Raw genomic sequence first — 57,363 nt, 5'->3', positions numbered from 1 at the left:
AGGTCATGATCGCCTTTTCGATCTTGGTCACCATGGACTTCTCCCAGGGCGACACGGCCAGGGTGCGGGCATCTTCAACATTGATGCTGGCCACCTGGTTGAGCGGCATCTGCGCCCCATAATAGTCCACGGTCACGGCATCCAGGATACTGGGATGGGCACGCCCGGTACGAATCTTGTGAAAATTGGCCTGCAGTGATTCCAGGCTTTTCTGCATGCGCTTTTCAGCGTCTTTCTTGATGTCATTGATCACGGTTTCAACCTCTGTCTATCAGCGTGCCTTCCTTGCCACCCACCACCAGGTTAAGCAATGCACCGGGCTTGGTCATGTCAAACACACGCACTGGCATGTCATGGTCCCGTACCAGGCAGATGGCGGTCAAATCCATGACCCCCAGCTTCTGATCAAGCACCTCGTCGTACCCCAGACGCTCATATTTGACCGCATCTGGATACATGACCGGATCGCGGTCGTAGACACCATCGACCTTGGTCGCCTTGAGCACCACGTCGGCATCGATCTCGATGCCCCGCAGGCACGCGGCGGAATCGGTGGTGAAGAAGGGGTTACCGGTGCCCGCGGAAAAGATGACCACATCACCTGACGTAAGATAGCGGATACCGGTACGTCGATCATAATGCTCGACCACGCCGCTCATGGGAATGGCCGACATGACCCGCGAACGAATATTAGAGCGCTCCAGGGCGTCACGCATCGCCAGGGCGTTCATCACCGTTGCCAGCATTCCCATATGATCGCCGGTCACCCGTTCCATACCTGCCGCGTGCAAGGCTGCGCCACGAAACAGATTGCCGCCACCGACCACAATGCCAATCTGAACGCCGATGCCCACCAACTGACCAATTTCCAGTGCCATGCGATCCAGCACCTTGGGATCGATACCGAACTCGGCATCACCGGTCAACGCCTCGCCGGACAGCTTGAGCAGGATACGCTTGTACTTTGACTTGGCATGACGCTCGGTGGCAGACATACAGGATCTCCTGTGAACAGGGCAATTAAGGACGGCGGCTGATACTCACCGGTCAGATACGCAATGGCGTGCGCTCACGCGCACGCCATTGCGAGGACTGAAAACAAGGCCTTAGCTACGGCGAGCCTGTTCCATGACCTCCTTGGCGAAATCGACTTCTTCCTTCTCGATGCCTTCGCCCACCTCGAAGCGGATGAAATCGACCACCTCACCACCATTGGCCTTGACGTACTCGGCCACGGAGGTGTTCGGGTCCTTGACGAAGGGCTGCTCGGTCAAGCTGTTCTCGGCCAAGTACTTCTTGAGGCGACCCTGCACCATCTTTTCGGCGATCTGCTCGGGCTTGCCCGCCATGTCCGGCTGCGCCAGGATGATGCTCTTTTCCTTGTCGAGCTGCTCCTGAGGCATCTGCTCGGGGCGCGCCACCGCTGGATTGATCGCGGCGACATGCATGGCGATGTCCTTGGCCACGTCTGCATTGCCGCCCTTGAGCAGCGTCAGCACGCCGATACGGCCGCCATGAACATACTCGCCTACCACGCCACCCGCCGGGGCATCGACAACCGCGGCACGACGCACGGAAATGTTCTCACCGATTTTCTGCACCAGTTGCTGACGAGTCTCTTCCATCCCGCCATCCATGATGGCGGAAACGTCGTCGGACTTGGCTTCGAAGACTTTTGCCAACACTTTCTCGGCGAAACCCTTGAAGTTGTCGTCCCGAGCGACGAAGTCGGTCTCGGAATTGATCTCGACCATCACGCCAAAACTACCGTCCTCGGCCACGCGGGTCACGACGGCCCCCTCGGCGGCGGTACGACCGGCTTTCTTGGCGGCCTTGAGACCGGAGTTCTTGCGCAGATTCTCGATGGCTCGTTCGATGTCACCATCGGCTTCGGTGAGCGCCTTCTTGCACTCCATCATGCCGAGCCCGGTGCGCTCGCGCAGTTCCTTGACCAGAGATGCGCTGATAGCTGCCATGATAATTAACCTCTGAGTAATTCGATATCGGGTAGTCAAATAGCGCCGGCCAACACAGGCGATACGGGAGCTTTCCAGCGCTTTCGATCGAACGGCCCGATACATAGAGTCATCGGGCCGGCATGACACCGTTACTCGGCAACGGCGTCGTCGTTTTCGGTCACCTCGACGAATTCGTCGGGACGTCCTTCCTTCGCCTTGGCGCAGGCGTCGGCAATGGCCTGAACATAAATCTGGATCGCACGAATGGAGTCATCGTTGCCAGGAATGATGTAATCGACGCCATCTGGATCGGAGTTGGTATCGACCACACCGATGACCGGGATGCCTAGCTTGTTGGCCTCGTTGATGGCGATGCGCTCATGATCGACATCGACCACGAACAGCGCGTCCGGCAGACCACCCATGTTCTTGATACCGCCGATGGAGCGCTCGAGCTTGTCCTGCTCCCGGGTCGCCATCAGGACTTCTTTCTTGGTCAGCTTCTCGAAAGTACCGTCTTCGCGCATGGTTTCGAGATCGCGCAGACGCTTGATGGACTGACGGATGGTCTTGTAGTTGGTCAGCATGCCGCCCAACCAGCGATGATTGACGAAGGGCTGACCGACCCGGTTGGCCTCTTCCTTGATGACCTTGCTGGCGGAACGCTTGGTACCGACGAACATGATCTTGTTGTTGGAAGCGGCCATCTTCTCGACCACGCCGATGGCATCGTTCAACGCCGGCAGGGTGTGCTCGAGATTGATGATATGGATCTTGTTGCGGGCACCGAAGATGTATTTGCTCATCTTCGGATTCCAGTACTTGGTCTGGTGACCGAAGTGGGCGCCTGCCTTGAGCAGGTCGCGCATATTGACTTGTGCCATGGATGACTCCTGATGTATCGGGTTAGGCCTCCACGCACCCCATGGATCCGACCGCGTATCGTGTCTTGCAAGACGATTACGCAGCACCCGGGACCATGTGACGGTGCATGTGTGTTTTCAAGGCATTTAAGCTCGTTGACGCTTCGCTGCATCCGACAAGGTCAGATGCGAACGCAAATGCTGTGGATTGCAGGAAAGCGCGCGGCTTTATACCATACAATGGTGTCAAGATGAAGCCGTTACCGCCTTTCAGCCACTTATCACTGCCTGGCGGATGGCTTGCCATTTCCCGAATCGAGACCCCATGAACATTCCCATCAAAACACCCTCTGAGATCGAAAAGATGCGTGAGGCCGGTCGCCAGGCGGCTTCCGTCCTGGAGATGATCACCCCTTACGTTCAGCTCGGCGTCAGTACCGGTGAATTGGACCGTCTGTGCCATGAGTACATCGTCGATGAACTGGGCTCGACCCCTGCCCCGCTCAACTATCACGGCTTTCCCAAGTCGATCTGCACCTCGATCAATCATGTGGTCTGCCATGGCATCCCGGACGAGGCCAAGAAGCTGAAGAATGGCGATATCATGAACATCGATATCACCGTGAAAACCGCGGACGGCTACCACGGCGATACCAGCAAGATGTTCATCATCGGCGAGAATACCCAGGGCGAGCGGCTGTGTCGTATCACTCAGGAATGCCTTTATAAAAGTATCGCCGCGGTACGTCCCGGCGCTCGTCTTTCCGAGCTTGCCAAGCCAATCCAGCGACACGCCGAGGCCAATGGCTACTCGGTGGTGCGCGACTTCTGCGGTCACGGCCTCGGCGCCGTATTCCACGAAGACCCTCAGGTGCTGCACTACGACGGCTACTCTCCCGAAGCGGATATCGAATTGGCCGAAGGCATGTGCTTTACCATCGAACCGATGATCAATGCCGGCGGCTATCGCACCAAGGTGCTGCGCGATGGCTGGACCGCCGTGACCCGGGACAAGAGTCTTTCCGCCCAGTGGGAGCATACCTTGTTGGTCACCGCCAGCGGTGTCGACATTCTGACACCCCGAGGCGAGGAAGATCTGAGCTTCCTCACGAACTGACATGCTCCTACACCACTACCGCTTCGAGCCCGACGAGACGCTATTCGATACCGATGACTTGCGCAGCGAACTTGCCGCCAGCAGTTCACCGGTAGTGCTGTTCAAGCAGGCACTGGATACCATTCAGAGCCGTCTCGACGAACGCTTTCATGGCGGCGCGGACATTCGTGATCTGGTGCATGGACGCGCCTGGTGCCTCGATCGTCTGCTCGAGCTCGCCTGGGCACGTCACAACTGGCCCGATGACGGCATCGCTCTGCTTGCGGTGGGGGGCTATGGGCGGGGCGAACTGCACCCGCATTCGGACATCGACCTCATGGTGTTGCTGGAGCGGGATGACGATACCCCTTATCGCGAGCCTTTGAGCGATTTCATCACCCTCCTGTGGGATATCGGTCTCGAGATCGGCCACAGCGTGCGCTCCCTGGCGGATTGCCGGCGCGAGGCGGAAGCAGACGTCACGGTCATCACCAACCTGATCGAGACCCGCACCCTGGCCGGCCCCGACCGGCTACGCGAGACCATGCGCGAACAATTGTCCTCGCGCAATATGTGGCCTTCTCATCGCTTTTTCGAGGCCAAGTGGCAGGAGCAGATAGCGCGGCATCGACGTCATAACAACTCCGAATACCAGCTCGAGCCCAATATCAAGAGTTCCCCCGGCGGTCTACGCGACATTCAGATGATCGGCTGGGTCGCCAAGCGTCATTTCAGCCTGCTGCGCTACGAAGACGTGGTCGCCCAGGGTTTCATGAACGACGCTGAGCTGCGCATCCTCAGCCAGGGGCAGGCATTTTTATGGCAGGTGCGCTATGCCCTGCACATGCTCACCGGCCGCGCCGAGGATAGACTGCTGTTCGATCATCAGCGCGCCATCGCCGAACTGTTCGGCTTCCGCGATACCCCGGAGCGTCTGGCCGTGGAGCAGTTCATGAAGCGCTACTATCGCCATGTCACGGCGCTGGCAGGACTCAACGACATGCTGCTGCAGCATTTCGACGAGGTCATCCTGCGCGCCGACGAGATGCTCGAGACCGAACCGCTCAATGCGCGTTTCGAGATCAAGGGGGGCTATATCCAGGCCCGTGACGACCGGGTATTTCGCCGTCGTCCCGCCGCACTGCTCGAGCTCTTCCTGCTGATGGCCCAGCATCCTCGGATCGAAGGCGTACGCGCCCAGACCATTCGCCTGATTCGCGATCAACGTCATCAGATCGACGACGCCTTCCGAAACGACGTTCGCCATCAGAGCCTCTTCATGGAACTGCTGCGCAGTGGTGGCAACGTTCCCCGTCAGCTGCGGCGCATGAATCGCTACGGCGTGCTCGGCAAGTACCTTCCAGAATTCGGCCAGGCCGTGGGCTTGATGCAGCATGATCTGTTTCACATCTATACGGTAGACGCCCATACTCTGCGCTTGCTGAAGTTCGTGCAGCATTTCCGTGAGCCCGAGAGCCGCGAGGCATTCCCTGTCGCTGCCACTCTAGTCCATCAGTTGCCCAAGCTGGAACTCCTGTGGATCGCCGGGCTGTATCACGACATCGGTAAGGGGCGTGGTGGCAATCACTCCTTGCTTGGCGCCCGAGACGCCGTGGAGTTCTGCGAGCGTCATGGCCTATCGGCACGGGACACGCGTCTGGTCAGCTGGTTGATCGAGCAGCATCTGCTGATGTCGATGACCGCTCAGAAGCGTGACATCAGCGATCCGGACGTGATCCGCGAATTCGCCGAACAGGTAAGTGACGAGATACGTCTCGACTATCTCTATGTCCTTACCGTGGCGGACATCAACGCGACCAATCCGACATTATGGAATGGTTGGCGCGCCACGCTGCTGCGCCAGTTGCACGGCGAGACCAAGCGTGCGCTACGCCGAGGACTTGAAAACCCCATCGATCGCGATGACTGGATCGCCGAAACTCGTGCCGAGGCGCTGGCGCTATTGCGCACCCTGGGTACCGATGTGGCGCGGGTCGAGCGCCTCTGGGACACGTTGGGCGACGACTACTTCGTGCAATACCAACCCAGCGAAATCGCCTGGCAGACCCAGGGCATTCTCGAGCATGGTGACTCCACGTTGCCCTTGATCATGATCAGTGCGCCGGCGGAAGACTCAAGCGAAGGCGGTACCAAGGTCTTCATCCATACCCGCTCGGTAAACGACCTGTTCGCCGCCAGTGCCGCCGCCATCGACCAGTTGGACCTGTCGATTCACGATGCGCGCATCGCCACCTCGAGCAGCGACTGGACGCTCAATACCTTCATTGTGCTCGACAATCACGACGAGCCGATCCGCGACGCCTCCAGGCTCGAGGACATTCGTCGCCACCTGGTGGAAGAGCTCGATGACCCCGATGACTACCCTCAGATCGTCAATCGCCATACGCCGCGACAACTCAAGCATTTTCGGGTGCCGACCCGAGTGTTGATCGAGCAGGACCCGGCCAACGAACGCACCGTGCTCGAACTGATCGCCCCGGACCGACCCGGCTTGCTGGCCCGGGTCGGGCGTATCTTCATGGAACAGGAGATTGCCCTCTCGGCGGCCAAGATCGTTACCCTTGGCGAACGCGTGGAAGACGTCTTCTTCATTACCGATCGCAACGGCGCCCCCCTCATGGATCGCTCGCGCCAGACTCGTCTTCGTGAGCGTCTGTGCGAAGCGCTGGATGTGTGATTCAGCAATCTAAATCGGCTATTCGTTCCACGATTTGTGGCGCCCTCGCCGCTTCCCTATAATCGAGTGCTTCACCACTGCCACCGGCCAATGTCGGCGGGCACCACTGGATCGTTCATGAACCCGGAACTCGACGCCCTCAGGCCCTACCCTTTCGAGCGACTCAAAGCGCTCATGGCCAGCGCGAATGCGCCCACCGATCTCGCGCACATTCCGCTCTCGATCGGCGAACCCCAGCATGCTCCGCCGACCTGCGTACTCGACAGCCTCAACCGCCATGCGGGCGAGGCGGCTCGCTACCCGACCATTCTGGGATTGCCGGAACTTCGCGGTACGATCACCGACTGGGCGACCCGGCGTTTCGGTCTGGTACCGCAAAGCCTCGATCCGCAGCGCCAGGTGCTGCCGGTCAACGGCACCCGGGAGGCGATTTTCGCCTTCGTCCAGGCCGCACTGGACCGCAGCCGCCCGGCCCGGGTTGCCATGCCCAATCCGTTCTATCAGATCTACGAAGGCGCCACGCTGCTCGCCGGTGGTCAGCCGCTGTACCTGGATTGCCATGCGGAGAACGGCTTTCGGCCCGATTTGGAGGCCGTGCCTGCAGAAACCTGGAGCGAGGTGCAACTGGTCTTCGTGTGTTCACCGGGCAACCCTACCGGAGCGGTGACACCGCTTCAGGATTTCAAGCGGCTGATCCGTCTGGCAGATGAACACGACTTCATCATTGCCTCGGATGAATGCTACTCCGAGCTCTATCTCGACGAGTCCGCGCCCCCCCCAGGGTTGCTTGAGGCCTGTGTCGCCCTGGGCCGTCACGACTACCGACGCTGTATCGTCTTCCACTCGCTATCCAAACGCTCCAATCTGCCCGGATTGCGCTCCGGCTTCGTGGCCGGCGACGAAGCGTTAATCACCCCCTTCGCACGCTATCGCACTTATCACGGGTGCGCGATGCCGTTACAGGTACAGCAGGCGTCCATCGTCGCCTGGCGTGATGAGCCCCATGTGCTGGCCAACCGTCACGCCTACCGGCAGAAATTTGCCGCCGTGAGCGAGTGCCTTGCGCCGGTGCTGGACTTCGCACCGCCCCGGGCCAGTTTCTATCTGTGGCCGGCGGTGCCCGACGGCGACGATGAGGCTTTCGCTCGGGAACTTTACGCCGAGCAGCATGTGACAGTGCTGCCAGGACGCTATATGTCCCGAGACAGCCCTCAGGGGAATCCCGGCGCCGGGCACGTACGCATGGCATTGGTGGCCAACGTGGATGCCACTCTGGAAGCCGCCCGACGTATTCGCCGCTTCGTCGAACGGCGTTATTGAACATTCCCGGCATTCCTGGCCTGGCATTTGTGGAGAGACCCGCGAGATGATCACGCTTTATGGTATCAAGACCTGCGACACCTGCCGCAAGGCACGCAAGACACTCGATGCCCAAGGCACGTCCTATCGCTATCACGATCTGCGCGAACAGGGGCTTGACGAGGCGTTACTCGAGCGCTTCATCGATCACGCCGGTCTGGGGGCACTGTTGAATACCCGCAGCACCACCTGGCGAGCCCTCGCCCCCAGCGAACAGCAAGCGGCCAAGGACGATGCCGCCCGTGCCCGCACCCTGATGCTGACACACCCGACCCTGCTCAAACGGCCATTGCTCGACACCGGCGAACGATTGATCGTTGGTTTCAAGAGTGACGATTACAGGACGCTGACCCACTAATCCCCTTTATCACTTTTCAGGAGATCCCCATGCTGAGCTTCGCTTTCGGAATCGGCAGCCAGAACACCCAAGGCGATTGGCTGGATATTTACTACCCGGCCCCCTTGTTCGAGCCGGATGACGCCTTGGTCGTCGCGGCTCGCAAAGCCCTCGATGCTCCGTCCGGTAATACCGTGGTCAGCTTTCTGCCCGAACACTGTGCCGCACTTTCCACGGCATTGAAGGAGGCCGGAAGCCAGGAACAAGCGGAGCTGGCCGAAGCGCTTACCGCCAGTCAACGCCCTTTGGTCGCCGTTTTCATCGAGTCCGACCAGCCTCCGGAAAGCGTGCCGGAGGTATATCTCAAGCTGCATCTGCTCTCGCATCGACTGGTCGAGCCCCATGGCGTCGATCTCAGTGGCATGTTCGGCGTACTGCGCAACATCGCCTGGACCAATGAAGGCCCCATCGATATCGAGGAGTTGCCGGCACGCCGCCTCAGAGCGCGCCTGGAAGGTCGTCCACTATCCGTGGACTGTGTCGACAAGTTTCCCAAGATGACCGACTACGTGGTACCCGCGGGCGTGCGCATTGCCGATACCGCCCGGGTACGTCTCGGCGCCTATCTAGGCGAAGGCACCACGGTGATGCACGAAGGCTTCGTCAACTTCAATGCCGGTGCCAAAGGGCCGGGCATGGTCGAAGGCCGGATCTCCGCCGGCGTGGTGGTGGGCAAGGGCTCGGATCTGGGCGGAGGCTGCTCGACCATGGGCACCCTTTCCGGCGGCGGCAACATCGTCATCAAGGTCGGCGAGGGCTGTCTTATCGGCGCCAACGCGGGTATCGGTATCCCGCTGGGAAATCGTTGCACCGTCGAGGCAGGACTCTACATCACCTCCGGCGCCAAGGTGGCGTTGCTCGACGATCAGGGCCAAGAAGTGAAAACCGTCACCGCTCGCGAGCTGGCGGGTCAGGATGATATGTTATTGCGCCGCAACTCGGTCAGCGGCCGCATCGAATGTCTGACCAACAAGAGTGCCATCGCCTTGAATGAGGCGCTGCATGCGCACAATTGATCGCCGGCGCCCGCACAGCGGGCGCTGCTTCATCCCTTTTCAGGACTCTACATGCCCTCGTCGGATACTGCCCTGACCTCCACCGCTCTCTCACCCACCCTTGCGCTTGCCATCGACCTGATGCAGCGCCCTTCGGTCACCCCGGATGACGCCGGTTGTCAGGAGGTCATGATCGAGCGTCTGGCGCGCCTTGGCTTTCGCATCGAGCGCTTGCCCTTTGGTGATGTCGATAACGTCTGGGCGGTACATGGCCATCACGGGCCGGTACTGGCATTTGCTGGCCACACGGACGTAGTGCCCAGCGGCCCCGAAAACCAGTGGCAATATCCGCCCTTTGAACCGCATATCGATGACACCGGCATGCTATGCGGTCGCGGCGCTGCAGACATGAAAGGCAGCTTGGCGGCCATGATCACCGCAGTGGAGCGCTTCGTGACCGCACATCCCGATCATCCCGGCAGAATCGCCTTTCTGGTTACCTCCGATGAGGAAGGGCCAGCCCGGGACGGCACTCGAGCGGTGGTCGAGCATCTACGCGAGACGCATGAACGCATCGATTACTGCATCGTCGGCGAGCCATCGTCCAGTGAGCGGCTGGGCGATGTCATCAAGAACGGTCGCCGCGGCTCCCTCGGCGGGGTGCTGCACGTACACGGCATTCAAGGGCATGTCGCTTACCCCCAGTTGGCGCGCAACCCCATCCATGAAACCGCGCCCGCCCTCGACGCCCTATGCCGTGAGCACTGGGATGACGGCAACGACTTTTTTCCCGCGACCAGTTTCCAGATATCCAACGTTCGCTCCGGAACCGGCGCCACTAACGTCATCCCCGGCGAGTTGGAGGTGGTGTTCAACTTCCGCTATTCCACCGAGATCACCCAGGAAGCGCTTCGTGAGCGCACCGAGTCGATCCTGGACGCGCACGGTCTCGATTATCGTCTTGACTGGACGCTCAACGGTGAACCCTTCCTGACCCGCGAGGGAGCCCTGCTTGAGGCTGCGGTAGCGGGTGTCGAGGAGATCACCGCTCAACGACCCGAGCTATCCACCTCCGGCGGCACCTCGGATGGACGCTTCATCGCCACCCTGGGGTGTCAGGTAGTTGAACTGGGACCGCTCAACGCGACCATTCACAAGATTGACGAACGAGTGCCCGCCGCCGACCTGGACACGCTTAGCCGTGTCTACGAAGCGATCATAAAACGGCTGTTCAGCTGAGGTGCCCATGGAGCGCTATCCTGACATCGAAATCTACCTGTCTGAAGTCATCATCGAGCGGCTTGATACCTGGTTAGGAGAAAAGCTGAACGCCTCCCCTCTCACCCCGGCCGGTAAGCGCAAGTGGCGCAGTCACGGGCATTGTCATGGTGAGCGCATTCCCATCCTGCTTGTCGAGAAAGCGGCGGATGGCTATGCCAGCCTATGGTTCGACAGCCCCACTACTCCCTGGCAACGCGATGCGGACTGTGCCCGCCAGGCTGCCAGGGAGCTAGGCTGCGAGGTACGCTGCTCCCTAGGTGGCTGGCAACCCGGTGACGACCCGGATCGCTTCTGGCAGGTGCATCCCGATGCAAGCGAAGGCGTCATCGAATGGCCGGACTCGGGACGGTAGGCAGAAACGACAACGCCTCACCCTATCGATCAGGGCAAGGCGTTTTGGTGTCATTACAGAAGCGACCAATTCATCCAGGGGTTGAGAATCGAGCGCAACCTATCCCTAAGTAATGACGGTGACGTCATCGGCCTGCAACCCACGCTCGTTCTCCACCACGTGATAACGCACCTTCTGCCCCTCAGCGAGGGTGCGATGCCCTTTGCCGCGAATGGCGCGAAAATGCACGAACACATCGTCGCCGTCTTCCCGGGTGATGAAACCATAGCCCTTATTGACGTTGAACCACTTGACCTCGCCAATCTCGCGATCATCATTCTCGACGTCTGCCAGGTTGACCAGTTTCGGGGTCAACAGATGCAGGGTCAGTGTCGCAATCAACAATACGACCAGCACCGCCAGCGCAGTGGCAAAATAAGCCGACAATACGCCGTTCGATGCTAGGGCATCCAATAATAAATCGGCGACAGGGCCGCCAAATAACGCGATAAACAAGGCGATCAGCACAGGAGCGACAGCGGCAAGCAGAAGACTGACGATACTACAACGGATTACAACCTTACGATTCATGGCCCTCAGATTCTCTTGTTGTGATAAACAATGACCGCCCCGAGCCACACCAAAAAGGGTATCCGGGGCAAAGATGCAAAGGTATCGCGATGACCGGCGACCCATAGCGCAAGGATTCTAGCATGACGAAAGAGACTACGCTTGCCCGCCTGGAACGGCGATTTGAAGCACTGGAAAGCCGGCTGGCTCATCAGGAGCATTGGCTGGACACACTAGATCAAACAGTCGCGAGGCAGGAGCAACGGTTAATGCAACTGGAACGGCTCAGCGATCTGATGCGCAGGCACCTGCGAGAACAGCATCAGTGGCTGAAAGGCATGGACCCGGACGGGAACGACTACTCCCCAGAAGACGAAAAGCCGCCCCATTATTGAAGAAGACGGCTGAAGAAGACCTCAATCGATACCGTCGAGATATCGCTCCACGTCCAACGCTGCCATACAACCACTGCCGGCGGAGGTAATCGCCTGACGATAGACATGATCCATGACATCACCGGCGGCGAATACGCCAGGCACACTGGTAGCGGTGGCATTACCCTCGAGCCCCGACTTGACCTTGATGTAACCGTTCGCCATCTCCAGTTGCCCTTCGAAGATACCGGTGTTGGGGGTATGTCCGATGGCGATGAACACCCCAGGAACCGACAGCTCCTTGATGCTGCCATCCAAAGTGGATTTAAGGCGCACACCGGTGACTCCGGAACCATCTCCCACTATCTCGTCGAGGGTATGATTCCACTCGATATGGATATTGCCGTCATCGACCTTCTCGAACAGCTTGTCCTGCAGGATCTTTTCGCCCCGCAAACTGTCGCGACGATGTACCAGAGTAACCCTGGAAGCGATGTTGGACAGATACAGCGCCTCTTCCACGGCGGTATTGCCGCCACCCACTACCACTACTTCTTGATTGCGATAGAAGAACCCATCGCAGGTAGCACAGGCGGATACACCCTGACCCATGAACTGCTGTTCGGAGGGCAGACCCAGATAGCGCGCAGTCGCGCCGGTAGCGATGATCAAGGCATCGCAGGTATAGGTAGCGTTGTCGCCCTTGAGTGTGAAGGGACGTTGGCGTAGCTCGACCTCGTGAATGTGATCGAACAGCACCTCGGTATTGAAGCGCTCGGCATGTCGACGCATGCGTTCCATCAGTTCGGGCCCCTGCACTCCAGCATCGTCTCCGGGCCAGTTATCCACATCGGTGGTGGTGGTCAGTTGCCCGCCCGTCTGAATACCGGTGATCAACAGGGGTTTGAGGTTGGCACGCGCCGCGTAGACGGCAGCCGAGTAACCGGCAGGGCCGGAACCAAGGATGATCAAGCGTTCGTGACGAGCTTCGCTCATACAGGGATCTCACATATCTCGCCGAAGACCGCTACGCACGGCTTGCAGGCTATCGTATTAGACAATCTGGGGGCTGAACTCGTTGCGCCATGTAGAACCCAGTCCGCAGAAAGCCAGGAATCGTGCTGATCAGGCTCATACTAACAAAAAGGGCGACCCTGAGGGCCGCCCTGTGGCATCGAAAAACTTACAGTTCCGTGGAGTGAGTGCCCAGGTACTTGGCGACACCTTCCGCGTTGTCCTTCATGCCTTCCTGGCCTTCGTCCCAGCCTGCGGGGCAGACTTCACCGTGCTTCTGGTGGTGCTGCAGCGCCTTGACCATGCGCAGCATCTCATCGACGTTGCGGCCCAAGGGCAGGTTGTTGACGGTCTGGTGCTGAACGACACCCTCTTCGTCGATCAGGAAAGACGCACGAAGCGCAACACCGGCTTCCGGATGCTCGATGCCGTAGGCCTGTACGATCTCGTGCTTGACGTCGGCAACGATCGGGAAGCCGACTTCACCGATACCACCGTTGTCCGGTGATGTCTTGCGCCAGGCATAATGGGAAAACTGAGAATCGATGGACGCACCGATCACTTCGACACCCAACTCCTTGAACTGCGCCAGACGATTATCATGGGCGATGATTTCGGAGGGGCAGACGAAGGTGAAGTCCAGCGGCCAGAAGAACAGTACACGCAACTTGCCATTGCTGTCGGACAACTTGAAGTTCTCGACAATGTCACCGTTACCAAGAACGGCCGCAGCTTCAAAATCCGGTGCTTGACGTCCAACCAATACGCTCATTCATGTCTCCTTGTGATCGAGTTGATCGTTTCAAATGAATTCGGTGCATAGCCTAGGGGCTAAACCGGCATTTGCCAATTTGATTACCCCAATAGAACGCATAGCAGTAACCTATCGGAGTGCCGGTGATACAGGCGCTGGGAAAGCGCTGAATAAATCGCCGAGTGCGATGAAGTGCAAGGCGCACGGAGCACAGAAGACGAGACATAACATGGTGTTAGGCGAGTCTTCGAGCACCGCGCAACGCAGCAATTCGTTCACGCAGACATTTATGCAGTGATTCCTTAGATGACATCGTCGTCGCGGCCAAGCAGCAAGCGCTCCAGCTCACCTGTCACCTCCGACACCTCGACACCGATCTGGATCGGCGCACAACAGCGAGGACAGTCTTCCCAGGTGACATGGCTTCCCTGACTACCGTCAACGAGCAGTTCGAAACCCGTACCGCAGTAAGGGCAATCCACGGGATGCGCATTGAGCATTTCTTCGTACATGCCAAACTGCCTTGACGCCTTGTCCAACATTGGATGTGGTGTCTGTACAGCGCACTTTCAAGTGGCACTTACAAGCGACCCGGGCTTTTCAGGAAACGTAACGATGACGCCCATGCAGCCACTGCCACACCGCATCGCCACCATTCCAGCCTCGCGCTGCTGGCAGATGCTTGAATTTCCCCTCTATCATGCCCATGTAAGGAAGTAGTAAAGGACAGCAGACAGCCTCTTTGGCAGAGTATGCTGCTAAGCTGCTAAATAAGCACCGGACGTCCAAAATTCGGATAAGCAAGTGACCCGTATCCTCGTAGCCAAGTCAGTTGAAGCGGCATCATTTCGACGGACCAGTCAGCTACCGGGGACAATAAAGGAGGAGTTCCATGAGCACGGATAAAACACCGGATACCTTGAGCACCCTCGAGGCATCAGGTTCCACCTATCACTATTACAGCTTGCCCAAGGCCGCCGAGGCGTTCGGCGATATCAAGCGGCTACCCTTCACGCTCAAGGTGCTGCTCGAAAATCAACTGCGTTACGCCGACGACGAGAGCGTTTCCAGTGATGACATTCAGGCGCTGGTCGATTGGCAGAAAGAGGCCCGCTCCACCCGAGAGATCGGCTACCGTCCCGCTCGTGTATTGATGCAGGATTTCACCGGCGTTCCCGGCGTCGTCGACCTGGCGTCCATGCGCGATGCCTTTGAGCGTCTGGGAGAGGACCCCGCGCGCATCAATCCGCTCTCCCCGGTCGACCTGGTCATCGACCACTCGGTGATGGTCGATCACTTCGGTGATTCCTCAGCGTTCAAGGACAACGTCGCCATCGAGATGGAACGTAATCACGAGCGCTACGAATTCCTGCGCTGGGGCCAACAGGCCTTCGATAATTTCCGCGTGGTCCCGCCGGGCACCGGCATCTGCCACCAGGTCAACCTGGAGTATCTGGGCAGAACGGTATGGACCAAAGAGGAGGACGGCAAGACCTTCGCCTACCCCGACACCCTAGTGGGTACCGACTCTCACACCACCATGATCAACGGCCTGGGGATCCTCGGCTGGGGCGTGGGCGGCATCGAAGCCGAGGCCGCCATGCTCGGCCAGCCGGTCTCGATGCTGATTCCCGAGGTCATTGGCTTCAAGATCACCGGCAAACTCAAGGAAGGCATCACCGCAACGGATCTGGTGCTGACCGTGACTGAGATGCTGCGCAAGAAAGGCGTGGTCGGCAAGTTCGTCGAATTCTACGGTGACGGTCTCAAGGACATGCCGGTGGCGGATCGGGCCACCATTGCCAACATGTCACCGGAATACGGTGCCACCTGTGGCTTTTTCCCGGTGGACGACCAGACCCTAGACTACATGCGTCTAACCGGCCGTGAGGACGATCAGATCGCTCTGGTGGAGGCTTACGCCAAGGAGCAGGGCCTATGGCGTGAACCCGGCCATGAGCCGATCTATAGCGACACCCTGGAACTCGACATGGGGGATGTCGAAGCCAGCATGGCGGGCCCTAAGCGCCCTCAGGATCGGGTAAAACTTTCCGATATGAAAGCGACTTTCGAGAAGCTGTTGGATGACAATTCCCATAGTAAGCCCACCCCTGTGGGGGAAAAGGAAACGTCATCCGAAGAAAAGGGACGCTTGTTCTCCGAGGGCGGCCAGACAGCGGTGGGCGTCAAGGATAGCTATTTCGAACGCGACAATAGCCAAGACGTCAACCATGAGGGCCAGGAATTCAAGCTCCATCCCGGCGCGGTGGTCATCGCCGCCATCACCTCCTGTACCAATACCTCCAACCCTAGCGTGATGATGGCCGCCGGCCTGCTCGCCCGCAACGCGGTGAAGAAAGGACTCAAGAGAAAGCCTTGGGTCAAGACGTCCCTGGCGCCGGGCTCCAAGGTAGTCACCGAGTATCTGGCAGCGGCCGATCTGCAGGATGACCTCAACGAACTCGGCTTCAATCTGGTGGGTTACGGCTGCACTACCTGTATCGGTAACTCCGGCCCGCTACCGGATGCCATCGAGAAAGCTATCACCGACGGCGGACTGACCGTGGCCTCGGTGCTCTCCGGCAACCGTAACTTTGAAGGCCGCATTCACCCACTTTCCCCCACCAACTGGCTGGCCTCACCGCCCTTGGTCGTGGCTTATGCCTTGGCGGGTAACGTGCGCTTAGATCTTTCTAAAGAGCCACTTGGAGAAGACAAGGACGGTAAGCCGGTTTACCTGAAGGATATCTGGCCTTCCCAGTCGGAAATCGCAGAAGCGATAGAGAAGGTCAAGACCGACATGTTCCGCAAGGAGTATGCTTCGGTATTCGACGGCGACGAGCAGTGGAAGTCCATCAAGGTGCCGAAGAGCAAGGTCTACGAATGGTCGAAGGACTCCACCTACATTCAGCATCCGCCGTTCTTCGAAGGCATGGGCAAGGAGCCCGACGCCATCGAGGACGTCAAGGGCGCCAAGGTGCTGGCCATGCTTGGTGATTCGGTGACCACGGATCATATCTCGCCGGCGGGCTCGATCAAGCCCGACAGCCCCGCAGGGCGCTATCTGCAGGAGCACGGCGTCGAGCCCAAGGATTTCAACTCCTACGGTTCGCGGCGCGGCAACCACGAAGTCATGATGCGCGGCACCTTCGCCAACGTACGCATCCGCAACGAGATGCTCGACGATGTCGAGGGTGGCTACACTCGCCATGTGCCTTCCGGCGAGCAGATGGCGATCTATGATGCGGCCATGAAGTACGCCGAGAACGATACGCCGCTCGTGGTGGTGGCCGGCAAGGAGTACGGCACGGGCTCCTCGCGGGACTGGGCGGCCAAGGGCACGCGGCTGCTCGGTGTGCGTGCGGTCATCGCTGAATCCTACGAGCGTATCCACCGCTCCAACCTGATCGGCATGGGAGTGTTGCCGCTGCAATTCCCTGAAGGAGAGGATCGCAAGTCCCTAGGGCTGACCGGTGACGAGACCTTCTCCATCGAAGGGCTCAACGATCTCGAGCCAGGCGCCAGCGTCAAGGTAACCATCAAGAGCAACAAGGGTGAAAAGACTCTGGATGCCAAGTGCCGCATCGACACCGTCAACGAAATGGCCTATTACCGCCATGGCGGTATCCTGCACTATGTGCTGCGCAATATGCTGTAACCATGATGTGGGCATCCATGATGCCCGCTCGTATTGTCAGTAAATGAACGGCCCATCGACATTGTCGATGGGCCGTTTTCCATTATAAGAGAGGAGCACAAACTTCGTACTCGTGCTTAGAACGCGTTGCGTCGATAATCCCGATAGCGCGGATACCAGAAGTTACGCTCGATGAGCTCTCGCAGCTCCTCGTCGCTAGAGCGCAGCGCCACGCCTTCTTCCTGGGCCTGCTTGGCCACATCGAAAGCAATCAGCATACTTACTTCGCGAATGTCACCCAAGGACGGTAGCAAGGCGCCCTCGCCCTTCACGACGATGGGGGCATTGTTGGCCAGGGCATTGGAAGCGGCCATCAGCATGGTATCCGTCACTCGCTTTGCCCCGGAGGCCACGACCCCAAGACCAACACCAGGAAAGATGTAGGCGTTGTTGCATTGGGCGATAGCAACCCGCCTTTCACCCACTCGCGCCGGAGGAAAGGGGCTACCGGTGGCTACCAGCGCCTCGCCATTGGTCCAGTCGAGAATATCCTGAGGGGTTGCCTCCACCCGGGACGTTGGGTTCGATAAAGGCATTACCAGCGGATTGGGGCAGTTTGCATGCAGGGCGCGAATGATCGTTTCCGTGAAAAGCCCTTTCTGACCCGATACGCCGATCAATACCGTGAGTCCGGCATTTTCGACTACATCAAGTAGCGCAGTACCTGGCCAGTCGGATACCTCCGTCCTGGGATGCGCCAAACGTCTCTGGAAACTATGCAGGCCTTCCATATCTTCGGTCACCAGGCCATGACGGTCGATCATATAGATACGTTTGCGTGCCTCGGCATCGCTAATGCCTTCTTCGGTCATCGCCACGACGATCTGTTCGGCGATGCCACAACCCGCCGAGCCGGCACCCACGAAGGCGATGCGCTGATCGCTGACCTTGGCGTCCCGCGCCTTGCAGGCCGCCAATAAAGTGGCTACGCAGACCGAGGCGGTGCCCTGAATATCGTCATTGAAACAACACAGCTTATCGCGATAGTGCTCGAGCAGCGGCATGGCATTGGTCTGGGCGAAATCCTCGAACTGCAACAGCACATTCGGCCAACGCCGCTTGACTGCGGCAATGAATAGCTCGATGAACTCAGCGTACTCCTCCTTGCCGATACGCGGATGATGCCAGCCCATGTACATCGGATCGTCCAGCAGCGCCTGATTGTTGGTCCCGACATCGAGCATGATCGGCAAGGTGTAAGCAGGGCTGATGCCACCACAGGCGGTGTACAGCGCCAGTTTGCCAATGGGAATCCCCATGCCTCCGATACCCTGGTCGCCCAACCCCAGGATGCGCTCACCATCGGTCACGACGATGACCTTGACCTTGTCCTTGGTGGCACTGTGGATGATATCGTCAATGTGCTCCCGGTCGGGGTAGGAAACGAAGATGCCGCGATGATTGCGATAGATGTTGGAGAACTGCTCGCAGGCCTCTCCCACCGTTGGCGTATAAATGATCGGCAGCATCTCCTCGAGATGGCTCTCGAGCAACCGAAAGAACATCGTCTCGTTATCATCCTGAATGGCACGCAGATAGATATGGCGGTCGAGGTCGCTCTGGCATTGGCGATACTGGCGATAGGCACGTTCGACCTGCTCTTCGATCGACTCGACATCATGGGGCAGCAGACCCACCAGGTTGAAGTCGATGCGTTCTTGCGGGGAGAAAGCACTGCCTTTGTTGAGCAGCGGCATCTCCAGCAGGGACGGACCGGCGTAGGGGATATAGAGGGGGCGTTTTACTGGCTCGCTCATGGCTCGGCTCTTTTTAAATTAAGTTTTTAATTACGTTCATTAATCAAGAAGATCAGAATTGCGACCGCCAGAGCATCTCGATCCTGGCAGTTGAGAGCGGTCTTATATCTTAAAGATAACATGCCCTGCCGTTTTCGGCCTGTACCCAAGCATCAGGGATAACACCATCTTTCTATGCCGCAAAAAAACGCCCCGGCCATAAAGGCCGAGGCGTTTCTTCAAGAATAATTTACCGGCTAATTGCTGCGCACCCAGGGTCGAGCCGGGCTCGCAAAGAACAGCGGCCGCAGCTTCACGCCCAGCATGTTGCCAGCGAAGGCCGCCACCAACCACAGCCAGCCATGCAGGCTGCCAGAGGCGATGCCGCCGAAGTAGGCGCCAATATTGCAGCCGAAGGCCAATCGCGCCCCATACCCGAGCAGCAAGCCACCGATAACCGCCGCGATGGCCGAGCGCAGCGGAATGTGAAACCTGGGTGCAAACTTGCCGGCCAGCGAGGCCGCCGTCATGGCGCCGAGAATGATGCCGATATTCATCACCGTGGTGACATCCGACCACACACTGGCCTTCAGCGCCGCGGCGTTACCCGGATTTTGCCAATACCCCCAACCGCTGACATCACCCCCCAGCGCCTCGAAGCCCTTGGCGCCCCATAGGGCGAAAGCCGAGGTAATTCCCCACGGGCGGCCTGCCAATGCCAGAGTCAAGAAGTTGAGCAGTGCCAGCGCCACGGCCCCAAACAGCAGCGGCCACGGACCTTGTAGCCAATGCGAGGGACCCGTATCGATTCGTGGTGTCTGCTCGAGCTGGCCATGACGACGCTTTTCCATCACCACGGTAACCGCCGCGATGGCAGCGAATGCTAGCAAGCTGATCGCAATGCCACCGGCAGCGCCAAACACATCGACCAGCGAGGTCGGCTGGAAGGCCGGCAGGTTCGTCCACCAGGAGAAATGCGCCGTGCCGATCAACGAGCCAACGACGAAGAACGCCAGGGTAATCACCATGCGCGCATTGCCGCCGCCCACGGTAAATAGAGTGCCCGAGGCGCAGCCACCGCCGAGTTGCATACCGAGACCGAACAGGAAGGCACCCACCAACACCGAGACGCCGATGGGCGCCACATAGCCGGATACCGGCGTACCGAACAGCGTCCCTGCCCCGAGCGCAGGGAAGAACAGCACGACGGCAATGGCCAGCATGACCATCTGCGCCCGCAGCCCACGCCCGCGACGCTCACTGATGAATACCCGCCAGGCCCCGGTAAAGCCGAAGGCGGCATGATATAGCACCGCCCCGAAGGCGGCGCCGACCAGCATCAAGGCGCCAAGGCGAATGCCAGAGGTGGCACCAACGGCTACAACGGCGACGCCCACAGCAATGGCGGCCAGTGACGGAAAAGAAAGCTGGTGAGGATGCTCCTCGGTCAAAACGAGTTCGCGCATGATGAGTTCCCTGAGGACGTTAGGGCCTACTAGCCAGTCGTCCTAGGTTAACGAACTCACAACCTTTTAAAAAAGTATTTAAAACAGTACATCTATTCCAAAAAAGAATAAAAACCGGATCAAATAAATCGCCCCAATCCCACGGCATGACGCAACTCATCCATCAAGGGCGCCGCCTCGGTCCGGGCGCGCTCGGCCCCTTTTTGCAGCACGGCTTCGATATGGCCCGGATCCTCCATCAGCGCCATATAGCGCTCCCGCGGCTCGCGAAGATGAGTGTTCAGGTAGTCGAAGAGTGCGTCCTTGGCCTCGCCCCAGCCGATACCCTCGAGATAGCGCCGCCGCATGTCAGCGGTCTCTTCCGGGGTGGCAAAGGCCGAGTAGATCTGGAACAGCGTGCAGCCCTCCGGATCCTTGGGCTCGCCCGGCTCCAAGGAATTGGTCTTGATCTTGCGCACCAGCTTCTGAAGCTTCTTCTCGGCGGCGAACAGCGGAATGGTGTTGTTGTAGCTCTTCGACATCTTGCGCCCATCGAGCCCCCCCAGCACCTCGACCCTCTCGTCGACCACCGCCTCGGGCAGCGTGAAGTATTGGCCCTTGAAGAGATGATTGAAGCGTCCGGCCATGTCTCGGGCCATCTCGATATGCTGAATCTGATCGCGTCCCACCGGCACCCGATTGGCATTGAACATCAAAATGTCCGCGGCCATCAGCACCGGGTAACCGAACAACCCCATGGTCACGCCCTTGTCCAGATCCTGCTGACCGGCCGTCTCGTTCTCCGCCACCGCTGCCTTGTAGGCATGGGCGCGGTTCATCAGACCCTTGGCGCAGACGCAGGAGAGCATCCAGGTCAGTTCGGGAATCTCGGGAATGTCCGACTGGCGATAGAAGATGGCATTGTCCGTATCCAGGCCCAACGCCAGCCAGGTGGCAGCGATCTCTCGGCGAGATTCCTGTACGCGCTTGGGATCCTGGCACTTGATCAGGGAGTGCAGGTCGGCGAGGAAGTAATAGGACTGAACATTGGGATCCTGGCTTGCATCGATGGCCGGCTTGATGGCCCCGACATAGTTGCCGAGATGCGGGGTACCACTGGTGGTGATACCGGTAAGAACACGGGTCTTTTGCATGGGAATGGCGTATCTGCTTGGTCGTTGGCAAATGCGCCCAGTGTACAACGCGGGGGCTTTTCAACGCGACTGCGACCTCGGCCTGTCTGCCGAGGTCGCAGCGTACTCAAGGCTCAGCCAACGATCGTATAAGGATCGACGCTATCCAGCCCGAAGGCTTCCGCCACCGCCGGATGAGTGACCTGACCGGCATGCACGTTGAGTCCGGGCAGGAAGTGTTCATCCTCTGCCAATGCTCGCTTCCACCCCTTGTCCGCCAAGGCCGTGATGAAGGGTATGGTGGCATTGGTCAATGCCTGGGTCGAGGTGCGCGCCACCGCACCGGGCATGTTGGCCACACAATAATGCACTACGCCATCGACGATATAGGTTGGCTCATCATGCGTAGTCGGTTTGCTGGTCTCGAAGCAACCGCCTTGATCGATGGCCACATCCACCAGCACGCTGCCAGGGTGCATATCGGACAGCTGCTTGCGAGTGATCAATTTAGGGGCTGCGGCACCCGGTATCAGTACAGCGCCGATGATCAGGTCGGATTCATTGATCGCTTTTTCCAGCGTGTCGGTCGTGGAGTAGACGGTATGCAAACGCCCCTGATAGCGATGATCGAGGGCCTCGAGGCGGGACAACGATTTGTCGAGCACCGTGACGTCCGCTCCTAGTCCAAGCGCCATACGCGCGGCGCTTTCACCCACCACGCCACCCCCGATGACCGCCACCTTGGCCGGTGCCACTCCGGGCACACCGGGCAGCAATATTCCTGAACCACCCTGGGCCTTTTCCAAGCTGTGCGCCCCGGCCTGCACGGCCATGCGTCCGGCAACACGACTCATCGGCGCCAACAAGGGCAGCCCACCTTGGTCGTCGGTAATGGTCTCGTAGGCGATACAAGTCGCTCCGGTCGCCATCAACTCCTTGGTCAGCGTCTCTTCGGCAGCCAAATGCAGATAGGTGAACAGCGTCTGGCCTTCGCCGAGACGAGCGACTTCTTCACTCTGTGGCTCTTTCACCTTGAGGATCAATTCGGCGTCGCGCCAAAGCTTGTCCACATCGGCTTCTAGGGCGGCGCCAGCCGCTTCGTAGTCCGGATCGGGAAAGCCCGAGCCATCACCGGCGGAAGATTGCACCACCACCTGATGGCCACGCTCGGTCAGCTCCCGCACTCCGGTCGGGGTCAGAGCAATGCGATATTCATGATTCTTGATTTCCTTGGGAACGGCTATCTTCATGGAAGCTCCTTGGTTGAAGATCGAGAATGACATCGATACTCAGTACAGCACAGGTAGGAAATCACGACAAAACCGTGCGATAGGAATCAGGTCTTGTCCTGCCACACTTCCAACAAGTATCGAATACACCCTCGAGGCATTCGTTGCACTGCGGGCAACGCCATACCTGGGAGGGTTCTCGTGGGCCGTTCAACGCCTCTTCGATCAATGTCTCGGCACGCGCGCGATTGTGCGCAGCCACCCATACTTCAGGCTCACACTCTCCGAGAGGCAACTCGCCGGCTCCGCCCCCTAGCGTCATGTTGCGCAGTTCACAGGGCAGACCAGCGCTCTCCAGCACATTGCGTACATGACCGACTAGCAAGGCATTGGAATGAGCGAAGACCCGAACATACTGGGATACCACATTGCCTCCAAAGTAAGGAAATGAGCGAGCGAAGCCCTTTCCTCGATCAATCAATCGCGGAAGACTCGCACACCAAGCGCCTTCAGATAGGCCGTCTCGGGAATCGCCGGATGCACCGGATGATCAGGCCCCTGGCCGCCCTGATAGATTACCTGGCCGTGACGATCCTGGTGCCGCACCGCGCCGCGCACGCACTCAATCAGACGCTCCGGAGCAAGATGCATCGAGCAGGAAGCGCTCAGCAGCAATCCGTCGCGACCAAGTAGCCTCATCGCCTCCCGATTGAGACGCGAGTAGGCTCGCTCGCCGTTGGGAATGTCCTTGCGCTTCTTGATGAAGGCGGGTGGATCGAGAACGACCACATCGAACTGCTCACCCTCGGCCTTGAGCGCCGCCAATGCTTCAAAGGCATCGGCTTCGGCTACCGCCACCTGTTCGGCAAGGCCATTGAGCGCGGCGTTTTCGACAACCTGCGCCAATGCCTCGGCGGAGCTGTCCACGCACAGCACTTCGTTGGCCCCATGAGCAGCCGCCTGTACTCCCCAGCCGCCCACATAGCTGAACACGTCGAGTACCCGCTTGCCTGCGACCAGTTGATTGAGCCAGGCACGGTTGGCACGGTGATCGAAAAACCAGCCGGTCTTCTGCCCCGCCATTACCGGCACAACGAAGCGCACGCCGTTCTCTTCCAGCAACACCTGTTCCGGCAAGGTGCCCTGTACCACTTCCACCTGATGTTCGAGCTGTTCCAGGCGACGCCCCGAAGAGTCGTTCTTGAACACGATCGCCCGGGGAGAAAACACCTTGTTCAGCGCCGCCACGATCTCCTCACCCAGATGTTCCATGCCCAGGGTATTGAGCTGGACCACCAGTACATCATCGAAACGATCGACGATCAGCCCCGGCAAAAGGTCCCCCTCACCGTGGATCAGCCGATAGAAGGGTTTTGAAAACAATCGCGTGCGTAGTGCCAATGCCTGATTGAAGCGATGCACCAGCAAGGAGCGATCCAGACGCACGTTGGCATCGCGGGACACGACTCGAGCACAGATCAACGAATGAGGATTGACGTAGGCGATCCCCATCGGCTTGCCATTGGCGGCTTCCACCACGGCTTGAGCACCGGGCTCGAGGCCCTTTAACGGCGTCTCTCCAATATCGATCTCGTTGGAATAGAGCCACAGATGACCGGCCTTCAGACGGCGATCGGCATTCTTCTTCAGGCGCAGACGTTCGGACATGAGAGGCTCCAGCAGACCGAGGATCGGGTGGTAGGCATTCTAACCGACCCGGAGGATGACAATAGGGATGAGAAGAGAATAGGACAAGGCGCACAGCATTCGCCTGAGGCATCTCATGGTAGCCTACCTGTTATTTCTGACAAACGGGGCAGAACACACTCGCCCGCTGGCCCAATGTCACCAGACGCAGCTCGCCGCCACAGCGTCGACAGGCTTGCCCTGCCCGGCCATAGACATTGAGGCGCTGGGCAAAATAGCCGGGCTCACCGATGCCGCTGACGAAATCGCGCAGTGTGGTGCCGCCTTGAGTAATGGCCGCAGCGAGCACTTCACGCACCGCTGCAGACAATCGCCTGTAGCGCTCCCGGGAAATGCGGCCCGCCGCGCGCCGCGGATCGATACCGGCAAGGTATAGCGCCTCGCTGGCATAGATATTACCCACGCCAACGACCACCGCGTTATCCATCAGGAACGGCTTCACCGCCATCCGGCGCCCCCGGGACACTCTGTACAGGTGATCCTCATTGAAGTCGGTTGACAACGGCTCCGGCCCGAGGCGTTTCAGCCGCGGATCTTCGAGTACACTACCCTGCAGCCAATCGACGAAACCGAACCGTCGTGGATCGTGGTAACGCAAAATGGCGCCACCCTCGACCACCACATCAATATGATCGTGTTTCTTCGGCAGATCGCCGATACGCGCGATACGCAGGCTGCCGGACATGCCCAGATGCCAGATCAGCGAGCGCGTTCGTCCTCGGGAATCCGCAAGGGGCACCAGCAGATACTTGGCCCGCCGCCCCAGTCCGCCGATACGCCGGCCGATCAGAGCATCGGCCAGGTCATCGGGCACCGGTGTGCGCAAACGTCGTTCACGCAGGATGACCTCGCGAACCTCACGCCCTTCGATATGGGGAGCGATACCACGACGGGTCGTTTCGACTTCGGGAAGCTCGGGCATGGAAAGTTCCCAACCAGCGATAGATGTCCAGAGACGAAAAGACCCGGCATTGCCGGGTCTTTTCAGAAAAGCACAAGAGCAATTTACTTGATCTTGCCTTCCTTATACATCACATGCTTGCGCACCACCGGATCGAATTTCTTGAATTCGAGCTTGTCCGGTGTATTACGCTTGTTCTTGTCGGTGGTGTAGAAGTGGCCGGTACCGGCACTGGAAATCATTCTGATCTTGTCACGCATGACTCACGTTCTCCTGGATTACTCTTCTTGAGCTAGAAGCGCTCGCCACGCTTACGAAGATCGCTTAGCACCTCATCGATACCCTTCTTGTCGATGATCCGCATACCCTTGGAGGAGATGCGCAGCTTGATGAAGCGCTTCTCGGACTCCACCCAGAAGCGGTGGGTATGCAGATTGGGCACGAAACGACGACGCGTCTTGCGCTGAGAGTGGGATACATTGTTTCCGGTCACCGGACGCTTGCCGGTAACCTGACATACTTTGGACATTGAAAGCCTCCAACCGCTGGGCGAGTTGTTCAAAACCTGTCGGGCAAACCGCAAGAGAGAATGGCAGCGACCGCTTTACGCCCCCTACTTCAACCCAAGTCAACCCAAGAATTCAAAGGGTGCACTTTATACCAGACGGCGCGAAAAACGGCAAGATATTCCTGCTACAAGAAACGCCACATCAATCATATAGGACTGAGCGAGCGACGGTCAGGCTAGGCAAAAATCAGCGCGGAAGCGGAGTTTGCTGTAGCAGATGAGCATTCCAAGCTGGTTTTTAACAACGCCTGCCCGAGCGCAGCCAGTCCTCCACTTATAGCCAGCCGCGTTCGGCAAAGGATACAACCTCCCCATCGCCGACAACGAAATGATCCAGCACCCGAATCTCGAACAATTCGAGGGCCTCGACAAGCCGCCGGGTGATGCGCCGGTCCGCATCGCTGGGTTCCGCCACTCCGGAAGGATGGTTATGAGCGAAGATGATGGCGCCGGCGCTCAGTTCCAATGCGCGCCTTGCTACCTCCCGGGGATAGACCGAGGCGCTGTCCAGGGTACCGCGAAACAGCGACTCGAAGCGGATCACCCGGTGCTGGGTATCAAGAAACAAGGCGGCGAACTCCTCGTGTCCGAGATGGCGCATCTGAGCGATCAGATAGGCCCGCACCAGCGCCGGCGAGGTCAAGGCGCCGCCACGTTCGAGCTGACAGGCCAGATGCCGCCGCGACAATTCGAGTACCGCCTGCAGTTGCACGAACTTGGCTTCCCCCAGGCCGTGTTCGGCGCAAAAGCGTGTCTTGTCCGCCTCCAATAATTGACGCAACCCCCCGAAGCCGCTCAACAGATCCCGCGCGAGATCCACCGCCGAGCGCCCCTTCACACCGACACGCAGGAAGATGGCCAACAACTCCGCATCCGATAATGCCGCCGAGCCCAGTGACAACAGTTTTTCCCGGGGGCGTTCACCCTCGGGCCAATGACGAATCGACATTTATATTCCCCGCATTTTTCTTATATAAGCAACTGCTAGCGTGACGATTATAAGGGTTCATCAAGAACGGCGAACTTTGCTCTTTAAACGGCTTTCTGGGCTAAACTGGCGATGGCTACGCAGGGCCGAAAATCATCAGACCCGAGAGAGAATCATGAGACGATCTTTTTTATTTCTGCCACTGGTCATTGGATGTCTGCTGGCAACATCGAGCCTGGCAGCGGAGGAAGAGACCTTCGGTCCGTCCCAATGGACCCAATATCGTATTAACGCCAGCAACAATGCCGTCTTTGATAACGGCGCCGAGCCACTGCCCCGCATGATGTTTCGTACCGGCGATCAGGTGCGTGCGACGCCGGTAGTGGTTGGCAATGCCTTGTACATCGGCAATCACGCCTCGGGTGGCATGTTTCGCTTCGACCTGCCCAGCGGCAAGGTGGCCTGGGATGACGACAACCCCTGGTATCGTCATGCGCCCAACTGGATTCATTCGGAGATGATCCAGGCCGACGGACGCATCTTCGTCGGCTACGGCAACCGTGCCTTTCAGAATGGAAAATTGCGAGGCACTGGTGAAAGCGGAGTCATGGCGGTGAATCCAGAGAATGGCGAAACCCTGTGGAATCATCACACCGAGGGCGAAGTCATGCCTACGCCGGCACTCTGGAACGGCACCCTCTACATAGTGACCGGCGGCGGCAAGCTCATTGCCCTGAGTCCAGACAGCGGTGAACGCCGGTGGTCTATCGATCTGCCGGGCTGGGTGAGCATGTCCTCCCCGGCAATAAAGGACGGTGTGCTCTATGTGGGATCTCTCGATTCGGTGGTTGCGATCGATCTACAGCGCCAGGAAACACTCTGGACCTTTGAGCGGCAGGCCTCCTTCACCGATGTGCCGCCAGCGGTCTCGGAAGATGGCATCGTGGTCATCACCGCCATGGTCGAACCCAACAAGCTCACCGAGGAGCAGGCCCGTCAGTACTCGAGCCACCGCGGTTACTTCCACTTCATCTATGCCTTCGACGCAGACTCCGGCGACCTGCTCTGGAGCGATCTGCTCGGCAGCGGCCCCCAACAGGACAACAACACCTCGGGAGCCCCGGTAATCGCCGATGGCAGCGTCTATGTCGGCAGCCCTTATACCTGGTCATTCTTCGCCTACGATCTGAAGAGCGGTGAGCGACGCTGGGAGTACCCGGTAGGCGCCAAGATCAAGGGGGCGCCGGCCATCGTCGATGGCAAGGTGATCTTCGGCGACACAGCCGGCTTTCTGCATATGCTGAATGCCATGGAAGGCAAGACACCGGCCTGCGAACATCGTGCTGGCAAACTCAAGGTGGGTGGTTCAAATAGCGGCGGCCCGAATGTCGCCCTGGCCCCGGGTGGCCCCATCGTCATCAACCGTACCGTCTTCGTCGGTAGCCATGACCGCTTCGTGCATGCCATCCCCCTGAAACTGCTGGAATGCCGTGAGTGACTCGACCCGTTGCCTGCCCTGGTAAGCATCCTCGAGCACGCAATGGTAAAGTGGGTGATCGCTACCTGGGGGTAATCACACATGTCGCGACGCAAAGAAGCATCGCTGGTGGGAAGGCGCATTCTGCTGGGCATCAGTGGCGGTATTGCGGCTTACAAGAGCGCGCAGCTGGCACGGCTTTTGAAGAAAGCCGGTGCCGAGGTACGGGTGGTCATGACTGAGGGCGCTCAAGCCTTCATCACGCCGTTGACCTTGCAGGCGCTGACCGGCGAGGCGGTACGTACCTCGTTGCTCGATCCCGAAGCGGAAGCCGGCATGGGCCACATCGAACTGGCGCGCTGGGCGGAGCTGATTCTGATCGCTCCGGCTACTGCCGACCTGATGGCGCGACTGGCTCACGGCCATGCCGACGATCTGCTGACCACCCTGTGTTTGGCGAGTCACGCAGAATGTGTGCTGGCGCCGGCCATGAATCAGGCCATGTGGGGGCACCCGGCGACTCTGGACAACGCCCGCCGACTGCAGGATTACGGTTGGCGTCTTTTGGGGCCGGAGGCAGGTGATCAAGCCTGTGGCGATGTGGGCCCGGGACGGATGCTCGAGCCCGAGACGATCGTGGCGGAGCTGTTTCCCAAGGCGCCGCTTTATATGGGACCCGGAGACGCTCCGACTTCTAATTCTTCGTCGCCCCAAGAGGCCTTCGTGGCGGGTTCTCGTACGGGTGATGCCAGTGGATTGACCATCACCATCACCGCCGGGCCGACGCGAGAAGCGTTGGACCCGGTGCGCTATCTCTCCAATCACAGCTCCGGCAAGATGGGCTTCGCCCTGGCGCACGCCGCCGCCGAACGTGGCGCTCGCGTGCGACTGGTCAGCGGCCCGGTGGCGCTCGAAACGCCGCCGGGCGTCGAGCGTATCGACGTCGAGTCCGCAGTCGAAATGCTTGCGGCGGCACGCGAAGCCGCCGCCGACAGCGACATCTTCATCGGCTGTGCGGCAGTGGCGGATTACCGCGCCGAGCAGGTGGCCGAACACAAGATCAAGAAGACCTCGGATAACGATGCCTTGACCCTGCGCCTGGTCAAGAATCCGGATATCATCGCCACGATTGCCGAGAGCCCCACCGATGCCCGGCCCTTCGTCGTAGGGTTCGCCGCCGAAACCCAGGATCTCGAGCGCTATGCGCGAGACAAGTTGATGCGCAAGAACCTGGACATGATCGTGGCCAACGACGTCGGCCAGGCGGGATTGGGATTCGGTACCGACGACAATGCGGCCCTGCTGCTGTGGCGCGAGGCTCCGGACGCTCCGGGCCGCCTCGACCTGCCGCCTCAAAGCAAAACGGCGTTGGCCGCCAGGATCATCGACACGGCAGTGAAACGCCTGCACATGATCAATGAACAACCTCCTCGTACATCTTCACAGGTCACTCAATGAGCGAAAACGCACCATCGACCTTTTCCGGCCCTCGGCTCTCCGTGAGAGTTCTCGACGAACGGGTTCACGACTACCCGCTCCCGCATTATGCGACCCAAGGCAGTGCCGGCATGGACCTGCGCGCGCTGCTCGACACTCCCCTCGAACTCGCCCCGGGCGACTGCGAACTGGTGCGCACCGGCCTCGCCGCGCATATCGGCGACCCGGGACTCGCCGGCATGATCTTGCCTCGCTCCGGACTGGGCCATAAACACGGCATTGTGCTGGGCAATCTGATCGGGTTGATCGACTCCGACTATCAAGGCGAGCTGATGATCTCGGTATGGAATCGCGGCCGGACACCGTTCGTGCTCGAACCCGGTGAACGCCTGGCACAGTATGTGCTCGTTCCCGTGGTCCAGGCCCAGCTCGAAGTGGTCGAGGATTTCGCTGCCAGTCAGCGCGGGGCCGGCGGGTTCGGCCACTCCGGGCGCCACTAGCCCAACACGTTTCAATACGTTCTCTTCAATTCACTCTTTCAACTGAACTTTTTAACGACCCAAGGAGGGACCCATGACCCAGATAACACCATCCATTTTTCGCGCCTACGATATTCGCGGCATCGTCGACGACACTCTGACCGAGGAGAGTGTCGAATTGATCGGCCGCGCCATCGGCAGCGAGGCCGCCGCCCAAGGCGAATCCACGGTAGTGGTGGCCCGGGACGGTCGCCTTTCCGGCCCCAAGCTGAAGGATGCCCTGGCCCGCGGCCTGACCGCCGCCGGACGCGACGTCATCGACATCGGCATGGTGCCGACCCCGGTACTCTATTTCGCCACCCATGTGCTCGAGGGCACCGCCTCCGGCGTCATGGTCACCGGCAGCCACAACCCGCCGGACTACAATGGGTTCAAGATCGTACTCGGTGGCGTGACTCTTTCCGGTGATGCCATCACCGCTCTTTACGAGCGTATCAAGAACGACGATCTGGAAAGCGGCCAGGGTACGGTCAGCGAACAGGATGTGCGCGATGCCTATCTCGACCGCATCCTCGGCGATGTCTCCCTCGAGCGTCCGATCAAGGCGGTGGTCGATTGCGGCAATGGCGTGGCCGGCGAGCTAGGACCCAAGCTGATCGAACGCCTCGGAGCCGAGACGGTCCGGCTGTTCGACGAGATCGACGGCACCTTCCCCAACCACCACCCGGATCCCGGCAAGCTTGAAAACCTCAAAGACGTCATTCGTACTGTCAAAGAAACCGGTGCCGACATCGGGTTGGCCTTCGATGGTGACGGCGACCGTCTGGGTGTGGTCACGCCCAAGGGTGATGTGATCTATCCCGATCGGTTGATGATGGCCTTCGCCGAGGACATGCTGAGCCGCAACGCAGGCGCCAAGGTGATCTTCGACGTCAAATGTACCGGTAATCTGGCTCAGGTGATCGAGAACGCCGGTGGCACGCCGGAAATGTGGCGTACTGGTCACTCGCTGATCAAGGCGCGCATGAAGGAGACCGGCGCTCAGCTGGCCGGCGAGATGAGCGGTCACATCTTCTTCCAGGAGCGCTGGTACGGTTTCGACGATGGTATTTATGGTGCCGCGCGTCTGCTGGAAATTCTCTCCAAGCAGAACGATGATGCCGACACCTTCTTCAATCGCTACCCGCAGGATCTCGGCACTCCAGAGATCAATGTCGAGGTCACCGACGACAACAAGTTCGACACCGTCGAGCGCTTGGCCAAGGAGGGTGACTTCGGTAACGACGGCGTCAAGACGACGCTGGACGGTATCCGCGTCGACTATCCCGATGGCTGGGGTCTGTGCCGTGCCTCAAACACCACCCCCATGCTGGTGCTGCGTTTCGAGGGCAAGAGCCAGGAAGCACTGGATCGCATTCAGAATAGTTTCCGCCACGCCCTCAAGCAGGTCGCCCCCGACGCCGATATCCCTTTCTGACAGCCAATTGCTTCTAGATGGCCGGCCTGGGCCGGCCTCTCTTACTGTTACTTGCGCACTTTCACTCACGAAGAGGCTGTATGTCGATGACGCAACATTCTCGTGACCCGCGCCAGGTAGTCGAGATCCTGTCCGAGGCACTGCCCTATATCCAGCGTTTTTCCGGCAAGACCGTCGTCGTCAAATATGGCGGCAACGCCATGACCGAACAGACGCTGGTCGACTCCTTCGCTCGAGACATGGTGCTGATGAAGGAAGTCGGCATCAATCCAGTGGTGGTGCATGGCGGCGGCCCGCAGATCGGCGATCTACTGGCCAAACTCAAGATCGAGTCACGCTTCGTCAACGGCATGCGGGTGACGGATGCCGAGACCATGGACGTGGTGGAAATGGTCCTGGGTGGTCTGGTCAACAAGGGCATCGTGAACCTGATCAATCAGTGTGGCGGCAAGGCGATCGGCCTGACCGGCAAGGACAGTGGCCTGATTCGCGCCCGGCAACTCAAGGTTAGCCATCAAAGCCCGGAGATGACCGCCCCGGAGATCATCGATATCGGTCATGTTGGCGAAGTCGAGCGGGTCTCAACCGAGCTGATCGAGATGCTTACCGCGCGGGACTTTATCCCGGTGATTGCGCCGATCGGGGTCGATGGTCAAGGGCGCAGCTACAACATCAATGCGGATCTGGTGGCCGGCAAGGTGGCCGAGGCACTGCATGCCGAAAAGCTGATGCTACTGACCAATGTTGCCGGTCTCATGAACGGCGAGGGCAAGGTGCTGACAGGCCTGACCACCGAGCAGGTGGACGAACTGATTGCCGATGGCACCATCCATGGCGGCATGCTGCCCAAGATTCGCTGCGCGCTGGATGCCGTCAAGGGTGGCGTGATCAGCTCGCACATCATCGACGGTCGAGTACCCCACGCCACCCTGCTGGAAATCTTCACCAATGCGGGGGTAGGAACGCTGATCAGCGACGATGCCACCCCGTCCATTTCATGATCACACAATCCACAAAAATACGATTAGAAAAACATCATGACGCAGGCAACCACCCCCAAGCAGAGCCGACGAGATCAGATTCTTCAGGCATTGGCATTGATGCTCGAGGAAGATAGCGGCAAGCGCATCACTACCGCCTCGCTGGCCCGCCAGGTCGGTGTTTCCGAAGCCGCCCTGTATCGCCACTTCCCCAGCAAGGCTCGCATGTTCGAGGGGTTGATCGAGTTCATCGAAGAAAGCCTGTTCGAGCGCATCCGACTCATTCTCAACGAAACGCCGGGCGCCTTGTCCCGCTGTCAGCACATCCTCAAGTTGCTGCTCGGTTTTGCCGAGAAGAACCCGGGACTATGTCGGCTACTCAATGGCGATGCCCTGACCGGAGAGACTGCACGGCTGCGCCTGCGCATGAATCAGCTATTCGAGCGCCTGGAAACCCAGCTCAAGCAGGTGCTCCGTGAAGCCGAGATACGCGAAGGGTTGCGCACGGCCTTGCCGGCCTCCTCCGCGGCCAATCTGCTGCTGGCCACTGCCGAGGGTCGTATCAGCCAGTATGTGCGCAGCGACTTCAAGCGATTGCCGACCCAGAACTGGGATGAGCAATGGCAACTGCTGACGAAGGAGCTGCTGGTGCCCGTGGCGGCAGCACCCTCTAAGCAACGAACATAAAAAAAGCACCCGGACTTGACCGAGTGCTTTTCGTGCTGATGACAAATTCGCTGAGTGGCGACGATGCCTCAGGCTCAGGCCACCATTGAATCGCCCAATTGCTGGCGAATCTTCTTCATGGCGTTCTTCTCGAGCTGGCGAATACGTTCGGCGGAAACACCGTAGGTATCGGCCAGTTCGTGCAAGGTAGACTTGTTCTCGGTCAGCCAGCGACTGCTCAAAATATCCCGGGAACGCTCATCCAGACTCGCCAGGGCCGTCTGGAGTCGGCGTGAGGAATCTTCTTCCCAGTCGTTGTCCTCGAGCTGCGTCGCTGGATCATAGCGACCATCGTCAAGATAGTGCACCGGCGCCTGATAGCCCTGATCCTCTTCCTCGGAAGGAGAGGCATCGAAGCCGGCATCGAAGGCCGAAAGACGACCCTCCATTTCGCGCACCACCTCGGGCTTCACGTTGAGATCCTTGGCAATGGCATCGACTTCATCGCCATTGAGCCAGGCAAGCCGCTTCTTGGCGCTGCGCAGGTTGAAGAACAGCTTGCGCTGAGCCTTGGTGGTCGCAACCTTGACGATGCGCCAATTGCGCAGCACGAACTCGTGAATTTCGGCCTTGATCCAGTGCACGGCAAAAGAGACCAGGCGCACGCCCTGATGCGGATCGAACCGCTTGACCGCCTTCATCAGACCCACGTTGCCTTCCTGGATCAGATCGGCCTGGGGTAGACCATAGCCGGAATAGCTGCGGGCAATGTGCACCACGAAACGCAGGTGCGACATGACCAGACGCCGCGCAGCCTCCAGGTCGTTATTCTCATGCAGGCGAAACGCCAGCTCACGCTCTTCATCCGCGGTGAGCACGGCAATGCCGTTGACCGCTTGAATATAGCCATTCAGGTCCTGGCCCGGTGAAAGCTGGCCAATAGGCTGAAGACTGGTGCTCATGCAGGGTGTCTCCATGTTGGCTCAATAATAGGTAACCATGATCGGTTGACCGGAATAATCATTAGACTCCTAACATAATACTTCGAGAACTAGGACCGCAAATAGTGAACGAAGTTCCCTCCCTGGCGGGTACGGCGGACGCGCATTTGCCAATCTAGCGCGGTCGTATTTCTTTCAGATGACGATTCACGGCCATCCAGCCACCCAACCAGCCCAGTAGTGTACTCGAAATCAGCAAGGCTGCCGAGCCTTCCCAATCAAGTCGCGGCACCGCGAAATGAGCGCCATAACTTTGAGCCAGGGCCTGTACCGGCGCAGACAACCATTGCCCACCCAATCCTAGTAACAACCAGGCCAGCAGTCCACCGCCCAAGCCATACCAGGCGCCACTATAAAGAAACGGTCGACGCACGAAGGCATGGGTCGCGCCAATCAAGGTGACAACTTCAATCTCCTGGCGACGGTTCTCGACGGACAGGCGGATGGTATTGCCGACGATCAACAATACGCCGAAACCAAACAGCACCCCCAGCGCCAGGGTCAGGCGCTGTCCCAGCTCTGCCAGACGACGCAGACGTTCGAGCCAGGCCAGGTCGAGACGCACCTCATCGACTCCCGCGGCCTCCTCGAGTCGTTCGCCCAGTTCATGCACCGCTTGCGGCGAGGTATCCAGCGGTGTGACGACCACGCTGGCCGGCAACGGGTTCGCATCGAGCCGCATCAAGGCATCCTCGAGTCCCAGCGCCTGCTCGAATTCAGCCATGCCTTCTGCCGCTGTCACCAGGCGTGCCGCCGCGACCTGGGGATAGTCGCGTAGCGTGTCTGCCACCGACATGGCCTCACCTTCCTCCATCTCGGTATCGAGATAAACCGTCAGGCTCGCGCTATCCTCGAGCCCAGCGTCGAGCAACCGCGCGCTATCCAGAGTCAGCCATAGGGCGCTGGGTAGAATCAGTGCGATGCCGATCGCCAACATGGTCATCAGACTGCCCAGGGGGCGTCGAATCAAACGCCGCATACTGTCAAGTGCCATGGCGCGATGGTGGCGTGCCCAGGCCCTTACCCGGCTGTCGATGCCGGTACGCTGACTACGCGCACCTCGCCGCGATGTCGTTCGGCTCTCTGGCTGACGTGGCTTGGCAGCGCTCATGGTGCCTCCTCGGCGCTGTTGTCATCACCCACCAGGCGTCCCTCACGAAGCCTCAATACTCGGTGATGCAACCGCGCGATCAGGGCCAGATCATGGCTGGCAATCATGATCGTGGTGCCGATGCGGTTGAAGTCCTCGAACAGACGCATGATGTCGGCGGACAGTTGCGGGTCCAGGTTGCCGGTGGGCTCATCGGCAAGCAGTAGCGCCGGCTTGTTGACCACGGCTCGGGCAATACCGATGCGTTGTTGCTCACCTCCCGAAAGCTCGATGGGCAAGGCTTTTTCACGGTGCAGCAAGCCCACCTTGTCCAGTGCCGCGCGCACACGTCGAGCCGACTCGTAAGGCTCCACTCCCTGGATTTGCAGAGGTAGCGCTACATTGGCGAAGACATCGCGATCGAACAGTAGCTGGTGATCCTGAAAGACCACGCCGATCTGGCGACGATAGAAGGGGATCTGACTGGTATGCAAGCGATCGATATCGTGACCGGCGACCATTACCCGCCCTCGGGAAGGACGTTCGAGCCGCATGAGCAGGCGCAGCAACGAACTCTTACCGGCCCCGGAATGGCCGGTGAGAAAGACCATCTCACCACGTCGAATCTGGAAATCGATATTGGCCAAGGCATCGAAACGCCCACCGTAACGCTTGCCGACATGCTCGAAACGGATCATCCAGCGCTCTCGTCATCACCGGAAAACAGCGCCGCCACAAAGTCATCCGCCGCGAAGGGACGCAGATCATCCAGGGTTTCGCCCACGCCGATGAATCGGATCGGCGTCGCCTTCTGCTTGGCCAGCGCGAAGATGATGCCACCCTTGGCCGTGCCATCGAGCTTGGTCAGGATGATACCGGTCACCGGGATCGCTTCGTCGAAGGTGCTGGCCTGGGCGAGGGCGTTCTGTCCGGTACCGGCATCAAGCACCAGCATCACCTCCTGAGGCGCGGAGTCGTCCAGCTTCGCCATCACCCGGCGCACCTTCTTGAGCTCTTCCATCAGATGACCCTTGTTATGCAGTCGACCGGCGGTATCGGCAATCAGGACATCGATCTTACGGGCCTTGGCCGCCGCCAGCGCGTCATAGATCACCGAGGCGCTGTCGGCGCCGGTATGCTGAGCCACCACCGGCACCTTGTTGCGTTCACCCCACACCTTCAACTGCTCGACGGCAGCGGCACGGAAGGTATCACCGGCAGCCAGCATCACGCTGCGCCCTTCCGCCTGAAATCGCTTGGTCAGCTTGCCGATGGTGGTGGTCTTGCCCACGCCGTTGACACCCACCATCAGGATGACGAAGGGGCCCTCTCCCTTGGGCGGCAATGTCAGTGGCCTGGCCACCGGCGCCAGCAAACCGGTCAGCTCTTCCTGCAGGGCACGGTACAGCGCCTGCGGGTCCTTGAGTTCCTTGCGCGATACCCGCGCCGAAAGATTGTCGATGATGTCGCTGGTGGCCTCGATGCCCACATCCGCCATCAATAACTGGGTTTCGAGATCTTCCATGAGTTCATCGTCGATCTGCTTCCTGCCCAGAAAAAGATCGGCGAGACCATCGGTGAGATTGGCTCGCGTCTTGCCCAGCCCCGACTTGATACGGGCGAACCAGCCCTGCTTCTCCGCGCGGGGCTTGTCCTGAACCGGCGGCGTGGCCGCACTGGCATCCTGTCTGGCAGAGATCGGAACGTCACTCGCCGGGTCGGTGCCGGCTTGCTCCTGAAGTTCTTCCTGAGCCTCGTCGGCGGCCTGGGCCAGCACCTCGGCCTTGGCATCATCTTCTATGGGTGCGACGGATTCATCGGCAGCCGGGGCGTCCGCATCGGGACGAGGCGCCTCATGGACCAACTCCTCGGCGGAGGCATCCAACGGCTCCTCATCCAGGGCACTGCGCGCCTCTCCCGGTATCAGATCGTCATCATCGAGCGCTTCCTGCGCAGCCTTGCGCTCCAATGTATCCGGCTGATACTCGGCGGTCTGCACAGTATTGGGATCAAGCTCCTGTACCGCCTCTCGGGCGGCGACGCCCGCCTCGCTTTCTTGCGCTTCGGCGTCGGTCGTTTGGGATTCCAGCGCGTCCTGCTGGTCGGATTCCTGCTTTCTCTTGCGCTTGAAAAAACCGAACATGGGCGAATTCTGTCAGTTGAAAGATGAATAATGGCAATATCCTACCACTGTGCACTATCGCTGTGGACTAGCACTGCTGATAAGCCCGCCGTACAATCCGTCGATCATGAGTCGACGTCGTTCTTCCACTTCCCGCCCTAATCGTAGCGCTCCGGCCAGCTCCCGTGGCAGGAGCGGCGGTAAGCTGCGCATCATCGGCGGCAAGTTTCGCCGCCGTTTGCTACCGGTACCGGATAGCCCAGGCCTGCGCCCGACACCGGACCGCGTGCGTGAAACGCTATTCAACTGGCTGGCCTTCGAGTTGACGGGTCGCCATGTACTCGACTTGTTTGCCGGCACCGGGGCGCTGGGTCTGGAAGCACTCTCCCGGGGAGCGCGGGAGGCTCTGTTTGTCGAAGCCGATGGCGGCGTGGCACGCGCCATCGAAGCGAACCTGAAGACGCTCGATGCGGCAGGGCAAGTGATCACCCGCAACGCAATCACCTTTTTGAACGCCGCGCCACGTCCTTTCGATATCGTCTTTCTCGACCCGCCCTTCCGCCTTAACCTGGCTCAAGATATCTGCCTTTTGCTCGAAGGACAGGGCTGGCTCGGTGATCACGCCTGGATCTACGTCGAGACCGAAGCGCAGCTGGCGCTGGAGGTGCCGAACACCTGGAGGCTGCATCGCGAGGTGACGGCGGGAGACAGCCGTGGCCGGCTGTTTCGACGCACCGCGTCGCCATCCGGCGACGCTTGCCGAGACCATCACCGCAGCGTAGGCTGACGGCTGAAACCTGCGCCGCAACCCCCAGTAAAAACAGTAAGCGAACAGCAAGACATCAGGAGAACAGGATGAGCAACGAACTCTTCAATCAGCTGGAGCAGAAGGTCACCAACGCGGTCGAATCGCTCGAGATGCTGAAGATGGAAAGCGAAGAGCTGCGCGAAGAAAACGCCCGCCTCAAACAGGAACATCAAGAGTGGGAGCGGCGTCTGAACGGCTTGCTGGAGAAATTCCGCGAACTGGAAACCATGGAGAGCAGTGAAAGTAGCTTTTCCTGATACTTTGGCTCCCCGCCTGCAATCACCGCTGGCATCATGAAGCGCCGGCGGTGGCAAGACGGCGTGACATCAGCAGTGCATCCTCCCATCGCCCATCCAGGTCGCGATAGTAGCCGCGCCGTCTCCCGTCCAGCTTGAATCCCTGCTTCTCATACAGTTTGTACGCGGCCTGGTTCGAGGCTCTGACCTCGAGTAACAGACGCTCATTGTTCCAGCAATTCGCCTCCGCGACTAGCCGTTCGAGCAATGCCTGGGCGATACCGCGACGGCGCACTTCAGGAATGACGGCAATGGCCTGCAGTTCGGCGTCGAACGGAAGCCGGTAAAGCAAGGCATAGGCGACCAGAGCGTCGTCTTCGAAGGCGCCCCAGAGGATAGCACGCTCATCCTCGAAAGCCTGCCGAAACTGGGTACGGGTCCAGGGTTGTAGCTGACCGGCGTTCTCGATTTCAACCACGCGAGCCAGCCATTGCGATGTCAACGGCTCAAGTCGCAGCGTCATCGCCACCCTGCGCGCCTTGCGCAGCCTCATGCCAAGCCTGGCGCCATTCGATCAGCAGCGGCCACAATGCACGCTTTTCATCCACGGATTGAGAGAGCGACTGTAACGACGGGCCTTGCCAGCCGGGAACGTCCAGCAAGCGACAATATCGACCCTGCAAATCCAGCACCGTGTTCAGGGTGTCATCCTGACCAAAAATCAACAGGCGCTCGGGCCGCCAGCCACGCCGACGACGACCCTCGACGAAGGCGCGCAGTCCATCCTGCGCCTCTTCCAACGGTGTCTCGACGGGCAATCCTTCCATCATCGGCCAATCGAAGGCCTGGAAGTCGAGTGCCGTGCCCGGGGTGATATGCGCCGCCTGCAGAAGATTATTCAACAGATTCCTGGCCAAGCCAGCTACCGACGCACGCCCTGGTAACATCACCAACCAACGACCATCCAGGGCGGCAATCTGTAACGAAAAGCGTAGAGACGATTGAGTCGCCTGGTTGACGGCATTCGCAGCGTCGGTGGGCACGCCACCCGAGGATGGCTTGGCGCTGGATTCAATCACCTCATCGCCGTCATCGTTACTGTCACCAAGCAACGCCCGAGCACGCCGTGCATGACGCGGTGGCAAGGCCGGGGATAAGGCTGACGAGGTTGATGCTGCCGGTGACGATACAGGCTGCTCCTGGCCTCCCTTGAGCGGTGCCTCTTCGCGCGACGCCTGACCAAGCAATGCCTGTAGGCGCTGAGCCGGAGGTTGAATCAGCGGCGTCTCGGGCTCGAGCCACTCGCACTGCAGCGTGGGCGCCGCATTGGGCAGCCGATAACGACTGACCCAGGCGGTCAAGCCCATGGCCTCGAGATATTGCGAACGCTGCGGTTCGCCGATCACTAGCGACCACCACCACGGCAGTTGGGAGAGTCGGGGCTGGCACCACCCCGAGCGGCCCACTCCTGAGGCGTGTACAGATGCAACGCCAGCGCATGCACCGGCCCTGCCAATTCGTCGGCCAGGACAGCATAGATCTGTTGATGGCGCTTGACGGGCATCAGCCCCTGAAAACGCGATGAAGACAGGGTTACCTTGAAATGCGCCTCGGAATTGGGTGGTACGCTGTGCATATGGCTTTCATTCTCGACCGTAAGATAGTCGGGATCGAGCGTCTGCAGCTTGTCTTCGATACGTGCCTGAACACTCATGGAATCGACCTCCATTCGCTTGGCCATCCATTGTTTGGCGCTTTGAGAAGCCTCATTGTAACGCCTCATTCCACTCCGGACGATGACTTGCCCACGGTCTCTTTGCCACGCACCGAGCAATGCCATCAGCAAGACGGCCACTCCTAGCCATAAGGCGATATGCACGTTGCCAGGGTTGCCACCAGAGTTCTAAGCAGACACAAGACTGGATCTTGTTCCGAAAAGTCGGTTCGAAACATGAGGAAGCCCGGCAAGACCGGGCTAGGAACTGAAGGCCGTTGTTCACAAAACAGGTTGACCTGGCGTCGTTAGTCCTGCTCCGCATCCAGCAGCAGCGCATCGTCTATTTCGGCAATCTCCAGCGGGGTTTCGTCATCCAGATCGACCGCCAGAAAGCTGTACTCGACTCGGAGAAAGCGTTGGAACAGCGACCAGTCGTGAGTTTCCGGCCACTGGCGCTCGTCCTCTTCCCAGGCACGCAGCTCGCTCTCAAGAATTTCCGTGTGGCGTTCGCGCACAAAGGCGGAAAGCGCTTCCGGACTGTCCATCTCGGGAATCAGATAAACAGTGCTTTCGCGATCAATATCATCGAGAGTCAGATCATCGTCGCCGACCGTGGGTTCCAGCGAGTTGATCCAGTCGACGAACGCCTGGGTGGGCTTGACGCTCAGGGCTGAGCGGTTGAGCAGTTTCATCGGACTCTCCTCGACATACGCGCCTCGACATCGAAACGATGCTCATTATGGGCGCAAGTGCAACGGGTTACCATCGTCCAACGACAAGATTGATCAAACTCTTGGCGGCTTGGGGCCGTGCAAAGCGAACCTCTTTTTTCAGGGATGAAAAAAGGAGCGCCCAAGGAGGGGTTCACAGCGTGTTCGCGACGCCCTGCCCCAAGCCAATAATCAATCCGTAGACAAGCGCAGCCCTTTCACTCCACCTCGGGGCGCATAGCCGGGAACAGCAACACATCCCGAATCGACGGGCTATCGGTAAACAGCATCACCAACCGGTCGATGCCGATGCCTTCCCCCGCGGTCGGCGGCAAGCCGTATTCCAGCGCGCGCACATAGTCCGCATCATAATACATCGCCTCCAGATCGCCGGCGTCCTTCTCGGCTACCTGAGCCTTGAAGCGTTCCACCTGATCCTCGGCATCATTGAGCTCCGAGAAGCCATTGGCAATCTCGCGGCCGCCAACGAAGAACTCGAAGCGATCCGTGACAAAGGGGTTGGCGTCGTTGCGTCGTGCTAGCGGGCTGACCTCGGCCGGATATTCGGTGATGAAGGTCGGCTGGTCGAGCTTCGATTCGGCGACCTCCTCGAAGATCTCGGTCTGCAGCTTGCCCAGTCCCCAACCTTCCTTGACCGCGATTCCCAGACGCCTGGCAGTGGCTTGGGCCGCATCGAAGAGATCGATATCGCTCTCCCCGATGGGCTGATCCAACTGCCCGCCGTGCTCGAGAATCGCCTGGCGCATTGTCAGACGCTTAAACGGCTGACCGAGGTCATACTCGGTGCCCTGATAGGTCAATACACTGGTATTCAATACTTCCTGCGCAACCTGGCGAACCATCTCCTCGGTGAGATCGAGAAGATCATGATAGTCCGCATAGGCCCAGTAGAATTCCAGCATGGTGAACTCGGGATTGTGCCGGGTCGACAACCCTTCGTTACGGAAGTTGCGATTGATCTCGAAGACCCGTTCGAAGCCGCCTACCACCAGACGCTTGAGATACAGTTCCGGCGCGATGCGCAGGTACATATCGATGTCCAGCGCATTGTGGTGCGTAATGAATGGACGCGCCACCGCACCGCCGGGGATCGGCTGCAGCATCGGCGTCTCGACCTCCATGAAACCCCGTGCCTCGAAGAAGCGACGAATCGACGAGATCACTCCGGCGCGCACCTCGAAGGCACGCCGAGAGTCCGGATTCATGATCAGATCCACATAGCGCTGGCGATAGCGCGCCTCCATGTCGGTCAGACCATGAAACTTGTCCGGTAGCGGGCGCAGACTCTTGGTCAACAGCTTCGCCTCGATCATCATCACGTACAAATCGCCCTTGCCGGACTTGTGTACCGGTCCACGCGCGGCGACGATATCTCCGATGTCCCAGCCTTTGATGTCTTCGAGCACCTCGTCCGGCAATCCCTTCTTGCCGACATAGAGCTGAATCTGACCCGAAACGTCCTGAATCACCAGGAACGGACCGCGCTTTCTGAGAATACGCCCGGCCACCGCGGCCTGACGATTGCGGCTCTCCAGCTCGGCCTTGTCGAATTCCCCCAACTCCGCTTGCAACTCGGCCGCCAGGCTGTCGCGGCGAAAGTCGTTGGGAAAGGCACTGCCGCCCTGCTCGGCGGCCCGCTCGCGACGCGCGGCCAGCTTGGCCCGGCGCTCCGCGATCAGATGGTTTTCATCCTGCTGAGGGGAATCCTGATTCGCCATTGCTCTGCCTGTGAGTAAAAAGTCTCAAATACGAAAACTGTTCCATCCAAACTCTCGGAACCGTCGTGAGCGCCGCCGAGACAAGGCGGACCTCGGCGAGAAAGCGCAGTTGACTGGGGTGTCAATGAGCATTTTGAGGCGAGGTCCAACGCGGTATTCGGCAAGCGCAACAGGTTCTACAACCCTTGTTTCAAGCTGGCCACGATGAACTGGTCCAGGTCACCGTCGAGGACCTTCTCGCAATTGCTGGTCTGCACCCCGGTGCGCAGATCCTTGATGCGCTGATCGTCGAGCACGTAGGAGCGAATCTGGCTGCCCCAGCCGATATCCGACTTGCTGTCCTCGGCCTGCTGCTTGGCCTCGTTGCGCTTTTGCATTTCCAGTTCCCACAACTTCGCCTTGAGCTGTTTCATTGCGAAATCGCGGTTGGCGTGCTGACTACGCTGACTCTGGCAGGAGACCACGATACCGCTAGGCTCATGGGTGATCCGCACCGCCGAATCCGTGGTATTGACATGCTGACCGCCGGCGCCGCTGGAGCGATAGGTGTCGGTGCGCAGGTCCGCTGGGTTGATATCGACCTCGAAGCTGTCATCGATCTCCGGCGACAGGAATACCGAGGCAAAGGACGTGTGCCGGCGCCCGCCGGAATCGAAGGGGCTTTTGCGTACCAGACGATGCACCCCGGTCTCGGTACGCAGCCAGCCAAAGGCATAATCGCCTTGAACATGGACCGTCGCCGACTTGATGCCCGCCACCTCACCGGCGGAGAGTTCGACGATATCGGCTTTGAAGCCGTGGTGTTCGGCCCAGCGTAAGTACATACGCAACAGCATGTTGCCCCAATCCTGGGCCTCGGTACCGCCGGAGCCGGCCTGGATATCGAGATAGGCGTTATTGGCATCCATCTCGCCGGCGAACATGCGCCGGAATTCGAGCTTCTCCAGCGCTGCCTCGAGTTGGCCAAGCTCCTTGCTGACCTCCTCGACGGTGCCTTCATCCTCTTCCATCACCGCCAGCTCGAGCAGATCGGCATTGTCGGTCAGCCCTTGATCGAGTTCATCGATGGTGGCAACGATCTGTTCCAGGCGAGCGCGCTCCTTGCCCAGTTTCTGAGCGTAGTCCGGATCGTTCCAGACATCGGGATTCTCGAGTTCTCGTGTGACTTCCTCTAGCCGGTCTTTCTTTTCGGCATAGTCAAAGATACCCCCTCAGGACATCCGTCCGTTCGGACAGGTCCTTGATGAGGTTATTGATCGGATTGATCTCTTGCATGGTGATCCTGTTTTAGCGTGCCGCATGAACGTATCAAAAGGCGTATCAAAAGACGGGTCAAAGGCGGTCCATTGTAGCCAACCGGCGCTTGACCGTCATCCTGCGTACCGCGTCACCGGCATTCGCCAATCGCGCTCACAGCGATTTTTACTACCAGAAATGTACTACGATAGTGGAATACCCTGTGGCACATTCGCCATAGACAACCATGTTTCTGAAGAGAGAAGATTAGAAAAGACAAGTCTTTGTCAGTACGAACTTACTGACGAGTGTCTTTAGGACAACATCAACAAGGATGACACCATGCTACCCTTTCGACGTTCGCTTCTCGGCGCCTTGGCGCTCTCTTCAAGTCTTGCCGCCTTCCCTGGCTACGCCCAGACCCTGGATCTTGGCGTCATGGGCGAGCTTGCCTCCTTCGATGCCTCCCAGGTCTCTGGCGGGGTGTGGGAATCCCAAGTGCTGATGGACGTCTACGAAGGCCTGGTCAAGAAGGCACCAGACGGGGAAATCCTGCCGGGCATGGCAACCTCCTGGGACGTCTCCGAGGATGGCAAGACCTATACCTTCCAGATGCGTGAAGGCGCCAAGTGGTCCGACGGCGAGCCGGTCACCGCCGAGGACTTCGTGTTCGGCTGGCGCAATATGCTCGACCCGCAGAACGCTTCCAAATATGCCTACATGCTCTACCCGGTGGTCAATGCCAAGGCGGTCAACGTCGGCGACAAGCCCCTCGAAGCGCTGGGCGTGAAGTCGCTCAATGACGGCAAGACCTTCGAGGTCACTCTCAATTCGCCGACGCCCTACTTCATTCAGCTCCTGACCCACTACACTGCCTATCCGGCGCCGAAGCACACCGCCGAGGAGTACGGTGACCGCTGGATGAAACTCGACAACATCGCCACCAACGGCGCCTTCATACCCACCGAGTGGGTCTCGCAGTCGCGTATCACGGCGGTCAGGAATCCCGAGTACTACGAGGCCGATCAGGTCGCCCTTGATCAGGTCAACTACCACACCACGGAAGATCGTAATGCGGGCATCTCGCGCTTTCGCGCCGGAGAGCTCGACATCCTGCGCGACTATCCCTCGAGCCGCTATCAATGGCTGAAAGAGAATCTGCCCGACGCCACCCACATGGCCCCGTATCTGGGCTCCTACTACTATGTGCTCAATCATCGCGAGGGGCGTCCCACCGCAGACAAGCGGGTGCGCGAGGCGCTGAACCTGGCGGCACGGCGCAACGTGATCTCCAAGCAAATCATGGCCGGCACCTTCCTGCCCTCACAGTCCTTCGTGCCCAAGGGCACCGACAACTACGATGTGCAGACCATGAAGCTGAGCGAGGACATGGACGCGCGCATGGCGAAGGCCAAGAAACTACTCGAAGACGCCGGCTACGGCCCGAACAATCCGCTTAACCTCCGACTGCGCTACAACACCTCGGATGAGCACAAGAAGATTGCCGTGGCCATGGCCGCCATGTGGCGCCCGCTGGGGGTCAACGTCGAGATGGTCAATTCCGAGGCCACGGTACACTATCAGACCATCGCTCAGGGCGACTTCGACGTGGCCCGGGCGGGCTGGATCGCCGACTACAACGACGCCGAGAACTTCCTGACCCTGCTACGTAGCGGCGTCGGCAACAATTACGGTGCCTATTCCAATCCGGAGTACGACGCGCTGCTGGACAAGGCCTCCACCACCCTGGACGCCGAGGAGCGCGAGAAGGTTCTGGAGCAGGCGGAGCAGCTTGCCATGAACGACTACGCCCTGGTGCCGCTGCTCTATTATGTTTCGCGCAATCTGGTGAATCCCAAGCTCACCGGTTGGGAGGATAACGTCTCCGATGATCATCCGTCGCGCTGGATCAGCTTCGAAGAGTGATGTCTTTTCGTCGTCAGATATGCCTGGGCTTGATGGCACTGACCATGAGCAGCGTAGTGCAAGGCGCTACGCTGCGGGTCGGTAACGGCGCCGAACCCGGCACCCTGGATCCCCAGAAGGTCAATGGCACCTGGGAGACGCGGATCACCCGGGCGCTGTTCGATCGTCTGATCGGGTACGCCGCCGATGGCAGCCTGGTGCCGAGCCTGGCCGAGTCCTGGCAGATCAGCGACGATGGCAGGACCTATAGGTTCAAGCTGCGTGGCGCCAAATGGTCCGACGGAGTCCCGATCACCGCTGATGATGCGGTCTTCGCCCTGCGCCGGCTACTGACCCCCGCGACCGCCAACAACAACGCCACGCTCTATTACGCGATCCGCAATGGGCGGGCGATCAATACCGGCAACGCCGATCCGTCCACGCTCGGGGCGGAGGCCATCGGCGATCACACCCTGATCATCCATCTGAGCGAACCCACGGCCTATTTCCTGCAGGCACTGGCGATGAGCGAAGCCGCACCGCTGCCGGAGCACGCTCTTGAAGCCCAGGGCGATGACTGGACCGACTCGGGGCGCATGGTCTCGAGCGGTGCCTTCACTCTCGAAGAGTGGCGCCCTCAGGAGCGCATCGTGGTTGCCAAGAATCCACACTTTTACGCTGCCGATGAGGTATCCCTCGACGGCGTGGTGTTTTATCCCATTGAAGATACCGGTTCAGCACTCAACCGTTTCCGCACCGGGGCATTGGATATCGCCTATTCCAGCGTTCCTGCATCGCGCTTCTCCTGGGTCGAGGACAACCTTGGCGATGCCCTGCGTGTCGGCCCTCTGATAGCCGAGTACTTCTACATGTTCAACCTGCGCGAGGGTCAGCCGCTGGCGGACAAGCGCGTTCGCGAGGCGCTCAATCTGGTGGTGCGCCGAGATGTGATCACCCAGCAGATTCTCGACATGGGCCAACGCTCGGCGTACTGGTACGTGCCCCGTGCCACCGCCGGCGGCACACAAGGCAAGATGTCTTTCGCGGACTGGCCGATGGAGAAACGCCAAGCCCGGGCCAAGCAGCTGATGACGGAGGCGGGTTACGGTCCGGAGCGACCGCTGAATCTGACGCTGCGTTACAACACTCTGGAGGATCACAAGAAGATCGCCGTCGCGGTGGCGGCCATGTGGAAAGAGCTGGGTGTCAACGTGGAGCTGATCAATGCCGAGGCTGCGGTGCATTTCTCGACCGTCAATCAAGGTCAGTTTCAAGTTGCCCGCTACGGCATGGTTGCTACGGTCGACGACCCCTACGATTTTCTCAATGCCTACGCTCAAGGTGGCTCGGCGCGCAAGAGCAGCGGCTATCAGGACGGCCGCTACGACGCTCTGGTCGAACAGAGCACCCGAGAGCTCGACGAAGACAAGCGCGCCGCTCTGATGACCCAGGCCGAACAGCGTCTGCTCGATGATTATGCGCTACTGCCGCTGTACGACTATGTGAGCACCCACCTGGTGTCGCCACGAATCAGCGGTTGGCAGACCACACCGACCGACGTCCATCCGCTTCGCTACATCAACATAGAGGACTAGTCCCTTGCGCTACTGTCATCGTCCCTATCACAGCCGCCAGCGCCCCCTTTTACCGCGAAGGATCGCCACATGCTGAGCTATATTCTCAAGCGCCTGCTGATGGCGATCCCGACGCTGCTGATCGTCATCACCCTCTCGTTTTTCCTGATGCGCATCGCACCGGGTGGCCCCTTTGATGGCGAGCGCCAGCTCCCGCCGGAGATAGAGGCCAACCTGATGGCCGCCTATCATCTCGACGAGCCCCTGCCCATGCAATACCTGCGCTACATGGGCAATCTGCTGCAGGGCGACTTCGGCCCCTCTTTCAAATACAAGGATTTCTCCGTCACGGATCTGATCGCCCAGGGTTTCCCGGTCAGTCTGGAGCTGGGCTTCTGGGCGATTCTACTGGCCCTGATGATCGGTTTACCTCTCGGCGTAGTTGCCGCCCTAAAGCGCAATACCGCTGTGGACTATGCGGTGATGGGCACGGCGTTGGCCGGTATCGCCGTGCCCAACTTCGTCATCGCCCCCATTCTGGCGCTGGTCTTCGGCGTCACTCTCGCCTGGCTGCCGGTGGGGGGCTGGAACGGCGGTGCCTGGCAGAACATGGTGTTGCCGGTGATCGCACTGTCGATCCAGCAGATCGCCTATATTGCCCGCATGATGCGCGCCTCGATGATCGAGGTGCTGGGCAGCCACTTCATTCGTACCGCCCGGGCCAAGGGCCTCTCCGAGTCCAAGGTGATCCTGCGTCATGCGCTGCAACCGGCGCTTTTGCCGGTGCTCTCCTATCTGGGACCGGCCATCGCCGGGATCATCACCGGCTCGGTGGTCATCGAGCAGATCTTCGGCATTCCCGGTATCGGGCGCTATTTCGTCCAGGCCGCGCTGAATCGCGACTACACCCTGGTGATGGGCACGGTCGTGTTCTACGGCGCCCTGATCGTGCTGCTCAATCTGATCGTCGACCTGCTCTATTCGGTGCTCGATCCGCAAATCCGCTATGACGACTGATGCCCATGACCACTGACACCACTCCTTACAGCGGCGAAAATCTCCCCGCAGGCAGCCCCAACCCGCCGTCTCAACCTGACCCAAGCGCGGCCGACGAAAAAGGCCAGAGCCTGGGCCGGGAGGCCTGGCGGCGCCTCAAGCAGAACAAGGCGGCCATGGCCAGCCTGTGGCTTCTGATCGTGATCGCCCTTGCCTGTCTCGTCGGTCCCTATCTGCTGCCTTGGGGCCTGGCGGAGGTGGACTGGAGCGCCTTCAACGTCGCGCCCACCCTGGAAGGCGGTCATTTTCTCGGCACTGATGCCAACGGCCGCGACCTGCTCGCCCGCACCCTCTACGGCGGGCGTGTGTCGCTCTCGGTGGCCTTGGTCGCCACCCTGGTCAGCCTGGTGATCGGCGTGCTTTACGGCGCCGTCTCGGGCTATGTAGGGGGGCGCACCGACAATCTGATGATGCGCTTCGTCGACATCATGTATTCCCTGCCCTTCATGTTCCTGGTGATCCTGCTGATGGTGGTGTTTGGGCGCAATATTTTCCTGATCTATGCCGCCATCGGCGCGGTGGAGTGGCTCGACATGGCGCGCATCGTGCGCGGCCAGACCCTGGGGCTCAAGCGCCGGGAGTTCGTCGAGGCCGCCCATGCCCTCGGGGTCAGCAACCGCGCCATCATCACCCGCCATATGATTCCCAATGCCATCGGCCCGGTGATCGTCTACGTCACCCTCACCGTGCCCAAGGTGATCCTGCTCGAAAGCTTCCTGTCGTTTCTTGGCCTCGGCGTGCAGGAACCCTTGACCAGTTGGGGCGTACTGATCAGCGAGGGCACCGACATGATGCAAAGTGCCCCCTGGATGCTACTGGTCCCGGCGGTGTTCCTGGCACTGACGCTGTTCTGCCTCAACTTCCTGGGCGATGGGCTGAGAGACGCCCTTGATCCCAAGACCCGCTAGAGGGATGAAAAGCCTGTGCTTACCTATATTTTGCTCGTCAATTTTTCGATCTCCACCAGGATTCTGTCATGACCTCACTACTCGAAATCGACGACCTATGTGTCGATTTCCATCTTCCGGATGGCGATGTGTCGGCGGTCAAGAATGTCAGCCTGAGCATCAAGGAGGGCGAGACCCTGGCCTTGGTCGGGGAGTCCGGCTCCGGCAAGTCGGTGACCAGCACCGCCATCCTGCGTTTGCTGCCGGAACTGGCCGGTATTCGCGGTGCGATCCGCTTTCACGGCGAGAACCTGCTTGATGCTTCCAACCGACGCATGCGCGAGCTTCGCGGGGACCGTATCGCCACGATCTTCCAGGAGCCCATGACCTCCCTCAACCCCCTGCACCGTATCGGCGATCAGATCGGGGAGGTGCTGCGCCTGCATCGCGGCCTGCGCGGTAAGCGGGCCAAGACCAAGGTGATCGATCTGCTCGAGCAGGTCGGCATCCCCGAGCCGGCGCGACGAATGAAGAGCTATCCTTACGAGCTTTCCGGCGGCCAGCGTCAGCGGGTGATGATCGCCATGGCGCTCGCCTGCGAGCCGGAATTGCTGATTGCGGATGAGCCCACCACGGCCCTGGATGTCACCGTGCAGGCACAGATCCTGAGGCTGCTCAAGGAATTACAGCAGCGCTATGGCATGGCGATCCTGTTCATCACCCACGACCTGGGTATCGTGCGCCACTTTGCCGACCGGGTCTGCGTGATGCGCCAGGGCGAACTCCTCGAACAGGGCAAAACAGGAGAGGTCTTCACCAACCCACACCACGACTACACCCGTGCCTTGATCGATGCCGAACCCAGCGGCAGCAAGGCACCGGTACCCGACGATAGCCCGGTATTACTTGAAGCCAACCATGTCCAGGTACGCTTCACCACCAAGCGTCGCTGGTTCGGCCACAATGACTATTTCGAAGCCGTGCGCGGCATCGACGTGACCTTGAAGCGCGGTCAGACCCTGGGCATCGTCGGCGAATCCGGCTCCGGCAAATCGACCCTGGGTCGCGCCCTGCTGCGTCTGCTCAAGAGCCGCGGCGAGATCCGTTTCGACGACAGCGACATTGCCCATCTGGAGGCGGCAGCCATGCGCCCCCTGCGCAAGCGTATGCAGGTGGTATTTCAGGACCCTTTCGGCTCCCTGTCGCCGCGCCTGACCGTCGGCGAGATCATCGGCGAAGGTCTTCGCGTGCATCATCCGGAACTCAAGCGTGCCGAGCGGGATCAGCGGGTGCAGGAGGCGCTCAAGGAAGTCGCGCTGGACCCGGCCATGCGCAAGCGCTATCCCCATGAATTTTCCGGCGGCCAGCGCCAGCGCATCGCCATCGCCCGCGCCTTGGTGCTCAAGCCGGAGTTCCTGCTGCTCGACGAACCCACCTCGGCGCTGGATCGCTCGGTACAGGCCACGGTGATCGACCTGCTACGCGAGCTGCAGCTCAAGCACGATCTGACCTATCTCTTCATCAGCCACGATCTGGCGGTGGTGCGGGCACTCGCCGACAGCGTACTGGTAATGAAGGAGGGCCTGGTCGTCGAGCAGGGCACGACCCAGGCGTTGTTCGACAATCCCCAGGAATCCTATACCCGGGAGCTGATGCAGGCGGCCTTCATGGCGGATGTGGCCTAAGATCCACCGACCAATATTGAAAAACCCGGCACGAGACCGGGTTTCAATGCTGTCAAGTTTTAGTGATTGATCAGAAGCGGTAAGTCGCCTGGGCGCCGAAACCGTGGGCTTCGTTCTTGTAATCGGCGCTGTAGGAGACAGAGCCCAGTTCATTCAAGGAGTCATCACGCGACTGGCTAATGCTCGTGCCCCGCTCGGTGAGATAGGAGTAGGCCAGATCGACGGTCAGATCCGGAACCGGGGTCCAGCCGGCGCCGAGCGAGAAGATACGGCGATCATCCGAGGGAATCCGGACACTGCGATCCTCGTCGTTGGTCGGCGTGTTGTCGAGAGCAAGCCCGGTCCGCAACACCCATTGCGGATTCAACTGATACTGGGCGCCTACCGCAAAGTTCCAGGCATTGGCGTAGTTTTGCTCCTCATTGGTAATGGTATCGCCCTGACTGCCCTCGACGAGAATCCGTTCGAAGCGGCTCCAGCGTGCCCAGGATGCGCCGAACATCAGCTCCAGCCGATCGGTCATCTGCTGCGTCACCGAGAAGTTGACGGTCTCCGGCGTGGTCAGATCCAGGGTCGCATCGTCAGCGCGCACGACATTGCCACCGGGGGCGATCGCCTCGAAGTCCCCCTCGAGGGTGTAATCCACCTTGGAGCGATAGGTCAGTCCGAGGGTGGTTTCCGGCACGGGACGATAGATGATGCCGACATTGTAGCCCCAGGCATCATCGTCACCATCGACACGCGCATCGATATCGCCTTCTGAGCTGAAGGCCGCGGACGTGGGAAGCTGTCTTCTCAACTCCCCTTCCACCTGGTTGTAGGTGACCCCGGCGCCAATCGCCAATTGATCGTTGATCTTGTAGGACAGCGTCGGCTGGGCACTGATCACCTTGACTTCGGTGTAATTGCCGAAATAGCGTCCCTGAAAATCGTCTTCATAATCGGTCTTGGAGCCGAAAGGCGCGTAAACACCAAAGCCGAAATGTACTTTCTCGGAAAGTGGTTGTGCGTAAAAGGCAAAAGGCACGGCGGTGCCTGGCACCATATCGCCGTCACTACTGCCGGATACCGGCCCCAGCGGGAATTGGACGCCATTGGGCGTGCCACCTTGAGCGACCCCCGAGTCGATGGAAGTACTCGACTCAACATTGTCGATATCGCTATTGACGTTCAGATAGGTCGCCCCGCCAGTCACCTGAGCGCGATCGAGAAACGACATGCCCGCCGGATTGCCGAAGACGATGGTCGCATCCTGAACGTTGGAGCTGCGACCGGCGTGACTATAGCCTTGGCCGCTGACACTCTGCTCGTTGAGCTGGAACCCCCCGGCCATGGCTTGTGAAGAGAGCGCCGCGGCGGCTGCGGCAATCGCGAGGGTCAGCTTGTTGATCTTGTTTTGCATGGTACCTGTCCTGTTCCCGTGAAGAGAGTCGTTATTGTCGTGTTATCGGCGGATAACGAGATACTTGAAGGGTTGTCACTCATCCCAATAAACAAGTCAAGGTCAAACGTCCGTTTCAATCATTTAGCGATTAGTCAATTAGTAGTAGAGCCGTCTTCATGCCGCTCCAAGGTGAACCCCCCACACCTCTAATGGCAGGGACATCCTCTCCTTGACCTTTGTGTTAGGCAAAGGTTTTAGAGTATCTGTTAGATGAAACTCTTTATTGGAGGCATGCCATGAAAGTCGGCGAACTGGCAAAGAGCGCCGGCGTCACCGCCGAGACGGTACGCCACTATACCCGGGAGGGGTTGCTGCAACCCCGTCGAGACCCGGACAACGGCTACCAGCTCTACGACAGCGACTCCCTCAATCGGCTGCGCTTCATTCAGCGAGCGCGCACCCTGGGATTCAGCGTACGCGAGATCGCGGAGATCCTCGGCCACGCCGACCACGGCGACTCGCCCTGCCCGCTGGTACGCGACCTGCTGGCCAGCCGGCTGCCGCAGATTCAGGCTCGCATCGCCGAGCTCCAGGCATTGGCCGAGCGCATGGAGCAGGCCCTGGTCACCTGGCAGAACATGCCGGACGGCACGCCTGACGGCCACAGCCTGTGCCGACTGATTGAGAGCCTGCCCGACGACCATTCGGCAACCGTCGACGCTCGCACCTTGGGAGAACACTGATGAACGCCTCTTTTCATTATCAACGCCAGGTACCCGGCATCAGCTGCCAGGGTTGCGTCAGCAAGATTCGTCGTACCGTCCAGACTCAGGACGCCCAGGCCGAGGTCACCGGCTATCCCGACGAGAAGCGCGTCGAGATCAACACGACCCTCTCGGGAGAGCGTGTCGATGTCCTGCTCGAGGAGGCCGGCTACCCCGCCGATAGCGGCGAACCCGGCGAGCCCGATAGCGAGCAGGAGGCATCGCCCACGGCGCCCGATTCGCCAACAGCCGAATCGCCATCGGAGCCAGCGAGAACAGGAAAGCCGGCTCAGAGGCTGTCGATTTCCGGCATGACCTGCGCCGGCTGCGTCAATACGGTGCAGAAGGCTCTGAATGCGGTCCCCGGCGTGAGCCATGCCCAGGTCAACTTCGGCAATCACACCGCCGAGGTTCGAGGCAGCGCCACCCCCGAGCAATTGATCAAGGCGGTGGAAGACGTGGGCTATGGCGCCAGCACCATCGAGGATCTGCGCCAGGCCCAGCAGACCAAGCAGGAGCAGGACGCCCGGGAGTATAGGAAGCGCCTGCGGGGCAGCCTGATGGCCCTTGCCCTGGGGGTGCCGCTGATGATCCTGATGTTCATCTTCCATCCTCAGCCCCAAGGCTGGGGCAAGCTATTCTGGCTGGTGATCGGGGCCCTGAGCCTGGGGGTACTGGCCGGCCCGGGACGGCATTTCTTCGTCAATGCCTGGAAGACCTTCACCCATCACCAGGCCAACATGGATACCCTGATCGCCCTGGGCACCGGCGCCGCCTGGCTCTATTCCATGGTGGTGGTGCTGTTTTCCGCCTGGCTGCCCGAAGTAGCCCGAGGCATCTATTTCGAAGCCTCGGCCATGGTCATCGGCCTGATCCTGCTGGGTCAGGCCCTGGAGTTGAAGGCCAAGGGCCGCACCAGCGACGCCCTGAAGCGCCTGCTGGACCTGCAGAGCAAGACGGCACGGGTGATTCGCGACGGCCAGGAGCAGGAAATCAATATCGACGAGGTACGCGAAGGCGACCAACTCCGGGTACGCCCCGGGGAACGGCTGCCGGTGGACGGCGATGTGGTGGAAGGCTCGAGCTATATCGATGAATCCATGCTGACCGGAGAGCCCGATCCGGTGTCCAAGCGAGTCGGCGACGAGGTCAGCGCGGGGACGGTCAACGGCCGCGGCGGCCTGGTGTATCGCGCCACTCGGGTCGGCGACGATACCCGGCTGGGCCAGATCACCGAACAGGTGGCCAAGGCACAGAACTCGCGTCCGCCCATCGGCAAGCTGGCGGACCAGGTCTCGGCGATCTTCGTGCCCAGCGTGATGATCATCGCCGTGATCACCGCGTTGATCTGGTTCAATTTCGGCCCGGCGCCGGCGCTGACCCATATGCTGGTCACCGCTACCACGGTGCTGATCATCGCCTGCCCCTGTGCCCTGGGTCTGGCGACGCCGATCTCGACCATGATCGGTGTGGGCAAGGCCGCGGAGCACGGCGTGCTGGTAAGAAGCGGCGAAGCACTGCAGACCGCCAGCAAGCTCACCACCCTGGTGGTGGACAAGACCGGCACCCTGACGGAAGGCAAGCCGAGGGTCACCGAGGCGGAGGTTCTCGAGGGCGACACCCACGAGGCGCTGGGGCTGGTAGCCGCCCTGGAACAGGGCTCCGAGCACCCCCTGGCGGCGGCACTCATGGAATATGCCGAGTCGCAGGGCGCCACGGCCGCCCGGATCGACGCCTTTGAGAGCGTCACCGGGCGCGGGGTCACGGCAAAAACACGTGATGGTCACTTCCTGCGCCTGGGCAACGCGAAGCTGTTGAGCGAGGCGGGCATCAACCTGAAGGCCGGCAACGAGATCGCCCGGCGCCTCGAAGAGCAGGCGCGCACGGTCATCTATCTCGCCGTGGATGAGCGCCTGACGGCGATCTTCGGCGTCAGCGATCCGCTGCGCTCGGACACCGTGGCCGCGGTCAAGCGCCTGCAGGAAGATGGCCTCAGGATCGTCATGCTCACCGGCGACAACGCCCATACCGCCGCCGCCATCGCACGGGAAGTCGGCATCGACGATTATCGGGCGGAACTGATGCCGGAGGACAAGCACGCGGAGATCGAACGCCGCCAGGCGAACGGCGAGGTGGTCGGCATGGTCGGCGACGGCATCAACGACGCCCCGGCCCTGGCGCGAGCCGATGTGGGCTTCGCCATCGGCCAGGGCACCGACGTGGCCATCGAGAGCGCCGGCATCACGCTGATGCGCGGCTCGCTGCACGGCATCGCCGATGCCATCGAATTGAGCCGTGCCACCCTGAGCAACATCAAGCAGAACCTGTGGGGCGCCTTCGGCTACAACGCCCTGTGCATCCCCATCGCCGCCGGTCTTCTGTACCCTTTCACCGGCGCCCTGCTCTCGCCGGTGATCGCCGGGGCCGCCATGTCGCTCTCCTCGGTCACCGTGGTCAGCAACGCCAACCGGCTGCGGCTGTTCAAGACCTCGGCGCAATACGGAAAATCGCCCCAGGCACCACAGCAACGCCAACAGGAGGTAATGTCATGAGCTGGCTGGTCAATCTCGGCGGCCTGGCGCTGATCGCGCTGATCGTGTGGTGGTTCTGGTTGGCCAGACGCTAGCGACATTGTCTAGGCTGAAAGCAGAAAACAGCGGCAGGAGAACGGCATGCCAACGCTCAACGGGGTACTGGAGACGGCGCTCTACGTCGAGGATATGCCGCGTGCCCGCGCCTTCTTCGAAAAGGTGATGGGGCTTGCGGCTTTTACTGCGGATCATCGCTTCACCGCCTACGATGTCGGACGCAGCAGCGTGTTGTTGCTGTTCCTGCAGGGCGAGACCCTGGAGACGGTCGTCCTGCCCCGGGACATGGGCACCATCCCGCCTCACGATGGCCAGGGGAGGGTGCACATGGCGCTTGCCATCGACGCCGACCAGCTCGCGCCCTGGGAGAAGCGCCTCGTGGCGCATGGCGTCGAGATCGAAGGTCGCACCCACTGGCCCCGTGGCGGCGAGAGCCTCTATTTTCGCGATCCGGACGGGCATCTTCTGGAGCTGGCGACGCCGGGAGTATGGCCGAATTATTGAGGCCGTACGTCGAAGCCTGCTCTCTATTTACCCGCCGCAAACCTACCCTTGAAAATCGAGCAAGATATTGCCTGTCTGGGCAAAATCTTGCTCGATTCGGGCAACTTATTGCCTAATTTTGCTTAATCTTTCAAGACAAAAAACTTCAATACGTTGTTTTATAAAAAACTAATCTTACATTGGCGCGTTTCCTGCATAGAAAGCGAGGTTCACAAGGACATTCTTACCTATTTCTTGAGAAATAGGCCACGTCAGTGCTAGAAGAAACAAATTCATGAACAATCTCGATCTTCCCTTTCAGCCCAGTTGCCAGAATGGCAGCGGCGCGATCTACCAGGCCGAATGCGTCTCCCAGGTCTTCGTCACCCTCGAGCACCAGGACACCCTGGGGCGGCCACTTCCCGCCGGCATCGAGGTCGAGGTGCGCGACGCTCGCCAGCGCCGCTACCCGGGCAAGACCGACGAGCACGGCATCAGCCACCACTATGGCGTGCTCGCCGGTCCCTTCGCCTGGCAATTGCTGAACGCCCCGGGGCACCATCTGGTCGCCATCGACGAGGTGCCGGTGCATCCGGTCGCGGCGGGGCTAAGCGCCCCGGAAGCCCTGGCGGTGATGAACGAGACCACGGTGGTCGCCACCTATCTGCCGCCGCCGATCCTGGTGGATCTGCATGCCCCACTCGCAGACGGCGAGGTGGACCGGCTGAGCGACGATCAGCTCGAGCAGCTGCGCCTGGCCGGCCACAACGCCACCCTGTTCATCCACGGCTACAACGTCGAACGCGGTGACTGGGCACGTTTCGATCC

Annotated in this window: 55 protein-coding genes (1 of these 55 only partly in view); 26 read left to right on the top strand and 29 right to left on the bottom strand. The window is 59.9% G+C overall.

The window, feature by feature from the left end; translation table 11 throughout:
- From frr to rpsB, 4 genes are all read right to left on the bottom strand, one after another.
- Positions 1-253, bottom strand: partial view of a ribosome recycling factor gene (gene frr / locus ACPF7Z_RS05520; RefSeq protein ID WP_425192186.1) — the start only. 305 nt of this gene lie to the left of the window's left edge; only the first 253 of its 558 coding nucleotides appear in the window; its start codon is at positions 251-253; its stop codon lies off the left edge, out of view.
- A gap of 4 nt (positions 254-257) precedes the next feature.
- Positions 258-995 carry a UMP kinase gene (pyrH, locus tag ACPF7Z_RS05515; protein WP_425192185.1) on the bottom strand — a complete coding sequence of 246 codons (738 nt, stop codon included), beginning with the start codon at positions 993-995 and terminating at the stop codon, positions 258-260.
- A gap of 111 nt (positions 996-1,106) precedes the next feature.
- Positions 1,107-1,976 (bottom strand): translation elongation factor Ts, encoded by an 870-nt coding sequence (gene tsf / locus ACPF7Z_RS05510; protein ID WP_425192184.1) that lies wholly within the window; start codon positions 1,974-1,976, stop codon positions 1,107-1,109.
- Between the two features lie 131 nt (positions 1,977-2,107).
- The gene (gene rpsB, locus ACPF7Z_RS05505; protein ID WP_425192183.1) at positions 2,108-2,842 is read right to left on the bottom strand and encodes a 30S ribosomal protein S2; all 735 of its coding nucleotides are present in this window, start codon (positions 2,840-2,842) and stop codon (positions 2,108-2,110) included.
- Between the two features lie 304 nt (positions 2,843-3,146).
- On the opposite strand from rpsB, the gene map reads away from it, so the two are divergent.
- The 7 genes from map to ACPF7Z_RS05470 all read left to right on the top strand — a co-directional run bounded on the left by map (position 3,147) and on the right by ACPF7Z_RS05470 (position 10,999).
- Positions 3,147-3,938 carry a type I methionyl aminopeptidase gene (gene map / locus ACPF7Z_RS05500; RefSeq protein WP_425192182.1) on the top strand — a complete coding sequence of 264 codons (792 nt, stop codon included), beginning with the start codon at positions 3,147-3,149 and terminating at the stop codon, positions 3,936-3,938.
- 1 nt (position 3,939) lies between these two features.
- Positions 3,940-6,615, top strand: coding sequence for a [protein-PII] uridylyltransferase (locus ACPF7Z_RS05495; protein WP_425192181.1), 2,676 nt, complete (start codon positions 3,940-3,942; stop codon positions 6,613-6,615).
- A 117-nt stretch (positions 6,616-6,732) separates the two neighbouring features.
- Complete coding sequence (gene dapC / locus ACPF7Z_RS05490) at positions 6,733-7,935, top strand: succinyldiaminopimelate transaminase (RefSeq protein WP_425192180.1); 1,203 nt, start codon at positions 6,733-6,735, stop codon at positions 7,933-7,935.
- 46 nt (positions 7,936-7,981) lie between these two features.
- Positions 7,982-8,332, top strand: coding sequence for an ArsC family reductase (locus tag ACPF7Z_RS05485; RefSeq protein ID WP_425192179.1), 351 nt, complete (start codon positions 7,982-7,984; stop codon positions 8,330-8,332).
- A 29-nt stretch (positions 8,333-8,361) separates the two neighbouring features.
- Complete coding sequence (dapD, locus tag ACPF7Z_RS05480; protein ID WP_425192178.1) at positions 8,362-9,387, top strand: 2,3,4,5-tetrahydropyridine-2,6-dicarboxylate N-succinyltransferase; 1,026 nt, start codon at positions 8,362-8,364, stop codon at positions 9,385-9,387.
- Positions 9,388-9,438: 51 nt separating this feature from the next.
- A complete protein-coding gene (dapE, locus tag ACPF7Z_RS05475) occupies positions 9,439-10,605 on the top strand; it encodes a succinyl-diaminopimelate desuccinylase (protein ID WP_425192177.1) in 1,167 nt (388 codons plus the stop codon).
- Positions 10,606-10,612: 7 nt separating this feature from the next.
- Positions 10,613-10,999 carry a hypothetical protein gene (locus ACPF7Z_RS05470; RefSeq protein WP_425192176.1) on the top strand — a complete coding sequence of 129 codons (387 nt, stop codon included), beginning with the start codon at positions 10,613-10,615 and terminating at the stop codon, positions 10,997-10,999.
- Positions 11,000-11,104: 105 nt separating this feature from the next.
- Here the strand turns inward: ACPF7Z_RS05470 and ACPF7Z_RS05465 are convergent, their stop codons facing one another.
- Complete coding sequence (locus ACPF7Z_RS05465; protein WP_425192175.1) at positions 11,105-11,569, bottom strand: cold-shock protein; 465 nt, start codon at positions 11,567-11,569, stop codon at positions 11,105-11,107.
- Positions 11,570-11,691: 122 nt separating this feature from the next.
- On the opposite strand from ACPF7Z_RS05465, the gene ACPF7Z_RS05460 reads away from it, so the two are divergent.
- Complete coding sequence (locus ACPF7Z_RS05460) at positions 11,692-11,943, top strand: SlyX family protein (RefSeq protein WP_425192174.1); 252 nt, start codon at positions 11,692-11,694, stop codon at positions 11,941-11,943.
- Positions 11,944-11,964: 21 nt separating this feature from the next.
- On the opposite strand, the gene trxB is transcribed toward ACPF7Z_RS05460, so the two are convergent.
- From trxB to ACPF7Z_RS05445, 3 genes are all read right to left on the bottom strand, one after another.
- Entirely contained in the window at positions 11,965-12,918 is a 954-nt protein-coding gene (trxB, locus tag ACPF7Z_RS05455; protein ID WP_425192173.1) for a thioredoxin-disulfide reductase, read from the bottom strand.
- Positions 12,919-13,105: 187 nt separating this feature from the next.
- A complete protein-coding gene (locus ACPF7Z_RS05450) occupies positions 13,106-13,708 on the bottom strand; it encodes a peroxiredoxin (RefSeq protein ID WP_425192172.1) in 603 nt (200 codons plus the stop codon).
- Between the two features lie 284 nt (positions 13,709-13,992).
- Complete coding sequence (locus ACPF7Z_RS05445) at positions 13,993-14,202, bottom strand: CPXCG motif-containing cysteine-rich protein (RefSeq protein ID WP_425192171.1); 210 nt, start codon at positions 14,200-14,202, stop codon at positions 13,993-13,995.
- Positions 14,203-14,582: 380 nt separating this feature from the next.
- Here ACPF7Z_RS05445 and acnA point away from each other — a divergent pair, with 380 nt between their 5' ends.
- Positions 14,583-17,348, top strand: a complete 2,766-nt coding sequence (acnA, locus tag ACPF7Z_RS05440) for an aconitate hydratase AcnA (protein ID WP_425192170.1) — start codon at positions 14,583-14,585, stop codon at positions 17,346-17,348.
- Positions 17,349-17,464: 116 nt separating this feature from the next.
- Here the strand turns inward: acnA and ACPF7Z_RS05435 are convergent, their stop codons facing one another.
- The 10 genes from ACPF7Z_RS05435 to radC all read right to left on the bottom strand — a co-directional run bounded on the left by ACPF7Z_RS05435 (position 17,465) and on the right by radC (position 27,055).
- Positions 17,465-19,144: an NAD-dependent malic enzyme gene (locus ACPF7Z_RS05435; RefSeq protein WP_425192169.1), complete on the bottom strand. Its 1,680-nt coding sequence runs from the start codon at positions 19,142-19,144 to the stop codon at positions 17,465-17,467.
- 236 nt (positions 19,145-19,380) lie between these two features.
- Positions 19,381-20,589 carry a YeeE/YedE family protein gene (locus tag ACPF7Z_RS05430; protein ID WP_425192168.1) on the bottom strand — a complete coding sequence of 403 codons (1,209 nt, stop codon included), beginning with the start codon at positions 20,587-20,589 and terminating at the stop codon, positions 19,381-19,383.
- 119 nt (positions 20,590-20,708) lie between these two features.
- Positions 20,709-21,722: a tryptophan--tRNA ligase gene (locus tag ACPF7Z_RS05425; protein WP_425192167.1), complete on the bottom strand. Its 1,014-nt coding sequence runs from the start codon at positions 21,720-21,722 to the stop codon at positions 20,709-20,711.
- Positions 21,723-21,835: 113 nt separating this feature from the next.
- Positions 21,836-22,951 carry an alanine dehydrogenase gene (gene ald, locus ACPF7Z_RS05420; RefSeq protein WP_425192166.1) on the bottom strand — a complete coding sequence of 372 codons (1,116 nt, stop codon included), beginning with the start codon at positions 22,949-22,951 and terminating at the stop codon, positions 21,836-21,838.
- A 61-nt stretch (positions 22,952-23,012) separates the two neighbouring features.
- Positions 23,013-23,357 carry a DUF2007 domain-containing protein gene (locus ACPF7Z_RS05415; RefSeq protein ID WP_425192165.1) on the bottom strand — a complete coding sequence of 115 codons (345 nt, stop codon included), beginning with the start codon at positions 23,355-23,357 and terminating at the stop codon, positions 23,013-23,015.
- Positions 23,358-23,407: 50 nt separating this feature from the next.
- Positions 23,408-24,598, bottom strand: a complete 1,191-nt coding sequence (locus tag ACPF7Z_RS05410; RefSeq protein WP_425192164.1) for a class I SAM-dependent rRNA methyltransferase — start codon at positions 24,596-24,598, stop codon at positions 23,408-23,410.
- A gap of 130 nt (positions 24,599-24,728) precedes the next feature.
- The gene (gene mutM, locus ACPF7Z_RS05405; RefSeq protein WP_425192163.1) at positions 24,729-25,559 is read right to left on the bottom strand and encodes a bifunctional DNA-formamidopyrimidine glycosylase/DNA-(apurinic or apyrimidinic site) lyase; all 831 of its coding nucleotides are present in this window, start codon (positions 25,557-25,559) and stop codon (positions 24,729-24,731) included.
- An 83-nt stretch (positions 25,560-25,642) separates the two neighbouring features.
- The gene (gene rpmG, locus ACPF7Z_RS05400) at positions 25,643-25,798 is read right to left on the bottom strand and encodes a 50S ribosomal protein L33 (protein ID WP_048306333.1); all 156 of its coding nucleotides are present in this window, start codon (positions 25,796-25,798) and stop codon (positions 25,643-25,645) included.
- A gap of 32 nt (positions 25,799-25,830) precedes the next feature.
- Positions 25,831-26,067, bottom strand: a complete 237-nt coding sequence (rpmB, locus tag ACPF7Z_RS05395) for a 50S ribosomal protein L28 (RefSeq protein WP_425192162.1) — start codon at positions 26,065-26,067, stop codon at positions 25,831-25,833.
- A gap of 313 nt (positions 26,068-26,380) precedes the next feature.
- Entirely contained in the window at positions 26,381-27,055 is a 675-nt protein-coding gene (gene radC / locus ACPF7Z_RS05390; protein WP_425192161.1) for a RadC family protein, read from the bottom strand.
- Positions 27,056-27,209: 154 nt separating this feature from the next.
- Here radC and ACPF7Z_RS05385 point away from each other — a divergent pair, with 154 nt between their 5' ends.
- The 6 genes from ACPF7Z_RS05385 (at position 27,210) to slmA (ending at position 33,571) form a co-directional block, all read left to right on the top strand.
- Positions 27,210-28,532: a PQQ-binding-like beta-propeller repeat protein gene (locus ACPF7Z_RS05385; RefSeq protein ID WP_425192160.1), complete on the top strand. Its 1,323-nt coding sequence runs from the start codon at positions 27,210-27,212 to the stop codon at positions 28,530-28,532.
- 81 nt (positions 28,533-28,613) lie between these two features.
- Positions 28,614-29,969 carry a bifunctional phosphopantothenoylcysteine decarboxylase/phosphopantothenate--cysteine ligase CoaBC gene (gene coaBC, locus ACPF7Z_RS05380; RefSeq protein ID WP_425192159.1) on the top strand — a complete coding sequence of 452 codons (1,356 nt, stop codon included), beginning with the start codon at positions 28,614-28,616 and terminating at the stop codon, positions 29,967-29,969.
- A complete protein-coding gene (gene dut / locus ACPF7Z_RS05375) occupies positions 29,966-30,448 on the top strand; it encodes a dUTP diphosphatase (protein ID WP_425192158.1) in 483 nt (160 codons plus the stop codon). Before coaBC ends, dut begins: the two co-directional genes overlap by 4 nt.
- A 73-nt stretch (positions 30,449-30,521) precedes the next feature.
- Complete coding sequence (locus tag ACPF7Z_RS05370) at positions 30,522-31,904, top strand: phosphomannomutase/phosphoglucomutase (protein ID WP_425192157.1); 1,383 nt, start codon at positions 30,522-30,524, stop codon at positions 31,902-31,904.
- A gap of 86 nt (positions 31,905-31,990) precedes the next feature.
- Positions 31,991-32,905: an acetylglutamate kinase gene (gene argB, locus ACPF7Z_RS05365; RefSeq protein ID WP_425192156.1), complete on the top strand. Its 915-nt coding sequence runs from the start codon at positions 31,991-31,993 to the stop codon at positions 32,903-32,905.
- A gap of 36 nt (positions 32,906-32,941) precedes the next feature.
- Positions 32,942-33,571 (top strand): nucleoid occlusion factor SlmA, encoded by a 630-nt coding sequence (gene slmA, locus ACPF7Z_RS05360; protein WP_425192155.1) that lies wholly within the window; start codon positions 32,942-32,944, stop codon positions 33,569-33,571.
- A 74-nt stretch (positions 33,572-33,645) separates the two neighbouring features.
- Here the strand turns inward: slmA and rpoH are convergent, their stop codons facing one another.
- The 4 genes from rpoH to ftsY form a co-directional block, all read right to left on the bottom strand.
- Entirely contained in the window at positions 33,646-34,512 is an 867-nt protein-coding gene (gene rpoH / locus ACPF7Z_RS05355; protein WP_425192154.1) for an RNA polymerase sigma factor RpoH, read from the bottom strand.
- A 154-nt stretch (positions 34,513-34,666) separates the two neighbouring features.
- Complete coding sequence (gene ftsX, locus ACPF7Z_RS05350; protein ID WP_425192153.1) at positions 34,667-35,662, bottom strand: permease-like cell division protein FtsX; 996 nt, start codon at positions 35,660-35,662, stop codon at positions 34,667-34,669.
- Entirely contained in the window at positions 35,659-36,339 is a 681-nt protein-coding gene (gene ftsE / locus ACPF7Z_RS05345) for a cell division ATP-binding protein FtsE (RefSeq protein ID WP_425192152.1), read from the bottom strand. Before ftsE ends, ftsX begins: the two co-directional genes overlap by 4 nt.
- Positions 36,336-37,784 carry a signal recognition particle-docking protein FtsY gene (gene ftsY, locus ACPF7Z_RS05340; RefSeq protein WP_425192151.1) on the bottom strand — a complete coding sequence of 483 codons (1,449 nt, stop codon included), beginning with the start codon at positions 37,782-37,784 and terminating at the stop codon, positions 36,336-36,338. Before ftsY ends, ftsE begins: the two co-directional genes overlap by 4 nt.
- Positions 37,785-37,890: 106 nt before the next feature.
- Between ftsY and rsmD the strand changes: the two genes are divergently transcribed.
- Entirely contained in the window at positions 37,891-38,550 is a 660-nt protein-coding gene (rsmD, locus tag ACPF7Z_RS05335) for a 16S rRNA (guanine(966)-N(2))-methyltransferase RsmD (protein WP_425192150.1), read from the top strand.
- A gap of 68 nt (positions 38,551-38,618) precedes the next feature.
- Positions 38,619-38,828, top strand: a complete 210-nt coding sequence (gene zapB / locus ACPF7Z_RS05330; RefSeq protein WP_425192149.1) for a cell division protein ZapB — start codon at positions 38,619-38,621, stop codon at positions 38,826-38,828.
- Positions 38,829-38,862: 34 nt separating this feature from the next.
- Here zapB and rimI read toward each other — a convergent pair whose 3' ends face one another.
- The 6 genes from rimI to prfB all read right to left on the bottom strand — a co-directional run bounded on the left by rimI (position 38,863) and on the right by prfB (position 44,248).
- Positions 38,863-39,330: a ribosomal protein S18-alanine N-acetyltransferase gene (gene rimI, locus ACPF7Z_RS05325; protein WP_425192148.1), complete on the bottom strand. Its 468-nt coding sequence runs from the start codon at positions 39,328-39,330 to the stop codon at positions 38,863-38,865.
- Entirely contained in the window at positions 39,314-40,213 is a 900-nt protein-coding gene (locus ACPF7Z_RS05320) for a hypothetical protein (RefSeq protein ID WP_425192147.1), read from the bottom strand. Before ACPF7Z_RS05320 ends, rimI begins: the two co-directional genes overlap by 17 nt.
- Positions 40,213-40,521, bottom strand: coding sequence for a BolA family protein (locus tag ACPF7Z_RS05315; protein WP_425192292.1), 309 nt, complete (start codon positions 40,519-40,521; stop codon positions 40,213-40,215). The genes ACPF7Z_RS05320 and ACPF7Z_RS05315 overlap by 1 nt, the downstream gene beginning before the upstream one ends.
- 308 nt (positions 40,522-40,829) lie before the next feature.
- Positions 40,830-41,216, bottom strand: coding sequence for a hypothetical protein (locus ACPF7Z_RS05310; protein WP_425192146.1), 387 nt, complete (start codon positions 41,214-41,216; stop codon positions 40,830-40,832).
- A gap of 236 nt (positions 41,217-41,452) precedes the next feature.
- Entirely contained in the window at positions 41,453-42,973 is a 1,521-nt protein-coding gene (gene lysS, locus ACPF7Z_RS05305; protein ID WP_425192145.1) for a lysine--tRNA ligase, read from the bottom strand.
- 176 nt (positions 42,974-43,149) lie between these two features.
- Positions 43,150-44,248 (bottom strand): peptide chain release factor 2 gene (gene prfB, locus ACPF7Z_RS05300; protein ID WP_425192144.1). Its coding sequence is split into 2 segments (ribosomal slippage): positions 43,150-44,172 and positions 44,174-44,248, totalling 1,098 coding nucleotides; the frame shifts between segments, so codons are not numbered across the junction.
- A gap of 303 nt (positions 44,249-44,551) precedes the next feature.
- Between prfB and ACPF7Z_RS05295 the strand changes: the two genes are divergently transcribed.
- The 5 genes from ACPF7Z_RS05295 to ACPF7Z_RS05275 all read left to right on the top strand — a co-directional run bounded on the left by ACPF7Z_RS05295 (position 44,552) and on the right by ACPF7Z_RS05275 (position 51,316).
- On the top strand, positions 44,552-46,135 hold the full coding sequence (locus ACPF7Z_RS05295) for a peptide ABC transporter substrate-binding protein (protein WP_425192143.1): 1,584 nt from the start codon (positions 44,552-44,554) through the stop codon (positions 46,133-46,135).
- The gene (locus ACPF7Z_RS05290) at positions 46,135-47,709 is read left to right on the top strand and encodes a peptide ABC transporter substrate-binding protein (protein WP_425192142.1); all 1,575 of its coding nucleotides are present in this window, start codon (positions 46,135-46,137) and stop codon (positions 47,707-47,709) included. Before ACPF7Z_RS05295 ends, ACPF7Z_RS05290 begins: the two co-directional genes overlap by 1 nt.
- Before the next feature lie 69 nt (positions 47,710-47,778).
- Positions 47,779-48,705: an oligopeptide ABC transporter permease OppB gene (gene oppB, locus ACPF7Z_RS05285; protein WP_425192141.1), complete on the top strand. Its 927-nt coding sequence runs from the start codon at positions 47,779-47,781 to the stop codon at positions 48,703-48,705.
- A 5-nt stretch (positions 48,706-48,710) separates the two neighbouring features.
- Entirely contained in the window at positions 48,711-49,652 is a 942-nt protein-coding gene (locus ACPF7Z_RS05280) for an ABC transporter permease (protein ID WP_425192140.1), read from the top strand.
- A gap of 68 nt (positions 49,653-49,720) precedes the next feature.
- Positions 49,721-51,316 carry an ABC transporter ATP-binding protein gene (locus ACPF7Z_RS05275; RefSeq protein WP_425192139.1) on the top strand — a complete coding sequence of 532 codons (1,596 nt, stop codon included), beginning with the start codon at positions 49,721-49,723 and terminating at the stop codon, positions 51,314-51,316.
- 70 nt (positions 51,317-51,386) lie between these two features.
- On the opposite strand, the gene ACPF7Z_RS05270 is transcribed toward ACPF7Z_RS05275, so the two are convergent.
- Complete coding sequence (locus tag ACPF7Z_RS05270; RefSeq protein WP_425192138.1) at positions 51,387-52,718, bottom strand: OmpP1/FadL family transporter; 1,332 nt, start codon at positions 52,716-52,718, stop codon at positions 51,387-51,389.
- A 278-nt stretch (positions 52,719-52,996) separates the two neighbouring features.
- Here ACPF7Z_RS05270 and ACPF7Z_RS05265 point away from each other — a divergent pair, with 278 nt between their 5' ends.
- From ACPF7Z_RS05265 to ACPF7Z_RS05250, 4 genes are all read left to right on the top strand, one after another.
- Entirely contained in the window at positions 52,997-53,443 is a 447-nt protein-coding gene (locus tag ACPF7Z_RS05265; RefSeq protein WP_425192137.1) for a MerR family transcriptional regulator, read from the top strand.
- On the top strand, positions 53,443-56,016 hold the full coding sequence (locus tag ACPF7Z_RS05260) for a heavy metal translocating P-type ATPase (protein ID WP_425192135.1): 2,574 nt from the start codon (positions 53,443-53,445) through the stop codon (positions 56,014-56,016). Before ACPF7Z_RS05265 ends, ACPF7Z_RS05260 begins: the two co-directional genes overlap by 1 nt.
- Positions 56,017-56,136: 120 nt before the next feature.
- Entirely contained in the window at positions 56,137-56,556 is a 420-nt protein-coding gene (locus ACPF7Z_RS05255) for a VOC family protein (protein WP_425192134.1), read from the top strand.
- A gap of 274 nt (positions 56,557-56,830) precedes the next feature.
- The coding region (locus ACPF7Z_RS05250; protein ID WP_425192133.1) for a hypothetical protein at positions 56,831-57,363 on the top strand (533 nt) is incomplete at its 3' end.

The organism is Halomonas sp. GXIMD04776, from assembly GCF_049808615.1.
GTDB lineage: Bacteria > Pseudomonadota > Gammaproteobacteria > Pseudomonadales > Halomonadaceae > Modicisalibacter.
The sequence above is the reverse complement of the archived record's forward strand: the minus strand, read 5'-3'. Positions and strand labels throughout refer to the sequence as shown.

Bases quoted from the DNA above. Each gene is read 5' to 3' on its own strand.
- map (WP_425192182.1), top strand. From the start codon at position 3,147: ATGAACATTCCCATCAAAACACCCTCTGAGATCGAAAAGATGCGTGAG.
- ACPF7Z_RS05275 (WP_425192139.1), top strand. From the start codon at position 49,721: ATGACCTCACTACTCGAAATCGACGACCTATGTGTCGATTTCCATCTT.
- ACPF7Z_RS05425 (WP_425192167.1), bottom strand. From the start codon at position 21,722: ATGCAAAAGACCCGTGTTCTTACCGGTATCACCACCAGTGGTACCCCG.
- ACPF7Z_RS05435 (WP_425192169.1), bottom strand. From the start codon at position 19,144: ATGAGCGAGCCAGTAAAACGCCCCCTCTATATCCCCTACGCCGGTCCG.
- ACPF7Z_RS05255 (WP_425192134.1), top strand. From the start codon at position 56,137: ATGCCAACGCTCAACGGGGTACTGGAGACGGCGCTCTACGTCGAGGAT.
- ACPF7Z_RS05290 (WP_425192142.1), top strand. From the start codon at position 46,135: ATGTCTTTTCGTCGTCAGATATGCCTGGGCTTGATGGCACTGACCATG.
- lysS (WP_425192145.1), bottom strand. From the start codon at position 42,973: ATGGCGAATCAGGATTCCCCTCAGCAGGATGAAAACCATCTGATCGCG.
- trxB (WP_425192173.1), bottom strand. From the start codon at position 12,918: ATGAGCGAAGCTCGTCACGAACGCTTGATCATCCTTGGTTCCGGCCCT.
- ftsX (WP_425192153.1), bottom strand. From the start codon at position 35,662: ATGAGCGCTGCCAAGCCACGTCAGCCAGAGAGCCGAACGACATCGCGG.
- ftsY (WP_425192151.1), bottom strand. From the start codon at position 37,784: ATGTTCGGTTTTTTCAAGCGCAAGAGAAAGCAGGAATCCGACCAGCAG.
- ACPF7Z_RS05445 (WP_425192171.1), bottom strand. From the start codon at position 14,202: ATGTACGAAGAAATGCTCAATGCGCATCCCGTGGATTGCCCTTACTGC.
- ACPF7Z_RS05265 (WP_425192137.1), top strand. From the start codon at position 52,997: ATGAAAGTCGGCGAACTGGCAAAGAGCGCCGGCGTCACCGCCGAGACG.
- rpmB (WP_425192162.1), bottom strand. From the start codon at position 26,067: ATGTCCAAAGTATGTCAGGTTACCGGCAAGCGTCCGGTGACCGGAAAC.
- ACPF7Z_RS05430 (WP_425192168.1), bottom strand. From the start codon at position 20,589: ATGCGCGAACTCGTTTTGACCGAGGAGCATCCTCACCAGCTTTCTTTT.
- dapD (WP_425192178.1), top strand. From the start codon at position 8,362: ATGCTGAGCTTCGCTTTCGGAATCGGCAGCCAGAACACCCAAGGCGAT.
- ftsE (WP_425192152.1), bottom strand. From the start codon at position 36,339: ATGATCCGTTTCGAGCATGTCGGCAAGCGTTACGGTGGGCGTTTCGAT.
- slmA (WP_425192155.1), top strand. From the start codon at position 32,942: ATGACGCAGGCAACCACCCCCAAGCAGAGCCGACGAGATCAGATTCTT.
- ACPF7Z_RS05465 (WP_425192175.1), bottom strand. From the start codon at position 11,569: ATGAATCGTAAGGTTGTAATCCGTTGTAGTATCGTCAGTCTTCTGCTT.
- ACPF7Z_RS05280 (WP_425192140.1), top strand. From the start codon at position 48,711: ATGACCACTGACACCACTCCTTACAGCGGCGAAAATCTCCCCGCAGGC.
- tsf (WP_425192184.1), bottom strand. From the start codon at position 1,976: ATGGCAGCTATCAGCGCATCTCTGGTCAAGGAACTGCGCGAGCGCACC.
- ACPF7Z_RS05310 (WP_425192146.1), bottom strand. From the start codon at position 41,216: ATGAAACTGCTCAACCGCTCAGCCCTGAGCGTCAAGCCCACCCAGGCG.
- ACPF7Z_RS05260 (WP_425192135.1), top strand. From the start codon at position 53,443: ATGAACGCCTCTTTTCATTATCAACGCCAGGTACCCGGCATCAGCTGC.
- ACPF7Z_RS05315 (WP_425192292.1), bottom strand. From the start codon at position 40,521: ATGAGTGTTCAGGCACGTATCGAAGACAAGCTGCAGACGCTCGATCCC.
- radC (WP_425192161.1), bottom strand. From the start codon at position 27,055: ATGTCGATTCGTCATTGGCCCGAGGGTGAACGCCCCCGGGAAAAACTG.
- ACPF7Z_RS05460 (WP_425192174.1), top strand. From the start codon at position 11,692: ATGACGAAAGAGACTACGCTTGCCCGCCTGGAACGGCGATTTGAAGCA.
- rpmG (WP_048306333.1), bottom strand. From the start codon at position 25,798: ATGCGTGACAAGATCAGAATGATTTCCAGTGCCGGTACCGGCCACTTC.
- acnA (WP_425192170.1), top strand. From the start codon at position 14,583: ATGAGCACGGATAAAACACCGGATACCTTGAGCACCCTCGAGGCATCA.
- rpoH (WP_425192154.1), bottom strand. From the start codon at position 34,512: ATGAGCACCAGTCTTCAGCCTATTGGCCAGCTTTCACCGGGCCAGGAC.
- ACPF7Z_RS05385 (WP_425192160.1), top strand. From the start codon at position 27,210: ATGAGACGATCTTTTTTATTTCTGCCACTGGTCATTGGATGTCTGCTG.
- dapE (WP_425192177.1), top strand. From the start codon at position 9,439: ATGCCCTCGTCGGATACTGCCCTGACCTCCACCGCTCTCTCACCCACC.
- pyrH (WP_425192185.1), bottom strand. From the start codon at position 995: ATGTCTGCCACCGAGCGTCATGCCAAGTCAAAGTACAAGCGTATCCTG.
- coaBC (WP_425192159.1), top strand. From the start codon at position 28,614: ATGTCGCGACGCAAAGAAGCATCGCTGGTGGGAAGGCGCATTCTGCTG.
- dapC (WP_425192180.1), top strand. From the start codon at position 6,733: ATGAACCCGGAACTCGACGCCCTCAGGCCCTACCCTTTCGAGCGACTC.
- rimI (WP_425192148.1), bottom strand. From the start codon at position 39,330: ATGACGCTGCGACTTGAGCCGTTGACATCGCAATGGCTGGCTCGCGTG.
- argB (WP_425192156.1), top strand. From the start codon at position 31,991: ATGACGCAACATTCTCGTGACCCGCGCCAGGTAGTCGAGATCCTGTCC.
- ACPF7Z_RS05270 (WP_425192138.1), bottom strand. From the start codon at position 52,718: ATGCAAAACAAGATCAACAAGCTGACCCTCGCGATTGCCGCAGCCGCC.
- ACPF7Z_RS05370 (WP_425192157.1), top strand. From the start codon at position 30,522: ATGACCCAGATAACACCATCCATTTTTCGCGCCTACGATATTCGCGGC.
- dut (WP_425192158.1), top strand. From the start codon at position 29,966: ATGAGCGAAAACGCACCATCGACCTTTTCCGGCCCTCGGCTCTCCGTG.
- ACPF7Z_RS05470 (WP_425192176.1), top strand. From the start codon at position 10,613: ATGGAGCGCTATCCTGACATCGAAATCTACCTGTCTGAAGTCATCATC.
- ACPF7Z_RS05295 (WP_425192143.1), top strand. From the start codon at position 44,552: ATGCTACCCTTTCGACGTTCGCTTCTCGGCGCCTTGGCGCTCTCTTCA.
- ACPF7Z_RS05410 (WP_425192164.1), bottom strand. From the start codon at position 24,598: ATGTCCGAACGTCTGCGCCTGAAGAAGAATGCCGATCGCCGTCTGAAG.
- rsmD (WP_425192150.1), top strand. From the start codon at position 37,891: ATGAGTCGACGTCGTTCTTCCACTTCCCGCCCTAATCGTAGCGCTCCG.
- ACPF7Z_RS05485 (WP_425192179.1), top strand. From the start codon at position 7,982: ATGATCACGCTTTATGGTATCAAGACCTGCGACACCTGCCGCAAGGCA.
- ACPF7Z_RS05450 (WP_425192172.1), bottom strand. From the start codon at position 13,708: ATGAGCGTATTGGTTGGACGTCAAGCACCGGATTTTGAAGCTGCGGCC.
- ald (WP_425192166.1), bottom strand. From the start codon at position 22,951: ATGAAGATAGCCGTTCCCAAGGAAATCAAGAATCATGAATATCGCATT.
- mutM (WP_425192163.1), bottom strand. From the start codon at position 25,559: ATGCCCGAGCTTCCCGAAGTCGAAACGACCCGTCGTGGTATCGCTCCC.
- oppB (WP_425192141.1), top strand. From the start codon at position 47,779: ATGCTGAGCTATATTCTCAAGCGCCTGCTGATGGCGATCCCGACGCTG.
- zapB (WP_425192149.1), top strand. From the start codon at position 38,619: ATGAGCAACGAACTCTTCAATCAGCTGGAGCAGAAGGTCACCAACGCG.
- ACPF7Z_RS05495 (WP_425192181.1), top strand. From the start codon at position 3,940: ATGCTCCTACACCACTACCGCTTCGAGCCCGACGAGACGCTATTCGAT.
- rpsB (WP_425192183.1), bottom strand. From the start codon at position 2,842: ATGGCACAAGTCAATATGCGCGACCTGCTCAAGGCAGGCGCCCACTTC.